Below are 57,671 nucleotides of genomic sequence, written 5' to 3'. Positions count from 1 at the left end.
GTGTGGGTCAATGTTGACGCCTGTTCCTCCAGAGAGGCTGCAGCGGCAGCGGCCTGTTCGACTAACGCGGCGTTTTGTTGCGTCACATCGTCCATCTGGTTCACTGCCACTCTGATATGTTCAATGCCGGTAGATTGTTCCCCGGACGCCGTTGAGATTTCAGTCATCAATGAAGCGACTTCATGAATGGAGGCCAGGATTTCATCCATTGTGGTGCCGGCCTGACCGACAAGCGTCGCGCCTTCTGAGACTTTGGCACTTGAGGCTTCAATCAACTCTTTTATTTCCTTTGCAGCGGTCGCGCTTCGCTGCGCCAGTCCACGGACTTCACTGGCTACGACAGCAAAACCACGGCCTTGTTCTCCCGCTCTTGCCGCTTCAACTGCCGCGTTTAATGCCAGAATATTGGTCTGGAAAGCGATCCCTTCAATGGTGCTGATGATCTCGACGATGTGTTGCGAACTGTCAGAAATAGAACCCATTGTATTAATGACATTTTGCACGACCCTGCCGCCACGCTCCGCGACAGAAGAGGCCGTGGCAGCAAGCGTACTGGCATGCTGTGCATTCGATGTGTTTTGGCGTACCGTCACCGTTAGCTGCTCCATGCTGGCCGAGGTTTCAATGAGTGACGCGGCTTGCTCTTCCGTCCGGCTCGATAAATTGGTATTTCCGATAGCCACTTCCCTGGCCGCCTCGTCAATTGATGCTGCCGAATCCTGAATTTTCTCAACAAGGGAACGTAACTGAATCTGCATGGCATCCAGTGCGTTCAGTAGTTGCCCGGTTTCATCACGTGAGTGCCCCTTGATTGAAGATGTTAAATCCCCCTGGGCAATTGCCTCTGCGGCTTTGACAGCAATCTGCAGTGGTGCAGTAATAATTCGTGAAATAATAATGCATAATGCCAGAGCAATAATCACGCTCAGGAGCGCCCCAAAGATGAGAATAAATCGGGTTTGTGTCTCTGTTGACTTCACGGTGTCCTGTCTGACCTGAAGTAATACACTTTCCGCATTAATCATCTCATCAATAATGCCTCGCATACTGTCCATTTGACTTTTGCCCGTATTCGCTTCGAAACGGCTATTAAAGTCATCAGCACTCATCTTTTGGTTTGATACATCCCGGCGGTTGTTAATAATTCTCTCGGCAACATCACGCAACCATAGCGAATACTGTTCTGAAAGATTCTTGAGACGGGCTTGCTGAGCGGGATTGTCGGCGATAAATTCCTTAAGTGCGTCCCAGTGGCTGGAAAATGATTTCTGACCGCTATTATAAGGCTCCAGCATCTCCTCTTTCCCGGTGAGCGCAAAGCCGCGCAAGCCGGTTTCCATATTCACCAGACTTAACGTTAACGCTCTGTTTTCATCAATCACTTGATAAGTATGCACATTCCAGTTGTTCGCAGTGACAAGGGTGCTAAAATTGTAATAAAATACGCTACTTAGCACCATTAAAACCAAAATAATCAAACCAAAAGCCGATGTTAACTTTCTGCGGATGTTCATATTCTTAACCATATTGTCCTGCTCCAGCGTGAAACCCCAAATAAATAATGCGATTGCGAAAAAATGCAATAAAAGCATTATCGTCATAATGATTAATTAATTTATATTACCGAAGAAAATAAATAGGTTGATTATAATAGATGGCGATAAATCAACAGCTTGACGCAGTGTTGCGCATTTTTAAAGCGATGATTTTTAATATTTCCGCTTAGCATTATTTAGTGAAGCTAAATTCATTCATAGCGTGGCTAAACTCCGCGTTTGAATATATTAATTTTATTCTTCACCCACATATATGACAATTTCACAAGATATATTCTCTTTTTCTGGAAAGCGTAATTATATACCGCCAAAAATATTTGCTATTGATCACGCTGTAGGCGCAAGGCGGATCAATAGTCAGACCAGAGCGAAAAGGCAAGGGAATATTCTCAACAATGGCTAACAAAGACGCGGGCGTCATCCTGCGCATGGGTATAGTTACTACAACACGTTAATTTTGCAGCAAGAAATGAAATGATGTACCATACCCCCCTATAGTATATAAGGAGTGGTTATGCCGCATTCACCTGAAGATAAAAAACGCATTCTCACCCGGGTTCGTCGCATCCGTGGCCAGGTCGACGCGCTGGAGCGCGCACTGGAAAATGGCGATCCCTGTATTGCTATTCTGCAACAGATTGCTGCCGTACGCGGTGCGGCGAACGGTCTGATGGGGGAAATGGTGGAAATACACCTGAAAGATGAACTGGTCAGTGGCGAGACCACACCCGATCAGCGCGCTGCCCGCATGGCGGAAGTCGGTCATCTTTTGCGCTCTTATCTAAAATAAACATTAACGTACACCGAAAAAGGAAGAGTTTGATGAAATCACGTGCTGCTGTTGCGTTTGGGCCGGGTCAGCCGCTCAAAATTGTTGAGATTGATGTCGCACCGCCGAAAAAAGGCGAAGTCCTGGTACGCATCACCCACACCGGCGTTTGCCATACCGATGCTTTTACTCTGTCAGGTGATGATCCGGAAGGTGTATTCCCGGCGGTACTCGGTCACGAAGGCGGTGGTATTGTTGTGGACGTTGGCGAAGGCGTGACCAGCCTGAAACCCGGCGATCATGTCATTCCGTTGTACACCGCAGAATGTGGTGAATGTAAGTTCTGTAAATCCGGTAAAACGAACCTTTGTCAGGCCGTTCGTGCCACTCAGGGCAAGGGGCTAATGCCTGATGGCACTACCCGTTTCTCCTACAATGGAGAGCCGATTTATCACTATATGGGGACCAGCACGTTTAGCGAATATACGGTGGTGGCCGAGATTTCCCTGGCGAAAGTTAATCCGCAGGCGCCACTGGAAAAAGTGTGCCTGTTGGGCTGTGGTGTCACCACCGGTATCGGTGCGGTGCACAACACCGCGAAAGTGAAAGAGGGGGACACCGTTGCGGTGTTCGGCCTGGGCGGCATTGGTCTGGCGGTTATTCAGGGCGCGGTTCAGGCTAAAGCTGGTCGTATTATTGCCGTAGATACCAACCCGGATAAATTCACCCTGGCGAAAGAGATGGGAGCCACCGATTTCGTAAATCCAAAAGATTACGAAAAACCGATTCAGGAGGTCATTGTTGAACTGACTGACGGTGGCGTTGATTTCAGCTTTGAATGTATCGGTAATGTTGATGTGATGCGCGCGGCGCTTGAGTGCTGCCACAAGGGCTGGGGCGAAAGCGTGATTATTGGTGTTGCCGGTGCGGGCCAGGAGATCAAAACCCGTCCGTTCCAGTTGGTGACCGGTCGCGTGTGGCGCGGTTCTGCCTTTGGTGGCGTAAAAGGGCGCACTCAACTGCCGGGAATGGTAGAGGACGCGATGGCGGGCAAGATTCGTCTCGACCCGTTTATTACGCATCGACTCCCGTTAGATCAGATCAACGAAGCCTTCGACCTCATGCATGAAGGTAAGTCGATTCGTACTGTCATTCATTTCGGCGACAAATAAGTAAAACGCCTGGCCAGCGGTTATGCCGCTGGCATTTTAAATGTTTAAATCTGTGACCCGCCTGACATTTTTCTCCGTAACATAAATCCCACAATTGCCGATACCTTTCTTACAGGCGTGTTTTACGCATCTTATATAAAAGAGAGTCGATAGCTATGGATAACACAGCAGCGATGCACAGACAGCAAGGCATTGGATTTATGCACAATATTCGATTGGTTCCCCTATTTTCCGCTATCCTGAGTGGCATATTGCTGTTATTTGCGTTGAGTTCCGGGTTAGCAGGGTATTTCTTGATGCAGGCTGACAAAAATCAGCAGGATGTGACGCAAGAAATCCAGGTTCGTATGGGGTTATCTAACAGTTCTAATAACTTACGTATAGCGCGTATCAGCCTGATCCATGCCGGAGCGGCCAGCCGCATCGCGGAAATGGATGAAATGAAAAAGAACATTGCGGATGCGGAAAAACGCATCAAGCAAGCGCAGGATGGTTTTAATACCTACATGGCCCGTGCGGTTAAAACTCCGGAAGATTTAGCGCTTGATGGCGAGCTGACCACCCGCTTCAACGCCTATTTCGACGGCATGCAACCAATGCTGAAATATGCCAAAAACGGCATGTTTGAAGCCATCATTAACCATGAAAATGAGCACGCGCGCGTTTTAGACAGTGCCTTTAATGAGTACCTGCTTAAAGCTATTCAGATTCGTAGCGATCGCGCGACTCGACTCGGTGAACAAGCACACCAGCGCACGCAGCTGGGACTTCTCTTTATGGCGGGGGCATTTGCTGTCGCGCTGTTCTTAACCATCATTACCTTTACGGTGTTGCGTCGCGTGGTGATCAATCCGTTGCAGCGTGCGGCCAGACGTATTGAACATATCGCGGCGGGCGATCTTACCGTGTCGGAAGAGGTCACTGGTCGCAGTGAGATTGGTCGTCTTACCCGCGATTTGCAATTGATGCAGCGCTCTCTGGTGAAAACCGTGACTACCGTGCGTGACGGTGCTGAGGAAATTTATCGCGGAACCAGCGAGATTTCTGCAGGAAATACCGACCTTTCTTCACGTACTGAGCAGCAGGCCGCAGCGATTGAGCAGACCGCAGCCAGTATGGAAGAGCTTACGGCGACCGTGAAACAGAATGCGGATAATGCGCATCATGCCAGCAACCTGGCGCGTGATGCCTCCGGCAAGGCGACGAAAGGCGGTGAGATTGTTGATGGCGTGGTACAGACCATGGGCAATATTACTTCCAGCTCGAAGAAAATTTCCGAAATTACCGCAGTCATCAACAGTATCGCCTTCCAGACGAATATTCTGGCGCTCAACGCCGCGGTTGAAGCAGCGCGCGCAGGTGAACAAGGCCGTGGTTTTGCGGTGGTGGCCAGCGAAGTCCGTACTCTGGCAAGCCGCAGTGCGCAGGCAGCTAAAGAGATTGAAGCGTTAATCAGCGAGTCAGTGAGTTTGATTGATAAAGGCTCCAGTGAAGTAGTGGCTGCTGGTGAAACAATGGATGAGATTGTGACGGCGGTGAAACGCGTTACCGATATCATGCTGGAAATTGCCGCTGCGTCGGATGAGCAGAGTAAAGGTATTACTCAGGTTAGCCAGGCCATCACTGAGATGGACAATGTCACCCAGCAGAACGCCTCCCTTGTGGAAGAGGCGACGGCGGCGGCAACGTCTCTGGAAGAGCAGGCCGCGCGTCTTACCGAGGCGGTTGGCGCGTTTCGTGTGCATGCCAGTGGTACAAGTCGTACAGTAAAATCCTCATCAACCCCGACGAAGCCCGTCAGTACTCAGCGTCCTGCTATGGCAAATGGCAGCGAAAACTGGGAAACGTTCTGATGTCATGAGGCTTTAAGTCTCGTTGCAAGAAAGGCTGTGGTGATCTTCATCACGGCCTTTTTTTTGACTTAATCAGTATAAGTTGCCGGGACGTTGTAAAGTGTCTGCACCATCAGGTTAACCTGCGTCGTGATAAAGAAGCACAGACCTTCGTGACAGGAGTCCATAGAAATGAATAAATTTATCACTCTTCTGCCGCTCATATTTTCCTCATACGGTTTACTGGCGGCATCTTCTGTGGATATAACCACTTCTGACGAGGCTGAGAAATGTTTTCAGAAGTACGGCGAGAATAATGCTGAGTGTCTGGAAGAGGTAACTGATAAATCTGAGCATCAACTTGAAAAAGTGTATCAGGATAAATTAAAAGAAATTGATGCCTTTGATTATACGCAGTGGTGGATGGCCGATGAAAGCCGCAAAACGGGTATGATTGACGCCTTAAAGAAAAGCCAGATGGAATGGTTGAAATACCGTGCTGCTTACTGCGGTGCGGCGACAACTGCCGCACAAGGCACCCACTTTCTGGGGGCTACTTTGACAAGTTGCACAATTAATATGAATAAAAGGCGAATCGCTGAAATTAAAATGGTCAAACCAGAGATAACGCAATAATCATAACTTTTGTGCGTGATAAAGCCCCCATCAATGTTGACATTAAAAGTTATAGATAAAACTTCATCTTGCATAACAAACCCGCCATTGCGGCGGGTTTGCTGTTAACGAGACCAGATTTACTGCTTATCCGGCAATGCGTAAGCAATAATATAATCACCGCGATCCGGTGACTGGCGTGCGCCCCCCGCATTGATGACGATATACTGCTTGCCCGTTTTCGGTGAAACATAGGTCATCGGGCCAGACTGGCTTCCCACCGGCAGACGATCTTTCCAGATCTCTTTACCCGTTGCCGTATCAAACGCGCGCAGGTAGAAATCCTGGGTGCCAGCAAAGAACAGCAGACCAGACTGGGTGGACAGCGATGCGCCCAGCGTCGGCATACCGATCGGAGTTGGCATATGCATGCGAATACCCAGCGGGCCGGTATCCTGAACAGTTCCCACGGGAACCTGCCACACTATTTTCCCGGATGTCAGGTCGATAGCGGACATGGTCCCGAACGGCGGTTTCTGACATGGAATACCCAGCGGTGACAGGAAACGTTCGCGCATTGCGCCAAACGGCGTACCGTCCATCGGGACAATGCCCATTTCAATTCCGCTGGCATTTTTGGCGACGTTCTCACGCGGCACCATGTAGTTTGCCAGGCCCAGACGCATATCGTTGACAAACATCAGGTTGTTGATTGGGTCGACTGAGACGCTACCCCAGTTCATGCCACCCAGAGAACCCGGGAACTGCAATGCGCGATCCAGCCCCGGCGGGGTGTAGACCCCCTGATGGCGCATACCTTTAAAGGCGATACGGCACATCAGCAGATCGACTGGCGTTGCACCCCACATGTCGGACTCTTTTAGGGTTTCATTGCCGATCATCGGCATGCCTACGGAGTACGGCTGAGTAGGGGAATAACGTTCGCCTTTCACATTACCGGCGGGAACCGGGCGTTCTTCTACCTTCGCCACCGGCTCGCCGGTTTCACGATTGAGCATAAAGATCATGCCCTGTTTACTGGTCTGCACCAGTACAGGTGTGGTGCCGCCTTTACCGTCAGGTAAGTCATACAGCAGCGGCTGTGACGGTAAGTCGAAATCCCACAAATCGTGGTGAGTCGTCTGGAAATGCCAGCGCACGTCACCGGTTGTCGCATCAACCGCCACAATAGATGAACTGTATTTATCATCCAGCGCGGTACGCTCGCCCGCCCAGAAATCGGGGGTGGCGTTGCCTGTCGGCAGATAGATCAGATTCAGTTTCGCATCGTAAGACATTGCCGCCCAGACGTTCGGCGTACCGCGCGTGTAGGTTTGACCTTCAGGCGGCAAGCCTTTCAGAGCGGGGTTGCCCGGATCCCACGCCCATGCCAGTTTGCCGGTGTGAACATCATAAGCACGGACTACCCCCGGGGGTTCGCCGGTGGAGTAGTTATCCGCCACGCGGCCGCCGACCACAACGATATTCCCCGCAACCAACGGCGTGGATGTTTGCTGATAGTAACCGGGTTTGATATCCCCCATGCCGACACTCAGATCAACGGTGCCGTTATCACCAAAGTCTGCACAGGGCTTGCCGTTATCGGCATTGATTGCCACCAGACGTGCATCGGTGGTTGGCAGGAACAGGCGGCGTTCGCATGCGGCAGGTTGTGCCTGTGCCGCAGGGGTGACACTATTATGCGGCTCTTCGTAATATCCCAGGCCACGGCAGCGCTGCCAGTTCGGTGCTGTCGCTTTCGCGTCATAGCGCCATTTCTCTTTACCGGAATCGACATCGAGCGCCAGCACTTTGCTGTATGGGGTACAGACATACAGCGTATCGCCAATCTGCAGCGGTGTGTTCTGATCTTCCGCACCAGAACCATTGCTCTGCGGGATATCCCCGGTATGGGCGACCCATGCGACTTGTAGCTTGTCGATATTCTGTTTGTTGATCTGGTCAAGCGCTGCAAAGCGATCGCCATGAGGGGTATTGCTCCAGTGCTTCCAGTCGTGCTGCTCGCTACCTGACTGAACCGGTTTGACGCTAACGGATTCGGTCGCAGAGATCACATTCCAGGTTTTAAACATCCCGCCGACGCTTGCCAGAAGCACAACCGCGAGGATCGCCGCAACGCCAAACGCAGATTTGTTAACCGGTTTTACCGTCTGCTGCGCGCGCATAAAAGGCCACAGCAGGGCAGCCAGAAAGGCCAGCACGGCGAAGGTAAATAAGCGTGAGAAGAGGGGCCAGAATGCCCATCCGGCATCGTAAATTGCCCAAATGATGGAAGCGATAAAGCCCAGCGCATAGAGAATGATGCCGCCGGGATGATTTCGCAGGATAAGTATTGCGGCAATCAACATCACGATACCCATCGCGGTAAACCAGACGCTGCCGCCTAATGTGATGAGTTTGATGCCAGGAATGCCGATGGCCAGACCGATGACAAGCATCAGAATGGCGAGGAGCCAGCGCAGAAGAGTAACTACTCTGCGTGGGGTGCTGCCAGGTGCCATATCCATCTCCTTAAATACGCCGGTTATCCAATACGCACCACTGTAATCTGTACCAAATGGATAACGGCTTTAAAGGTTTGTCGTTTTATTGCAGATCTAATTGGGTTTATCCGCATGAAAAACTCACTGTTTATATGGTAAACGAACCATTTGGTGAATTTGCAAATATGATAAATCTGTTAAATTGCATGGTGCAATTGTTAATAAATTAGATCGCATTATTTGAGAACTGGCCCGCGCATGGCGGGCCAGCGTGATCAGGCGATACGCAACGTATCGACACTTCGCGAGGGGGTAATCGTCACAGGAATGGATTTTGAGGTCGGTGTTCCGGTACCGTCACCGTAGCGGGTCAGGGGAACCAGTGGGTTCGTTTCCGGATAATAGGCCGCAAGATTGCCGCGCGGGATGCCGTACGCAACGAGACGAAACCCTGTCACCTGACGCGTAATGCCGTCGGTCGACAGGGTGGTTATATCGACGCGATCACCATCGCTCAGCCCCAGAGCCAGAATATCGTCCGGGTGCATAAAGAGGACGTCGCGCTGACCATAAACCCCGCGATAGCGGTCATCCAGACCGTAAATCGTCGTGTTGTACTGATCGTGCGAACGTAATGTCTGTAACACAAAAGGCGCGCTAATCTCCGGGCAGACGGCCTCCGGCAGCGGTGCGCTACTGAACTGCGCTTTACCGGACGGGGTAGCAAAATTGAGAGAGGCCGCACTGTTTCCGAGCCAGAAACCACCGGGCTCTTCGCAGCGGGCATTGAAATTGTTGAAGCCGGGGATGGTGGCGGCGATATGATCGCGAATCAGATTGTAATCATCGGCTAAGGCCAGCCAGTCGAGTTTGCTGTTTCCCAGCGCCGCGTGGGCGATACCGGCGACAATTGCGGTTTCCGATTTTTGCGTTTCTGCCAGCGGCTTACCAATACCTTCTGAGGCATGCACCATGCTAAATGAGTCTTCTACGGTCACGAACTGACGGCCCGTCGCCTGCATGTCCTCTTCGGTACGTCCCAGCGTCGGTAAAATGAGCGACTGCGCACCTGGCATCAAATGGGTTCGGTTGAGTTTGGTACTGATATGCACGGTCAAACCGCAGCGCTTTAATGCCTCACAGGTTAACGTGGTGTCCGGCGCAGCGGCAGCAAGATTACCACCCAGCGTGATAAGTACCTTCACTTCATCGCGCAACATAGCCTGAATGGCGGCTACGGTATGATGTCCGGGGGCGCGCGGTGGTTCGAAACAAAAGTGACGAGCAAGGCTGTCGAGCAGGGCGGCCGGGGGTTTTTCATCTATCCCCATGGTCCGGTTGCCCTGCACGTTACTGTGGCCGCGCACCGGGCACAGCCCCGCGCCCGGTTTGCCTAAATGACCGCCGAGCAGTTGCAAATTGACGATTTCACGTACCGTATCCAGCGAATGCTTATGCTGGGTAATGCCCATAGCCCAGGTGCAAATGACCCGCCGGGCGTTCTGCCATACGGCGGCGGCATCACATAATTGCTGCTCACTCAAACCGGATTGTGCTTCAATGAACTGCCAGGATGTGGCATCGATTTGCGCAAACCAGGCCTCAATGCCAGTGGTGTGTTGAGCAATAAACGCATCGTCGAATATACCGGCTTCCCCGTTCGCCAGACGCTGACGATGGGTTTCCAGTAAGGCTTTTGCCATCCCGCGTACGGCGGCCATATCACCACCCAGATTTGGCTGATAATAGGCAGAACTGATAGTACCTGCCATCGAGGTGACCACTTCCAGCGGTTTTTGCGGGTCGGCAAAGCGTTCCAGACCACGTTCGCGCAGGGTATTAAAGGTGACGATATGCGCGCCTCGATCGGCCGCATGGCGCAGGCTGTGAAGCATACGCGGATGGTTGGTGCCCGGGTTCTGTCCAAAGACGAAAATCGCATCGGCCTGTTCAAAATCGGTGAGATGAATGGTGCCTTTACCCACACCAATACTGCGTTTCAGCCCGGCGCCGCTGGCCTCGTGACACATGTTCGAACAATCGGGGAAGTTGTTAGTGCCGACCATTCGACCAAACAGCTGATAAAGATAGGATGCTTCATTACTGGCGCGACCCGAGGTGTAAAGTTCCATCTGGTTCGGGTGGTCCATTTCGCGAATATGGCGTCCAATCAGGGCAAATGCGTCATCCCAGCTCACCGGTTCGTAGTGATCGGTTTGCGGGTTATAGCGTAGTGGCTCTGTGAGTCGGCCCTGATACTCCAGGAAATAGTCGCTCTGACGGTTGAGAGCGCTTACGCTGTGTTGCGCAAAAAAGCTTGCGTCAATCTGGCGGCGTGTTGCCTCCCAGGTTACCGCTTTCGCGCCGTTTTCGCAGAAACTGAAAGTGCTTTTGTTGTCATCACCCCAGGCACAACCGGGGCAGTCAAAGCCGCGGGCTTTATTCATGCGCAGCAGATTGCGCAAGTTCTTAAGGGTATTTTTGCTGTCGATAACGAAGCGGGTTGTGGCTTCAAGAGAACCTAATCCACCGGCAGCGGCGCGATAGGGTTTTATGGCAGTTTTGAATTTCATGTGTTTTTCCGGACAGCGGATTGCTCTTGCACAGACACTACGCTGCGTAACAGCAATCCTTAATCAACAACTATCTTTTATCACACAATTAACAATAAGTTTACCATTTGCGCAACTGCCCGGGCCTGCCGCGCGGGCAGGTTAATCCGGCACGGTTTTACGAATAGCGGCGATCAGCGTTTGCACGCCGATAGAGAGGGGGGCATCCACGCGGGTGAGAATGCCGATAGGATCGCCTATACCCGGCGGTACAATGGGTAACGCGGTGAGTGAACCTTCGCGCAAATCGTTCTTCACTGCGCCAGAAGGGACAAACCAGACGTAATCAAAGTTCACTGTCAATTGCCGTGATAACGACGCTGACAGCGTTTCTATGCAGCCGGTCGGGAGTTTGCAGCCCTGGCTTTGCAGCAGATCCTCGGTGTTCTGGCGTGGCACTGTACCGGTTGGCAGCACGACGACGGGCCATTCCAGCACCCGGCTTAGCGTAATTGTGGTTTGCAACAGCGGATGGTTGGGGCGTACCACCAGTTTGAGAGACTCAAGGAATAACATCTCATAGGCTAAGCCGCTCATCAGATCCGGGTCTGACATACGGCCAATGCCAACGTCCAGCTCGCCGGATTTCAGTCCGGCCAATAACATCGGATTGTTTGTGGTGGCCACCTGAATGGTGATATCCGGCTGCTGCTTATGTACCTGACCAATCACCGACGGCAGAATCCCAAGCGCTGCGGTGGGTAACGCGCCAACACGGATCACCGCATTGTTTTGCTCTGGTTTATAGTTGAGCGACTGGCCGGCGGTATTGAGCGCATCAAGAACGCGCACAGCATGGGTTAAAAACTGCTCCCCCACCAGGGTAAGTTGCGCCCCCAGACGACCACGCTCAAACAGACGCGTTCCGGTGAGTTGTTCCAGTTCATTTAGCGTCTTGGACAGTGCTGGTTGACTAAGGTTAAGGGTTTCTGCCGCACGCCCCAGGGTTCCCTGCTGAGCGACGGCTACGAATGTATGCAGATGGCGCAAGCGTATGCGCTGCGAGAACAAACCGTTTTTTTCCATAAGATGATGTAAAAACGAAGCGATGTCCGTGGCAAGTAAAGTTGCTTAATTATGTTAACTTGGTAGCAAAACATTCTTAACATTTAATCTCGTTGAGTTACAAACAAATTTTCCCGGCAGTGTGATGTCACCCGCATGTCAGTAGGGGTTTAATCATAATCTTTGGTTATGCAAATGGCCGGAAATACGCCATTTTTGCTTTTATGCCGCGATCACACTTCGTAAATTCTCTCCCACAGGCCCGCGAGGGCTTCTCTACACTCCAGGTAATACACACTGGAGGCATGACAACATGGCGAACACCATCACGGCTGATGACATTCGGGAACAATTTTCGCAGGCAATGTCAGCGATGTACCAGCAGGAAGTTCCGCAGTATGGCACCTTGCTGGAGCTGGTTGCGGACGTCAATCTGGCAGTACTGGAGAATAACCCCAGGCTGCATGAACAACTGGTTAACGCAGATGAACTGGCGCGGCTGAACGTTGAACGCCACGGGGCTATCCGCGTCGGACGCCCGGATGAGCTGGCAACGCTACGGCGGATGTTCGCTATTATGGGCATGTTCCCGGTGAGCTATTACGATCTGTCACAGGCGGGTGTTCCGGTACACTCCACCGCCTTTCGCCCCATAGATGATGCGGCCCTGGCGCGCAATCCGTTTCGCATCTTTAGCTCGCTATTGCGCCCTGAACTGATTGAGGATACGCAACTGCGCGAGAAAGCTGCGGCTATTTTAGAGCGCAGGGACATCTTCACCCCGCGCTGCCATGAGCTGATTGCCTTGCATGAACAATCCGGCGGGTTCACTGCCGGGCAGGCGAATGAATTTGTGAAAGAGGCGCTGGAGACCTTTCGCTGGCATCGTCATGCCACCGTGGACGCTCTGACATACCATGCGCTCCACACTGAGCACCGTCTGATTGCCGATGTGGTCTGCTTTCCCGGCTGCCATATTAACCACCTGACGCCGCGCACGCTGGACATTGATCAGGTTCAGGCGCTGATGCCGAAATATGGAATCGAACCCAAAATTCTGATTGAAGGTCCGCCGCGCCGCGATGTACCGATCTTATTGCGCCAGACCAGCTTCAAAGCACTTGATGAACCGGTATTGTTCGCCGGCGAGCAGGAGGGGACACATACTGCACGGTTTGGTGAAATCGAACAGCGCGGTGTGGCACTGACGCCAAAAGGCAGGGCATTGTATGATCGGCTACTCAACGAAGCCGGCACCGGGAAAGACAATCTGACACATCAGCTACATCTGCAGGAGATATTTAAATCTTTCCCCGACAGCGAAATGCTGTTGCGCCGCCAGCAACTGGCCTACTTCCGCTATCGCCTGACGCCATCCGGCGAGGCTCACCGTAAGGCGATTCGTCCGGGCGATGATCCGCAACCGCTTATCGAGCGCGGTTGGGTGGTTGCGCAACCCATCATCTACGAAGATTTTCTGCCCGTCAGTGCGGCCGGGATCTTTCAGTCAAACCTTGGCAATGAGACGCAACAGCGAAGCCACGGCAACGCCAGCAAGCGGCGATTTGAAGAGGCTCTCGGCTGCGAAGTACTCGATGAGTTCACCCTCTACGAGCAGGCAGAAGAGCGCAGCAAACGGCGTTGCGGTCTGTTGTAAAAAAGGTACTCTGCTACGGGTGTGAATAAACAGGATGTTGTCATGGAAAATCCCTCTCCCCCGATAGTTGAAACCCGAGACGGCACGCTTCTGGGCACTCTGGACGATGATTGCCTTAGCTGGCGGGGCATTCCGTACGCGGCGCCGCCCGTCGGCCCGCTACGCTGGCGGTCCCCGCAACCGCCAGCGCCCTGGCAGGGGATCCGTGCGGCCGACACATTTTCTGCCGCCAGCTGGCAAAACAGTGAAATTTGCACACAGATAGCCGGTGGCGACCCGGGACGGCTTTCCGAAGATTGTCTTTATCTGAATATCTGCGCACCTGCTGCGCACCGTGCGCCACTGCCGGTGATGGTCTGGCTGCACGGCGGCGGTTTTACCATGGGTGCCGGTGATTTGCCGCCTTATGATGGTAAAGCTCTCGCCCGGCGCGGTGTGGTGCTGGTTACGCTCAATTATCGCCTGGGGCATCTGGGCTTCTTTGCCCACCCGGCACTGCAAGGGGAAGAAGGGGAAACCCTCTGTAACTTCGGCCTGCTTGATCAAATTGCTGCGCTGCGCTGGGTTAAAGAGAATATCCATGCCTTCGGTGGAGATGCCCGCAATGTCACGCTTTTTGGTGAATCCGCCGGGGGACGAAGTGTGATGTCGCTGATGGCCTCGCCAAAGGCGAAGGGGCTCTTCCACAAAGCCATTATTCAAAGCAGCTACACCTTGCCGGATACGCCGCTTGAGCGCGCACTGGAAAAAGGGATCGCCGTTGCGGAGTATCTCGGCGCACCTGACGCCACGGCAGAGAGATTGCGTGCGATCCCGGCTGAGGCATTCTGGCCACTCGCTTCACCGCTGAAAATAGACCCCGCGCCGATTGCCGGAGACAGCGTCCTGCCTGTGCCGTCACTGGACGTTTTTTTCAGCGCATCGCAGCACCCGATGCCGGTTATTGTCGGCTCCAACAGTGATGAAGCCAGCGTGATGGCCGAGTTTGGCGTCGACCTTGCCGGGCAAATTGACAAGTTACGTCGCGAGCAACGTTTTGGCCTCGGGATCATTAAGCTGCTTTACCCGGGGGTAAAAGGGGATGTGGAACTGGGGCGTCAGGTCTGCCGGGATATGGCGTTTACTTCGCTCGGGCTGGTGGTCATGCAGGCGCAACAGCGCATCGGGCAGCCCTGCTGGCGTTACTGGTTTGACTACGTTGCTGAGGCCGAACATGACACCTACGCCAACGGTGCGTGGCATGGAAACGAAGTGCCGTATGTCTTTGATAACCTGATGCTGACGGAGCCTGCGTGCCATTATGTTAATGAGCGGGATCTGGCATTTGCGGCAAAGGTCGCCGATTACTGGGTTAATTTTGCCCGCGAGGCCAGCGTCACCCGCGATGTGCTCCATGGCCCTGTTCTCTGGCACTCCTGCAGCAAAGGGCGCGACAGGTTGCTACGCATAGGACTGAATAAACATGCGGGTTTTCGCATAGCAAATCGCTTTATGCGCGCGCGCCTGATGCTATTCAAACGGGTTATGAGGCATCACGTCAAACTCGATTAATTATCCAGTAAGCTCGTACGAAATGCCGCCAGCCCGGCGGCATTATTCTCTGAATCTCTTAGCACCAGCCGATAGCTCGCTCCCGTCTTAACGCTTTGCGCATAAGGGCGCATCAGGCGTCCGGCACGAATATCCTCCGCCACAAGCGTTTCATCGGCAATGGCCACCCCAAGCCCCTGAATCGCCGCCGTGATCGCCAGATCCATGGTGTCGAAGTGTTGATTTTTTTCATAACCCACGTTGCGCTATCCTGTTTCGCCAGCCACAGCGACCAGTCCGTTTTATCTCTGGTCGGATGCAGAAACGTCAAATTACTCAGCGTTTCATCAGCCATCAATTGCGTACTCATTACCGGGGTCAGCGCTTCATCAAACAGCAGGTCACCCGCGCTGAAATGGGTTCCAAAAACGATGGCCGCATCATACGGCTCAGTTTTGAAGTTAACGCCATGATCAGTGGTGGTCGTCAATGCCACCTGCAAGTCAGGGCACGTTTTCTCAAGCTGGATAAGTCGTGGAACCAGCCAGCGCATCGCACACGTCGGCGCTTTCAGGCGAACCACCTTTTGTTGTGCCCGCGCCTGTGCGGCAAGGGTTTGCAGATGCTCAAACGCCGAGCGTAATTCCGGTAGCAGAGCGCTGCCCTGAGGCGATAACCGCAAACCTCTGGCATGACGCTCAAATAGCGGGAAACCAAACCATGTTTCCAGCGAAGCAATCTTACGGCTTACCGCGCCCTGCGTCAGACATAGCTCTTTTGCGGCATGCGTGAGGTTTAAATGGCGGGCTGTGACCAGAAAAGCGTCAATAGCGTTTAATGGCAACGTACGGTTTGGCATGGCGACTCCAGCTATGCAATTTATTCATAGCTATTATGACAACAAATCGATTGTGGACTCAATGCGCTTTTATTTGAATGGTTATGCACTTTTAATGAGAAAGGATTGAGAATGACTCTGCGTACACCGGTGAAAACCCGCTCAAAATTACCCGACGTGGGTACGACCATTTTTACCGTTATTGGTCAGCTTTCCGCACAGCACAATGCGATTAACCTTTCTCAGGGCGCGCCCAATTTTTCCTGCGACCCGCAGCTGATCTCCGGCGTAACCAGGGCGATGCAGGCCGATCATAACCAGTACGCCCCGATGACGGGTTTACGTCCGCTCAAAGCGCGCATTGCTGAGAAAATTATTGACCTCTACGGCACGCAGTATGACGTGGACAGTGAAATACTGATTACCGCCAGCGCCAGTGAAGGACTCTATTCGGCCATCAGTGGTCTGGTCCATCCGGGCGATGAGGTTATCTATTTCGAGCCGTCGTTTGACAGCTATGCACCCATTGTCCGCCTGCAGGGGGCGACGCCCATCGCCATTAAACTCACTGTCCCCGATTTTGCGGTGAACTGGGATGAAGTCCGCGCGGCCATCACTCCCCGCACGCGCATGATCATCATTAATACGCCGCATAATCCAAGCGGTCAGGTCTTCTCTGCTGACGATCTGCAACAACTGGCGGCGTTGACGCGTAATACGGATATCGTGATTCTCTCTGATGAAGTGTACGAACACGTGGTCTTTGACAATCAGCCGCACCACGGCATGGCGACCCATCCGCAGCTTGCGGAGCGCAGCGTGATTATCTCATCCTTCGGTAAGACCTATCATGTGACGGGCTGGCGCGTGGGTTATTGCGTCGCACCATCTGAGTTGATGGATGAGATTATGAAAGTCCATCAGTTTTTAATGTTTTCCGCCGATACGCCAATGCAGTACGCTTTTGCCGAGCATATGACGGATCCCCAGACCTGGCTGTCACTGTCGGCGTTCTATCAGCGCAAACGCGACCTGTTGCAAACCCTGCTGGCAGAGTCGCCATTTCGTTTATTACCGAGCGCAGGCTCGTTCTTCTTGCTGGCGGATTACAGCCATTTCAGCGACGAGAGCGACAGCGAGATGGTGAAAAGATTAATTACCGATTACGGCGTTGCCACCATTCCGTTATCGGCGTTTTACACTGATGGTACTGATAACAAATTGATTCGCCTCTCTTTTGCCAAAGATGAGGCCACACTCAGAGCAGGCGCGCAGGCCCTGTGTCATGTTAAGCCACGCTAAGGAGCGTTAATTGTGAAATTGAAAGCACTCTTTCTGGGCATGGGCATGCTTTGCTCATTATCTTCTTTCGCAGCAACCCAGTTACGCTATGGTCTGGAAGCGGAATATCCGCCGTTTGAAAGCCGCAATGCTTCCGGTCAACTTGAAGGCTTTGATATCGAACTGGGCAATGCCATCTGTAAAGCCGCAGCGCTGAAATGTACCTGGGTTGAAACCTCGTTTGATGCGCTTATCCCGGGCCTGGTTGCGAAAAAATTTGACGCAATCAATTCAGCGATGAATATCACCGAGCAGCGCCGTCAGAGCATTGATTTTACCCAACCTATCTACCGCATTCCGTCTCAGTTAGTAGGCAAATCGGGTGATGGTATGGAAGCGACGGCTGAAGGTCTGAAAGGCAAAACTATCGGCGTATTGCAGGGTTCCATTCAGGAAACGTATGCAAAAGAGCACTGGGAGAAGCACGGTGTCACCGTGGTGTCTTATAAAGATCAGAATATGGCATGGGGTGATTTGCTAAATGGCCGCATTGACGCCTCGCTGGTCATGTCGGCGGCCGGGCAGGCAGGTTTCCTGAGTAAACCGCAGGGCAAAGGCTTTGGCTTCATTGGCAAACCGGTATCTGACGATACGATCCTCGGCAGTGGCATCGGTTTTGGGTTGCGTAAAGGTGACGAGGCCACCAAAAAACAACTCGACGCCGCAATTGATAAAGTTCGTGCCGACGGCACCATCAAAACCCTGGCGGAGAAATATTTCCCGGGTATTGATGTGAGCGTCAGCGCTAAATAACAAGCCAATCTTTTCTGACCCCAACCGTCGATGTCCGGATGGGGTCTTTTTATATCAGAACTCACCGTGTATCCCTTGTCTCTGCCTCTCTTCACTGCTTTCGTGTGGTCATACTTTAAATATGACCTGGTGCGAAAAAGGACAGCGATGCATTTAGCAACGTAACGGGATATTTTCCGCGCAGCAAAAAATCCTACCTTTCTTTACACAGTTTTCAGGTCGATCCCATCGACAAAAATATTTCCTGCTTTGCGCAGAATATCACCCGCCAACAATTGGATTCTCAATCAATTTTGTCTAGAGTGTGCGGTCATAACTGTTAGCTTTTGCCGTGGTTTTGTTTTGAACAAAACTGCTTCTCACGATCATAAGGACGTATTATCAGGCATGAACCGCAGACGTTTCATTAAGTCATCAATGGCGCTGGCCGCAGTGTACGGGACTTCCGGCTTTGCTTCTCTGTTCTCCCGTGCGGCGTTTGCTGCAGATTCCGATATCGCCGATGGTCAGAGTCGTCGTTTCGATTTTTCCGTCTTGCAGTCCATGGCACATGACCTGGCGCAACAGCCGTGGGGCGGTGCGCCGCGTCCACTGCCGGATACGCTCGCTAACATGACCCCTCAGGCCTACAACGCCATTCAGTACGATGCGCAGCATTCATTGTGGAACAATGTTGAAGGCCGTCAGTTGGACGTGCAGTTTTTCCATATGGGGATGGGTTTCCGTCGCCGTGTGCGCATGTTCTCGCTTGATCCGTCAACCCAACAGGCGCGCGAAATTCATTTCCGTCCTGAATTGTTTAACTACCATGATGCGGGTGTCGACACGAAGCAGCTTGAAGGGCAGAGCGATCTGGGGTTTGCCGGGTTCCGCGCCTTTAAAGCGCCTGAACTGGCACGCCGCGATATCGTCTCTTTCCTCGGGGCCAGCTATTTCCGTGCGGTAGACAGCACTTACCAGTACGGACTTTCAGCACGTGGTGCGGCAATCGACACCTTTACGGACACACCGGAAGAGTTCCCGGACTTCACCGCGTTCTGGTTTGAAACCGCGAAAGCCTCTGATACCTCATTTACGGTCTATACGCTGCTGGACAGCCCAAGCCTGACCGGGGCATACAAATTCGTGATCCACTGTGAACAGAGTCAGGTGATCATGGAAGTGGATAACCACCTGTATGCGCGTAAAGACATTAAGCAGCTGGGTATCGCGCCGATGACCAGTATGTTCAGCTGCGGCAATAATGAACGCCGCGTCTGCGATACCATTCATCCACAGATTCATGACTCCGACCGTCTGGCCATGTGGCGCGGCAACGGGGAGTGGATTTGCCGTCCCCTGAATAATCCGCAGAAACTGCAATTCAACGCCTTTTTGGACAACAATCCGAAAGGCTTTGGCTTACTGCAACTTGACCGCGATTTCTCTCATTATCAGGACGTAATGGGCTGGTATAACAAACGCCCAAGCCTGTGGGTCGAACCACGTAACCAGTGGGGCAAAGGCAGCGTCGGATTAATGGAGATCCCGACTACGGGGGAAACTCTGGATAACGTGGTCTGCTTCTGGCAGCCGGAGAAACCGGTTCGTGCGGGTGACGAGCTGGCTTTCCAGTATCGTCTGTACTGGAGCGCTATGCCGCCTGTACGTTCGCCGCTGGCGCGTGTCTATGCCACCCGTACCGGTATGGGTGGCTTCCCGGAAGGGTGGGCACCGGGCGAACATTACCCGGAAAAATGGGCCCGTCGTTTCGCTATTGATTTTGTTGGCGGCGATCTGAAAGCCGCTGCGCCGAAGGGGATCGAACCGGTTATCACCTTGTCGAATGGAGAAGCTAAACAGGTTGAAATTCTCTATGTTGAGCCTTTCGACGGCTACCGTATACTGTTTGACTGGTACCCAACGTCCGGTTCCACTGACCCGGTTGAAATGCGTCTCTTCCTGCGCTGTCAGGGAGATGCGATCAGCGAGACCTGGTTGTATCAGTACTTTCCGCCTGCGCCGGATAAACGCAACTACGTGGATGATCGCATCATGCGCTAAATCGGCAACCTCCCTCAAGGAGGGAGGTTCTGATAAGAGGAGATGTTATGGAATCCACCGACAGCCTGATCGTTGTCAACGACCACCTGGCGCTGCATGCCATTAATGAGCGTTTTGTTCACGATCTGCACCAACTGATCGTTAAAAACCGCGAATGGTTGCAGCACTTTCTGGACTGGCCGCAGCATGTCCGCTCGGTTGACCAGACCCGGCAAACCGCACAAAGCAACATCGTCCTGCATCAGCGCGGCTACGCCAAAATGTTCCTGATCCTCGAAGATAACGTGCTGGTGGGTGTGCTCTCCTTCAACTCCGTCGAGCCAACCAACAAAACCGGCTATATCGGTTACTGGCTCGATAAAGACAAAGAAGGAAAGGGGATCCTCTCCACCTGCCTGCAGGCGTTTATGACTTTTTACGCGCATCGGGGCGATGTTCGTCGTTTCGTCATTAAATGCCGCGTGGCGAATGAAGCAAGTAACCGCGTCGCACTGCGTAACGGTTTTATCCTCGAAGGCTGTCTGCGCCAGGCGGAGTTCCTCAACGGCAGTTTTCATGATCAGAATATTTACGGCCGGATTATTGATCCCCTTTTATAGCAGTCCGGCTAATGGCGTGCGGGTTATATATTGCGCGCCATTAATTACCTTCTGACCACGCAACAGAATACTTTCGCCTTCTGGCGCCTCCACTACCGCATCATCGGTGATTTCAATATGATGCTCGATCAGCACATTGCCTTTAATACGGGCATTTCCCTGAATAACGACTTTTTCATCAAGCAGAATCGGGCCACCGATTAACTTTGCATTGCCACCGACAAGGACGTGATGTTTGAGTACGCAGTTGCCCTCGATCGTCGCATTTTCCGCAACCTGAGCGCTATAACGTAGAGTAGGGATGGCATCCTCTTCATTTCCCGCCACAACTCGTGCTTTACCGTAAACTTTGGCACAGTCGCACACCCAGACATCATTTTGCTCATTGCCTTCCAGCAAAGCGAAATCAAACACCTCGGCACGATGTTCAATAAACGCGAACTTAACGATGGCATCGCCGTAAATTTGCGCCTGATGGACCACGCGCGAATGGGTGACCGTGGCGCGGTCATAGATTTGCAGTATTTGTTGGTTATCCGGGGTAAGCCCCCTGGCCGCGATGATTTCGCAGCCGTGTAAAATACGTGCATTGCCGAACAGATGGCAGGCACCGCGTACGGTAGAGGTTTGCACCGTGACGTTGTCACTTAATACCGCGCCATGGCTAATCTCAGCCGCATCAACCCAGCTGTTACCGCTAATTTCAACCTCATGGCAGACAAGACAAGGTTGTGTCAGGCGAGCGTCGTCGCGCACATGACTGTTGGCAAATACCATGCTGTTCACATCATAAATCCAGCAATCTCCTTCCTGTGACAGGGTGTTTTCATCATCCACCCAGCCGCCGGCAGTGCCTGCTGTCACATCACTAAAATCGCGCAACGCAATAATCTGGCGCAGCGAGACCTTCTGTTTTTCGCCGTTAATCTGATAACTGAACGCACGGCGCTCATCACTGAGTCGGTATTTATTCATTGTTTGCTTCCGTTTATTCCCCACGATAAACGTAGCAAACTTTGCGATACTGGCTATCCAGAATGAAAAAACATAAAATGCATTTTAAATACAACTTAAAAGTTGTGCGCTTTACATGAAAAATTAAGGAACAACAATGACCACGTTTGACGACCTCTATTTTACTGAAAAATATGGACTAACCCGCACCCATTCCGATGTGCTGCATGCAATGCAGTTTGTTAAAGCGGGTAAGACACTGGATCTGGGCTGTGGTAACGGGCGAAACAGCCTCTATCTGGCGGCCAACGGGTTTGATGTGACGGCATGGGATAAGAATGCTGCCAGCATCAATAATATTGAGACTATTCGTCAGGCCGAAGGGCTTAACAACCTGCAAACTGCCGTTGTGGATTTGAACGCACTCAGTTTTGAAGGCGAATACGATTTTATTCTCTCAACCGTGGTGCTGATGTTTCTTGAACCGCAAACCATTCCGGGTTTAATCGCCAATATGCAGCGCTGCACGAAACCGGGAGGCTATAACCTGATCGTGGCGGCAATGGATACGGCCGATTTCCCGTGCACCGTTGGTTTCCCGTTTGCCTTTAAAGAGGATGAATTGCGAAACTATTACGCTGGCTGGGAACTGGAGAAATACAATGAAGACGTCGGTGAGTTGCATCGCACCGACGCCAATGGCAATCGCATTAAACTGCGTTTTGCAACCTTACTGGCGCGTAAAGCCTAACGCGCCGCCAGCAGGCACAGTTGCAACGCGACCTGGTACGAAGCCTCGAACGACTTCACCGGCAGAAACTCAAATTGCGAATGAAAATTGTGCGCGCCGGTAAAGAAGTTCGGGGTTAGTAACCCTTTTGCGGACAGCGCTGCGCCGTCTGTGCCGCCGCGCATGGGGGTGGGTTTGGGCGTGATACCAAGCGTTTTCATGGCTTCGAACAGTAAATCAATCGCACGCTTGTCTTCGCCGATGGCGTTACTGATATTGCTGTAAATATCGCTGATGCTGTACTCCACTTTGGCGGTGGGGTACTGAGCGGCGATTTTTTTGGCGACATCAGCAATCTGCTGTTTTCTGCGTTCAAAGCTCTCTTTATCAAAGTCACGGATGCTGGCGCTAAGATGGGCATGACCCTGAACGGCTTCCATTCCGTTAAACCAGACATAACCCTCGCGACCTTCGGTGTGTTCCGGTGTTTGCTGGCGGTCAAAATGGCTGATGTAATCCATAGCCATCAGCAGCGGGTTAACCAGCACGCCTTTTGCTGACATCGGATGCGCGGTGACACCGGTAAAATGGATAGACGCTGAGGCGGCATTGAAGTTTTCAAACACAATCTCGCCTTTTTCGCAGCAGTCGATAGTCCAGGCGAAATCGACATCAAAACGTTTCAAATCCAGCGCCTTCGCCCCACGCAAACCCACTTCTTCATCCGGAACAAACGCCACGACGATATCGCCGTATTGTTGCTCAGGCGTCAGGTTTTCCAGCAAGGTCATCACCACCGTGACAGCGGCTTTGTTGTCTGCGCCCAGTACGCTGGTGCCATCGCTAAAAATGATATCTTCACCGGGGTAGGCCTGTATTTCCGGGTGCTCCGCTACCCGTAGCCAGATCTCTTTCTCAGCATTCAGACAGAGATCTTCCCCCTGAAAACGCAGAATTTGCGGATGAATATCCGGCGACAAACCCACGTCTACGGTATCGATATGAGTGATAAAACCAATACGCGGCGCGCCCGGCACCGTGCCTTTTTTCACCGCCGTTACCGTGGCGTGCTCATCGAGAGTAATCTCATCCAGGCCCAGCGTTTGCAGCTCTTGCGCCAGTGTCCGGGCCATGTCGAACTGTCCGGGTGTGGTCGGTAGTGTCGTGGCGGCAGCATCGCTTTGACTGGTGATGGCAAGATAGCGAAAGAAGCGTTGCGTTAATTGACTGGCGAGGGGCGATGTCATAGTGATTCCTTCTTTATTTGACTTATCAGGTGCTTGCAATATGACTTTAATGTTATTTATGAAAGCGCAAACAACAAGCACTAATTGGCACATGGAAAGAAAACGACAGGAAAATCTATGACTAGAAGACAGACAACAGTTGCAGTGGCCTTGCTGGCCCTGGCAGTGAGTTCCTCTGTGGCAGCAAAAACACTGGTCTACTGTTCAGAAGGATCGCCGGAGAATTTCAACCCGCAACTCTATACCTCGGGAACCAGCGTCGACGCCAGCGCGGTTCCGGTTTATAACCGGCTCGTCGATTTTAAAGCCGGTACGACCGAACTTCAGCCTGGTCTGGCCGAGAGCTGGGAGGTCAGCGAAGATGGCAAGGTGTACACTTTCCACCTGCGCAAAGGCGTGAAATTTCAGAGCAATAAGTACTTTACTCCAACGCGTGATTTTAATGCCGACGACGTCATTTTCTCTTTCATGCGGCAAAAAGACCCGCAGCATCCTTACCATAACGTCTCTAACGGCAACTACTCCAATTTCGAGAGTCTGGAGTTTGGTAAGCTGATTACCGCTATCGACAAAGTGGACGACAATACCGTGCGCTTTACGCTGGCGCATCCGGAAGCGCCTTTTGTGCCGGATCTGGCCTGGTATTTCGCCTCTATTTTATCGGCCGAATACGCCGATGCGATGTTAAAAGCCGGAACGCCGGAGCGGGTGGATATGGAGCCGATTGGTACCGGTCCGTTCAAACTTGCGCAGTACCAGAAAGATTCGCGCATCCTGTTTACCGCCTTCCCGGAATATTGGCAGGGCAAAGCGAAAATCGACCGTCTGGTATTCAGCATTACTCCGGATGCCTCGGTGCGCCTTGCCAAGCTTGAAAAAAATGAGTGTCAGGTGATGCCATTCCCGAACCCGGCGGATTTGCCGCGGCTGAAAGAAAACAAAGATATTACGCTAATGAGTAAATCGGGGTTGAATACCGGTTTCCTCGCTTTTAACACGCAAAAAGCACCGCTTGATAACGTCAAAGTACGCCAGGCACTGGCGATGGCCATCAATAAACCAGCCATTATTAATGCGGTTTTCCAGGGCACCGGAACCGCCGCGAAAAACCTCCTGCCACCAGGCGTCTGGAGCGCGGACAGCGAATTGCAGGATTACCCTTACGATCCGCAAAAAGCCAAAGCGTTATTGAAAGAAGCGGGACTGCCAGAGGGAACCACAATTGATTTGTGGGCGATGCCGGTTCAGCGACCCTATAACCCGAATGCAAAACGCATGGCCGAGATGATTCAGGCCGACTGGGCGAAAGTAGGGGTCAATGCGAAAATTGTCACGTATGAGTGGGGGGAGTATTTAAAAAGGGTGAAAGGTGGCGAGCATCAGGCAGCGCTGATGGGGTGGACAACGGCCACCGGCGATCCGGATAACTTCTTTGGCCCGCTGTTTACCTGTCAGTCTGCTAATGGCGGTTCTAACTCGTCGAAATGGTGTTATCAGCCGTTCGATAAGATTATCGCCGAAGCGAAAACCATTACCGATCACGACAAACGCGTGGCGCTGTATAAAGAGGCCCAGCAGATGATGCATGATCAAATACCTGCGGTAATGATTGCGCACTCAACTATTTTCGAACCGGTACGTAATAATGTGAAAGGCTATGAAGTCGATCCGTTCGGGAAGCATATTTTCTACCAGGTCGATATCAATAAATAAACCAATGCGCCGGTGTTATGCACCGGCGCCAGGGTGGTTTATTCGGGCTGTTAATATTTTTTTTTCTGAATTTTGACCCCGGCAGCTTTTTTCCTCCATCGCTGTAGTCGGTTGTTTGCTATAACTTTTAGTGCATATATAAACTCAAAGGGACCTTCCATGCGTACTGTATTTAAAGTTGCCGTGCTTAGCGGCCTGCTTGTTTTATCAGGCTGTGCGTCAAAAGTAACTCAACCCGAACAATATTCCGGCTTCTTAAAAGATTATTCCAACTTACAACAAACAACGTCCGCAAGTGGTAAACCCGTATTGCGCTGGGTTGATCCTTCATTTGATCTGAGTAAATACGACAGTATTGTCTACCATCCGGTGACCTATTATCCGGTGGCAAAACCGACCAGCCAGGTGAGTCAGCAAACCCTCGACGGACTGTTGACCTATACGAATACCAAATTGAAAGCAGCGGCCGCACAGCGTAAACCGCTGGTGACCTCTCCTGGTGAGCATAGTCTGATTTTCCGTGGCGCCATTACCGGTGTTGACAGCAGCAAGCAAGGCCTGCAGTTCTATGAAGTGGTTCCGGTTGCGATGGTGATTGCGGGTACGCAGGCAGCTACAGGGCACCGTACCATGGATACGCATCTCTATTTCGAAGGTGAGCTGATTGACGCGCAAACCAATAAACCGGTTATTAAAGTGGTGCGTCAGGGCGAGGGTAAAAGCCTGAGCAATGCCAACGCGCCGATGACGGTGGATACGCTTAAGCAGGTCATTGATAACATGGCGACAGATGCCACCATGTTTGATTTTTCCAAAAAATAAAAATCCCTGCGCCATCCTGACGGATGGCGCTTCTTCTCAGGCTAACTTCCGTCTGAACGACAGCGTACCTGGTCGCGAAAACATCACTAAATTTCCCGTCAGGATCAGCAGCAGCCCAACAATTCCATTTATATGCCAGACATAGCCTTCATAGACCGTTGAAATACTCAGCGCCACAAGGGGAAACAGCAGGGTGCTGTAGGCAGCATTACTGGCGCCGATACGGCCAATCAGGGTGAAATAGGCGCCAAAGGCAATGACCGAACCAAAGAGGGCGAGATAAATCAGCGCGCCCAGATAGCTGAAAGTCCATTCCGGGGTGAAATCGTCACCACGGAACAGCGCAATAGCACCCATAAGTATCATCCCATACAGCATCGCCCAGGCATTGGTGGTCATGGTTTCCAGCCCTTTACGCTGGTGGCGCATGCTGATCATATTGCCCAGGGAAAAACCAAATGTGCCCAGCATCGAAAGACCAATGCCCAGTAACAGAGTGCTGTTCAGACCGCTTGCCAGCAAATCATCCCAGAATAGCGTCACTATCCCCGTCAGCCCCAGAATCGCCGCAGGATAGAAGCGCGAAGGGGGCTTTTGACCGAAAAAGAGAAAACTGTTAACCGCATTAAACAATACGGCCATTGAGAAAATTACCGACTCCAGCCCGGTGTTAATCCACGCGGCAGCGGTGTAAAAACAGAGAAAGTTGAAGCCAAAAACACAGCATCCTTGCAGGATGCAAAAAAGATGATCCCGCAGGGCAAGTTTGCGCAGTCGCCCGAGGGTAATTAACACCGCCATCATGGTGAGTGAAGCAAGCGCAAAACGCCAAAAAATGGAGACCGGTGCCGCGACCGGACCCTGTTGCAGAAATATAGCAATCCATGTCGTGCCCCATATCACAACCACCAGACAATATAAAAAAATGTTCATTGCAATCCCCGTTATGCCAACAGGTTTCCAGTCTTGTCAAAAAATCCCCCTACGGCTTGCATATATCCGTTGGTCACTTGCAAATTCTTGCGCTTTTTTGGCGAAACACTGGTATCGGGTAGAGGCAATTTATAGACTGAGATTCTGGTGACATTTTTGTTAATTGCGTCCATGACTGTATATAAAGCCTTCGAAAATCTTCAACATCACAATGCCGTTTTGCATGACTCGGTTGCGCTGCATTCTGGTATTCAACTGGCGGTATGGTCTAACAAGCGCGATAACATTACCCAGTATTGCGATCATCACACCCTCAGTCTGTACATTGCCGATGGCTACGAGAGCTATCATAAAACATCGCAAGGCTGGAAAAATGGCGGCGGGCCGGACCGGTTTTGCCTGATGCCGAAAGAGAGCGAGTCCAGTTGGGATATCCGTGATGATTTGTCGTTCGTGCATCTTTATTGCACTGACGAACACCTGCGGGATATAGGGGAGAAGATTTGGGATCGCAGTCCGGCGTCGTTTACCCTTGATGAGAAAACATTCGCCCAGGATGAGCGCATTACCACTCTCTATCGCCAGTTCCTTCTTGGCAGCGACTGGCACCAGCAGGCGAATCATCTCACCCTGAGCACTGCTTCAACGCTGCTTCTCACCCATCTTATTCAGCATTACAGTAATGTGCAGTGGCGTTTACCCACGGTTAAAGGCGGTCTTGCGCCGGTGGTGTTGCGCCAGGTGCTGGACTGGATAGAGGCGAATCTGGCCCAGCCGCTATTGCTGAGCGATCTGGCGGCGCAGGCGGCGTTAAGTGAGTACCATTTTGCGCGTATGTTCCACCAGTCAATGGGGGTTGCACCGCATCAGTATGTGATGCGGCGCCGGATGGCACAGGCGAAAGCGCAATTGTTAAATACCGAACTTCCGCTGACCACAATCGCCATGGCTTGCGGTTTCAGTTCTGCCAGCCATTTCAGCAATCGTTTCCGGGCTGTTTTTGGCATGACGCCGTCGCAACTACGCGCGGCGAACCAGTGACAGCACGGCATAACAGATACCACCGGCAACCAGCCCCCAGAAGGCTGACCCCACACCGAGCAGCGTGACGCCGCTGGCGGTGACCAGAAACGTCACGATAGCGGCGTCACGTTCTTGTTCTTGTGACAGAGCCTGGAACAGGCTGCCGCCGATCGTGCCAAGTAACGCAAGACCTGCCAGCGTCTGGATCCAGCTCAGCGGTAAGGTCGCCAGCAATGCGGTGATAGAGCCGCCAAATACGCCTGCTAACAGATAGAAAGCACCTGCAGCCACCGCGGCCTTCCAGCGTTGCGCGGCGTCGGGGTGGGCATCCGGGCTCTGGCAAATTGCCGCTGTAATAGCGGCGATGCAAATTGAGAAAACCCCAAACGGCGAGAGAAGCAGCGCCAGCCCCCCGGTAGTAATAATCAGTGACGACACAGGTGCCCGATAACCCGCAGCTTGCATCGTGGCGAAGCCAGGCGCATTTTGCGACGCCATCGTAGCGAGAAAAAAGGGAATACCGATACTGATAAGCGATGTCCAGTTGAAGACCGGACGGGTAAATTCCGGCATCACAAACGCAAAGTCCAGTTTCGCCGTGACAACATCGCCGCTAAGCCAGGCGACCAGCGCGCCAGCTATCAGTGTCGCCACAATGGCATAGCGTGGGGCGAGGGCTTTACAGACCAGCCAGGCCAGTAGCATACTGCCGCACAGCACAAAATGGCCTTCAACGTTGCGAAACGCCTGCAAACCGAAACGCAACAGGATCCCGGCGAGCATCGCTGCCGCGAGGGTATGCGGAATAATTTTCATCAACCGGGCGAACAGTCCGGTGACACCGCAGAGCACAATCAGCGCATTAGCGAAAATGAACACGCCGATGGTCTCAGCAAGGGTTAATCCTTGTAAGCTTGTTGCCAGCAATGCGGCGCCGGGCGTAGACCAGGCGGTCAGCACCGGCATGCGGTACCACAGTGACAGCGCTATTGTGCTGATACCCATGGCTGCACCGAGCGCCGTCATCCAGCCGGCAATTTGCGGAGCGCTGGCCCCCGCTGCGGCAGCGGCCTGCCAGATGATAGCAGCGGAACTGGCATAGCCGACCAGGACGGCCACAAAACCTGCCAGAAGAGTGGTAAAAGGAAATACGTGAGCGCGCATGATATGCCCTTGTGCGTTATAGCGTCCAGACAATGTACCATCGTGCGCTATAGCGTACAAGTATGCACAGCGAGACTGACAGGAGAAAATATGGATCTAACTCATTATCTGGCGAGCACCTTAAAAAATCTTCGCCAGGCGCGTGGCTGGAGTCTTTCCCGCCTGGCCGACGAAACGGGCGTGTCGAAAGCGATGCTCGGGCAAATTGAACGCAATGAGTCCAGCCCCACGGTGGCGACACTGTGGAAAATCGCCACGGGCCTCAATGTACCGTTTTCATCCTTTATTGCGCCATCGGAAAGCGAAACGCCCCATTCTTTCGATCCACAGCAGCAGGCCATGGTGGTTACCCCGCTTTTCCCCTGGGATGAAGCATTGCATTTTGATCTCTTCTCGATAATTCTGGCGCCAGGCGCTCTTAGCGAGTCAACGCCACATGAGCAGGGGGTCATTGAGCACGTAGTAGTGATTGGCGGGATGCTGGATATGTGCATTGAAGGGCAGTGGCGAACCCTGACGGCAGGCGGTGGGATTCGTTTCGCCGGTGACCGCCCCCACGCCTATCGTAATAGCTCAGCGCAGAGCGCCCATTTCCACTCGCTTATCCACTACCCAAAAGAAAAAACCGCAAGCAAGCTTGCGGCAAAGAACGACGACGAGTAAACAACAACGTACAACGTGACGAGGAATGTCCGAATTACGCGTCACCTTTCAAACGGCCTCTTTGCTGGCTGCTGCTGGCTATCCGTGCCACTTACCGCTGTAAGCTCGCAGTTGCCACCGTGACGCCATTTGAAAGCTTTCGCGTAATGGTGATTAACTTAACCTGCATCGTTGCGACTGGAAAATAGCAATTTCATCAATGCTTTGCCGCCGGATGGAAATTGGCTTTCGCCACAGGTGGTGAAAAGACGGGGATGTGACTACAATAGCCGCCATTTTGCACATAATGGATAACGACGATTGTATGCGCCTGCAACCCCATCATCTTGAACTCTTAAGCCCTGCCCGTGACACCGCGATCGCTCGCGAAGCCATCTTGCACGGTGCGGACGCGGTCTATATCGGCGGCCCGGGGTTCGGTGCCCGCCATAACGCCAGCAACAGCCTGCAGGATATTGCCAGCCTCGTTCCGTTTGCTCATCGCTATGGCGCGAAAGTGTTTATCACGCTCAATACCATTCTGCATGATGATGAGCTGGAACCTGCTCAGCGTCTGATTACCGATCTGTACGAAACCGGGGTTGATGCCCTGATTGTGCAGGATATGGGCATCATGCAACTCGATATCCCGCCGATTGAGCTGCATGCCAGTACGCAGTGTGACATCCGTAGTGTAGAAAAGGCGAAGTTTCTCTCTGATGTTGGTTTCAGCCAGATTGTGCTGGCGCGTGAACTGAACCTGCAGCAGATCCGCGATATTCACGCCTGTACTGATGCCACCATTGAGTTCTTTATTCATGGCGCGCTCTGCGTGGCCTATTCCGGGCAGTGCTATATTTCTCACGCTCAGACGGGGCGCAGCGCTAACCGCGGTGACTGTTCACAGGCCTGCCGACTACCCTATACCCTGAAAGATGATCAGGGGCGCGTTGTAGCCTACGAAAAACATCTGCTGTCGATGAAAGATAACGACCAGACTGCCAATCTTGGTGCGTTAATTGATGCCGGTGTGCGCTCCTTCAAGATTGAAGGGCGCTACAAGGACATGAGCTATGTGAAAAACATTACTGCGCACTATCGTCAGATGCTGGATGCGATTATTGAAGATCGCGGCGATCTGGCGCGCGCATCGGCAGGACGAACGGAACATTTCTTTATCCCTTCCACCGATAAAACCTTCCATCGCGGTAGCACCGACTATTTTGTGAACGCTCGTAAAGGTGATATCGGCGCGTTTGATTCACCAAAATTTATCGGTCTGCCGGTCGGTGAAGTTCTGAAAGTGACCAAAGAGTATCTGGACGTTGACGCCAGCGAACCGCTGGCAAATGGCGATGGCCTGAACGTGCTCATCAAGCGTGACGTTGTCGGTTTTCGCGCCAATACGGTAGAAAAAACCGGAGAAAACCGCTACCGCGTCTGGCCGAACGAAATGCCTGCGGAGATGTATAAAGTTCGCCCGCACCATCCGCTGAACCGTAACCTGGACCACAACTGGCAGCAGGCACTGACCAAAACATCCAGTGAACGTCGCATCGCGGTGGATATTGAAGTCGGCGGCTGGCAGGAACAACTGGTACTGACCCTGACCAGTGAAGATGGGGTTAGCGTGACCCATACTCTCGACGGGCAATTTGACGAGGCGAACAACGCGGAAAAAGCGATCAATAGCCTGAAAGAGGGTGTGGCAAAACTGGGGCAAACGATCTATTACGCTCGTGATATTGATATCAACTTGCCGGGTGCCTTATTTGTGCCGAATAGCGTGTTAAATTCATTTCGTCGCGAAACTGTTGAGATGCTTGATGAGGCGCGTCTGGCGAATTACCAGCGTGGCAGCCGTAAAGCCGTTTCTGATCCGGCTCCGGTCTATCCTGATACCCATCTGACCTTCCTGGCGAACGTTTACAACCATAAAGCGCGTGAGTTCTACCAGCGTTTCGGCGTACAACTGATTGATGGCGCATATGAAATGCATGAAGAGAAGGGCGATGTGCCGGTGATGATCACCAAGCACTGCCTGCGCTTTGCCTTTAACCTGTGTCCGAAGCAGGCCAAAGGGAATATCAAAAGCTGGAAGGCGACTCCCATGCAACTGGTACACGGCGACGAGGTACTGACCCTGAAATTTGATTGCCGACCCTGCGAGATGCACGTGGTCGGGAAAACCAAAAATCACATTCTGAAGATGCCGCTGGCAGGGAGTGTTGTGGCATCGGTCAGCCCTGAGGATCTGTTGAAAACGCTGCCTAAGCGCAAAGGCGTTTAAAACGGCGGTCGCGCATCGCGCATAGTAGCGGCAGATACCCTGCCGCTACTCCATTTAAAACGTAACGTTTTTCATCTGACAAGACGCTCTTTTATCGTCTTTGGGGGCTGTTTGCCGTCATGTTCTGGCAAGAGACGGTCAGAATAGCCGATCTTTTTATGCATACTCCTTCTCTCATTTATCTGAGCGACACGAATTTCAACAACTCACAGATGGCATGAAACACGTTCAATTATGAGTATTCCTTCCATAATAACTGAAAAAAATAAATGAATTTGTTATCACTCAGGCAGTAATTCTATTATTTGCCGTGATTTATGCGTTGCATCACATTATTAATATAATTTCTACGCAGATAATTATGATACGAAAGTCTCATTTTATTAGTTATTGATTTTTAAGCATAAGTTGCACAACCAAAGACAAGGGTATTATCTGGATGCGTTAAAGGTTTCATATGCTATGACGATAATTACTCTGTGATCAAAATATATTCGTGGAATTTCCCGGCGCTGTAAAAAGCAAGACTGGATGTATAGCCTGCTAAGTTCCATAAATTCACCAGACGCTCCACCCTATAAATGTTCTAATAATGCAAAAAGGTGAAATATGTTATCTATGGCGAAAAGGTTTTTAACCGCACCGTTTGGTCGCAGCGGCTCGCAACCTGCGAATGGTACCTATGATTGCCAGAATATGCCTCAGTCATTATCGGCAGCGGGTGTATGCAACAAAGCCAGTGGTATTCTCATGACATTCGTTCCCCCTGGCGCTGACTATTCAAGCGTAAGCCAGGCGTGGCAGCGGTTTTCTTCTCCGGACTTAACGGTTATTACGCTCTCTTCCAGTGGCGCGCTGAGCAGTAGCTGTCGCGAGACGACCTACTGTGATGCGGCGGGGCAACAGGGCAGCTGGTTAATGTTGCCCAAAACACTTATTGCCGGGCACGAAACACATATTGTTGATTTACATGTCAAAGATACGCACACAGCCACAGACCGCATCATTGCCATCCAGAACGAACTGGAGCGGTTACAAGTGCGTATGCCGCTCTCACCTGATCGCACGTTTGCCATGGTTTACTGTGATGGTCTTTCTGCTTCCGAAGGGTTTCTGATGCAGGCCTGGTATAATTGCGGGCGTTTTCCCTGCCTGGCTATCGGCGGTTCGGCAGGTGGCAAACTCACCTTCGACGGTACATGGATAAGCGTGGATGGGAAAATGCTGCAGGGTAAGGCAGTGATTATATTTTGCAAAATGGCAGCGGGAAAATCCTTCGCGCCTTTCAAGAGCCAGAACTTTAAACCACGCAATAAAAGCTGGCTGATTGCTCAGGCCGATCCGGTCGCTCGCACTGTGACGTCTGTCTTTAACGAGCAGGGGGAACAGAAGCCATTTATCGCTGTTCTGGCGGATCTCCTGCAGTGTGATGAGCAACATGTGGCAGAGAAACTAAAAGGGCTTACGTTTGGCGTTAAAGTCGGCGACGAATATTTCATTCGTTCCGTCGCCAAAATCGATGCGCAAGGGGTTCATTTTTTCTGTGATCTGGAATTTGGCGATCGTCTGCATTTACTCGAAGAGACCGACTTTAAGCAAGCAACACTGCATGACTGGAAAAACTTTATTACCGGGCTGGGTAAACCGGCGGCTATTCTGATGAATGACTGTATTTTGCGGCGCCTGGGCAGTGAAGCGCATTTACACAATGCGCATTTCTTTAAAGGATTACCCGCCGCCGGTTTTTCCAGTTTTGGCGAGATTCTTGGCGTTCCCATTAATCAGACGCTCTCCGCGCTGGTGTTTTTCAATCATGACGTCAAAGCAATGACGCATTTCCCGGTGGAATATGCAAGATATGCAGGGCATTACGCCCAGCGCGCGCTGCGTCGTTGGGAGGCGCTGAATGATTTTCAAAGTGGTGTCATTAATCGTGTCGTGGCATATCAACAAAAATTAGGACCATTGATGACAGCATTACCGATGCTGGAAGCCGCGACGCAGACACAAAACGACACCTTAGGAATGGCAGAAAATAGCATCCGTTCTATCAGCGATATTGCCCTGCAGAGCCAACAGGCGCAAAACCGGCTGGTAGAAGGGCTTGATGACCTGGAGAAAATCTCTGCGGGTATTAATGAGATAACCAGCGGGATCAGTAATATCGCCTTTCAGACGAACATTCTCGCACTGAATGCGGCCGTGGAGGCTGCGCGCGCGGGTGAGGCAGGGCGTGGATTTGCGGTCGTGGCAAGCGAAGTACGGCGGCTGGCCCATTCGTCAAAAGAGCAGGCAGATGCTACGGCCGCCAATATCAGTCAGGCGGTAAACACAATTTCCCGCATCCGTACCGTTGCCAACAATACCGTGGAGACCGCCAGTAATATGGCCCGGCACTCCATTTCAGCGGCCGACACCATTGCGGCCATGAGCAGTAAAACCAATAACGAACGGGATAATATTGTTAAGCATCTCAGCAGCCTGCACGCGCTTACATCTGGTATGGATGCGATGCAGGAAGCGGTAGCGCAACTGACGGTATTGCAAAAACTCTCCACCCGTCACGGCCAGCACTAAAAATATGCCCTGACGTTCAGCGTCAGGGCATATTTGTCCTCCGGTTGCGTGCGCCGCCGGGTCATAACCCTAGTGCGATTTAAACCCCGCAGCAGTCATCAGTACGCGAAAAAAGAGGCCGACCAGCGCAAGGGCCAGCACACTGCCGCCCCACAGAATGACCAGCCACATCAGGCGTTTCCATAATGGCTGTTGCATCAGTGATAACCCTCCCCATGCTGGACTTTGCCGCGAAATACGTAATAGCTCCAGAAGGTATAGACGAGAATGATGGGAATAATCAGCAGCGCGCCAACCAGCATAAAGCCCTGACTTTGCGCGGGCGCTGCCGCCTGCCACAAGGTAATTGACGGCGGAATAATATGTGGCCAGATGCTGATCCCAAGACCACTGAACCCAAGAAATATCAGCCCAAGTGTCAGCATAAACGGCAATTTTTCACTCTGTGGATGATTCAGACTGCGCCATTGCCACAGGCTCAGCAGCACCACTAACACAGGGACGGGCAGCAGGAAAAACAGATTCGGCAGCGTAAACCAGCGGCTTGCTATCGCCGGATGGGCGAGCGGCGTCCAGAGGCTAATGACCGCTATTACCAGCAACAGTGCCAGTAAGAGTCTCCTGGCGAGTTGACGCATCCGCACTTGCAGCGCCTTTTCACTTTTCATCACCAGCCATGTCGCCCCCAGCAACGCATAAGCAATCACCAGGCCGAGACCACAAAACAGTGTAAAAGGGGTTAACCAGTCAAAAGGTCCACCGGCGAAGGTACGCCCGCTGACAGCGAAGCCGTTGATCACTGCCCCAACAACTACCCCCTGGGTGAAGGTCGCCAGAACTGAGCCGCCTGCGAATGCCTTATCCCAGAATGGGCGATGCGCCGGTGTTGCCTTGAAGCGAAATTCGAAGGCCACGCCGCGAAAAATTAACCCCACCAGCATCAGCGTCAGCGGAATGGTCAGGGCATCTATGATTACCGCATATGCCAGCGGGAAGGCGCCAAACAGCGCTGCGCCACCGAGCACCAGCCAGGTTTCGTTGCCGTCCCACACCGGGGCGACACTGTTAACCATCACGTCGCGGTCTTCGGCCTCTGGCGTGGCAGGAAAGAGAATGCCGATCCCCAGGTCAAAACCGTCCATCACGATATACATCAGGGTGGCAAAGACGATTATGACAAACCAGATAAGTGAAAGATCGATACCCATTATGGTTTCTCCTGCAGACTGTCGTGCGTATTTACCGCAGAAAGCGGTCGGGCGGGGCGACCATCCTGTTCGGTGGCAAATGATTCATTCGCCTGAGGCCCTTTTTTAATCAACCTCACCATGTAACTGTATCCCACGCCAAAGACCGAGCTGTAGACGAGAATAAAACCCAACAGGCTGATGCTCATATGCAGTGTGCCGTGAGCAGAAACTGCGTCGGCGGTCCGTTGCAGGCCATAAACCACCCACGGCTGGCGTCCCACTTCGGTAGTTACCCAACCAGCAAGGATGGCCAGCAGGCCCGATGGTCCCATCAATAACGCGAACCACAGAAACGGGCGCGAGTGATACAGACGCTGTTTGCGGCGCAACCACAATGCAATAACGCCAAGCAAAATCATCAACACTCCAAGCCCTACCATCAGGCGAAACGACCAGAACACGACGGTCGAATTGGGACGATCTTCTTTGGCGAACGATTTCAGCGCGGGAACCTGTTTGTCCAGACTGTGGGTCAGGATAAGGCTACCCAACGCCGGGATCGCCAGTCCGTAGCGGGTACGCTCTTGTTCCATATCCGGCCAGCCAAATAATAATAAAGGCGTCGCCTCTCCGGGTGGGTTTTCCCAGTGGCCCTCTATTGCAGCGATTTTGGCAGGTTGGTGCTCAAGCGTGTTCAGCCCGTGCATATCGCCGATCAACGCCTGAATGGGGGCTACAATCAGCGTCATCCACAGCGCCATTGAAAACATGGTGCGAATGGCGGGTGAATGGTTGCCCTTAAGCAAATGCCAGGCGGCCGACGCGCCAACAAACAGCGCGCTACTGAGAAAAGCGGCAACGGACATATGCAACAGGCGATACGGGAAGGAGGGATTAAACACCACCGCAAACCAGTCGACCGGCACCACCTGACCATTCACAATTTCATAGCCCTGTGGCGTTTGCATCCAGCTATTGGAGGCGAGGATCCAAAAGGTGGAAATGATCGTCCCCAGCGCCACCATGCAGGTTGCGAAGAAGTGTAGCCCTGGCCCGACTTTATTCCAGCCAAACAGCATTACCCCTAAAAACCCGGCTTCGAGGAAGAATGCAGTCAGCACTTCATAGGTCAGTAACGGGCCGGTGATGCTTCCGGCAAACTGGGAAAAGCCGCTCCAGTTAGTGCCAAATTGATAGGCCATCACCAGACCGGAGACCACGCCCATGCCAAAATTGACGGCGAAAATCTTCGACCAGAAGTGGTAGAGCGAACGCCACACCGGATTACCGGTTTTCAACCACAGTCCTTCCAGCACCGCAAGGTAGCTGGCAAGACCGATGGTGATGGCCGGGAAAATAATGTGGAAGGAAACCGTAAAGGCAAACTGGATCCTTGCCAGATGAAACGCATCTAAACCCAACATACACAACCTCTGAATAATGACTCTCAGGGAAATGGTAAAGAGCGGCGGGCACGATTATCAGAAACAGAAGAGATAAATTTATCTATAACAGTTGGCAAAAAAGTGCTTTTTAGGTGTACTGATATAGAATAACGTCAGGGAAGGAGAGAGCGATGAAAAAATACCAGCGCCTGGCGCAACAAATCATTTCGCAAATTGAACTGGGTGTCTGGCGACCCGGCGACAGGCTGCCCTCGCTGCGCGAGCAGGTGACCAGCAGTGGCCTGAGTTTTATGACGGTAGGCCATGCTTATCAGCTACTGGAAAATCAGGGCTATATCACCGCCCGGCCGCAGTCGGGCTATTATGTGGCGCCGCGTTCTCATCGTCCGCAAACTTTACCCCCCGCCACGTTAAAGCAAGATGAAGCGGTGGATATCAATACCTACATCTTTGATATTTTGCAGGCCAGCCGCGATGCCTCGATATTGCCATTTGGTTCGGCCTTTCCGGATCCGCGCCTGTTTCCTCTGCAACAACTGAATCGCTCATTAGCCAACGTCAGTAAAAGCGCGACCGCCGTCAGCATTATTGAAAACCTGCCGCCGGGAAATGCCGGGCTGCGTCATGCCATCGCCCGTCGCTACGCCCAGCAGGGAATGACTATTTCACCGGATGAAATTGTGATTACTGCCGGCGCACTGGAGGCATTAAACCTGAGTTTGCAGGCTGTGACAGAGCCAGGTGACTGGGTGATCGTTGAAAATCCCTGCTTTTATGGTGCGCTACAGGCGCTTGAGCGCCTGCGCTTAAAAGCGCTGTCGGTGCCGACGGATATCAATGACGGCATAGATCTCCAGGCGCTGGAACAGGCGCTAAAGAGCTATCCGGTAAAAGCCTGCTGGCTGATGCCCAACAGTCAGAATCCGCTCGGTTTTACCCTGAGTGCAGAGAAAAAAGCACAACTGGTGGCGTTGCTGACGCAGCACAACGTGACCTTGATTGAAGACGATGTCTATAGCGAGCTCTATTACGGGCGGGAAAAACCGTTACCCGCAAAAGCCTGGGATACGCAGGACATGACGCTACACTGCTCCTCTTTTTCTAAATGTCTGGTGGCCGGTTTTCGTATCGGCTGGGTCGCCGCCGGGAAACATGCCCGCCGGATCCAGCAGCTACAACTGATGAGCACATTATCCACCAGTTCGCCGATGCAAATGGCACTCGTCGATTACCTCGGCACCCAACGCTATGATGCGCATCTGCGACGTCTGCGGCGCGTCCTGGCGGAACGCAAGCATCAGGCATGGCAGGCGCTGGTGCGCCATCTGCCTGGCGAGGTGAAAATCCACCGCAGCGACAGCGGTTATTTTTTATGGCTGGAGTTGCCGCCAGAGCTGGATGCCGGAGAGCTAAGCCAGCGCGCACTGGCCCATCAGGTCAGCATTGCGCCGGGGAAAATGTTCTCCACCTCCAGAGAGCCTACGCCATTCTTCCGCTTTAATGCCTCCTGGCAATGGGGCGAACGGGAGGAGCGCGGCGTTATACTGCTTGGTAAAATAATTCGCGAAATGATGAAATAAAAACGCACACGGTTGTTCTTATTTTCTGAATAATGTTTTCTCAATTTAAAAATATCTCTGCGGAAATTTCAGCCGCAGAGGTCATTATTTTCTGTACTTTCCCATCAGCCATTCATACGAAATGCGAATGGGAACATAAATTAACCTTTCACCGCTAACTCATTGTCTATACTCCAGAAGATGTGAAGACAGCATTTCGGTAATTAATGTTATGCGCTGTATGTCACAACCTGGCGAAATTTCTCATTGACGGGATTCAGCCTTTCGGCGCCCCGTCTACCTTTAAATCAGGAGATATTTTTACGGCAAGGCGGCCGCTCATTTTCATTACGACAGGAGTAACACATATGAGCATGAAATTTGCCCCGAGCTGCCTGTGTGCGCTGGGCATGACCATGATGACAGCACACGCCGCCGAGCCGACGGAAGTAGGGAAAGGGGAGGGCCGCCTGGATATTATCGCCTGGCCGGGTTATATCGAACGCGGCCAGACGGATAAGCAATATGACTGGGTCAGTCAGTTTGAAAAAGAGACGGGCTGTGCGGTAAACGTGAAAACGGCAGCAACGTCCGATGAGATGGTCAGCCTGATGGCCAAAGGGGGGTATGACCTGGTGACTGCGTCCGGCGATGCCTCGTTGCGCCTGATTATGGGCAAACGCGTGCAACCGATTAATACCGCGCTGATCCCCAACTGGAAAACCCTGGACCCGCGTATGGAGAAAGGCGAATGGTTTAACGTCGGCGGCAAAGTTTACGGCACGCCGTATCAGTGGGGGCCTAACCTGCTGATGTATAACACCAAAACTTTCCCGACGCCGCCTGATAGCTGGTCGGTTGTTTTCGTGCAGCAAAATCTGCCAGATGGCAAAACCAACAAAGGCCGCGTACAGGCCTATGACGGGCCGATTTATATCGCTGATGCCGCGTTGTTTGTCAAAGCCACTCAGCCGCAGCTTGGCATTGAGGACCCCTACCAGTTAACCGAAGCGCAGTATCAGGCCGTGCTGAAAGTACTGCGCGATCAGCACGCCTTAATCCACCGTTACTGGCATGACACCACTGTCCAGATGAGCGACTTCAAAAATGAAGGCGTTGTGGCGTCCAGCGCCTGGCCGTACCAGGCGAATGCCCTGAAAGGTGAAAACCAGCCGATCGCCACCGTATTCCCGAAAGAGGGGGTAACGGGCTGGGCAGATACCACCATGCTCCACGCGCAGGCGAAACACCCCAACTGCGCCTACAAATGGATGAACTGGTCGCTGACACCGAAAGTACAGGGTGATGTCGCCGCCTGGTTTGGCTCACTGCCGGTGGTGCCGCAAGGCTGTAAAGCCAGTGATTTGCTGGGTGAAAAAGGCTGCGAAACTAACGGTTACAGCTTCTTTGACAAGATTGCGTTCTGGAAAACGCCCGTTGCTGAGGGGGGGAAATATGTCCCTTATAGCCGCTGGACGCAGGATTACATCGCCATTATGGGCGGACGTTAAGCGGTCAGGAGTGATGTATGACCTATGCAGTTGAATTTGAAGATGTCTCTCGTCTGTATGGTGATATTCGTGCCGTGGACGGCGTTAGTCTTGCGGTAAACGATGGGGAATTTTTCTCCATGCTGGGGCCATCCGGCTCCGGCAAAACCACCTGCCTGCGTCTTATTGCCGGTTTTGAGCAACTGAGCGGTGGGGCTATTCGTATTTTTGGTCGGGAGGCCAGCGAACTGCCCCCCTGGGAGCGCGACGTTAATACCGTTTTTCAGGATTACGCGTTATTTCCCCATATGTCGATCCTCGATAACGTGGCGTATGGCCTGATGGTCAAAGGCGTTGATAAAAAAACACGTCATGCCAGCGCGCGCCAGGCGCTGGAAAAGGTGGCGCTGGATTTTGTTCACGCCCGTAAGCCATCGCAACTTTCCGGCGGTCAGCGCCAGCGTGTGGCTATCGCCCGGGCGCTGGTCAATCAGCCTCGCGTTTTATTGCTCGATGAACCGCTGGGGGCGCTGGATTTAAAATTACGCGAGCAAATGCAGTTTGAACTGAAAAAGCTGCAGCAGGATCTTGGGATTACCTTTATTTTTGTCACCCACGATCAGGGTGAAGCGCTATCGATGTCTGACCGGGTGGCGGTGTTCAATAATGGCAAAATTGAGCAGGTTGATACCCCGAGGGAACTCTATCTGCGCCCACGCACGCCGTTCGTGGCGGGTTTTGTCGGCACGTCGAATGTTTTTGACGACAGGCGCGCGGGTGCGTTATGTGCGATGAATGGTATTTTCTCTCTGCGCCCGGAGCATATCCGCCTTAATCAACCGGGAGAAATTCAGGTTCAGGGTGTGGTGCAGGCGGTCCAGTATCAGGGGGCAGCTACCCGTTTCGAACTGAAACTTGCCGACGGTGAAAAACTGCTGGTAAGCCAGGCAAACATGTCTGATGCGCGCTTACCTGACACGTTAGCGCCGGGGCAAACGGTGCTGGCATCGTGGTCAAGAGAGGCGATGGTGCCATTACGGGGAGCGGGGTGATGGAGATGAGTCTTTCCCGTTCACCACAGGGCAAACCGGGGAGCCGGTTGAGCGGTCTGTTCTGGCGCAAACCGGCGCTGGGTTTGTTTTTGTTGTTGCTGGGGCCACTGATGTGGTTCGGTATTGTTTATCTGGGGTCGTTGCTGACGCTGCTATGGCAAGGCTTCTATACCTTTGATGATTTCACCATGTCGGTGACGCCGGATTTCACTCTGGCTAACCTGCAGGCGCTGTTCAATCCTGCCAATTACGACATCATCTTGCGTACTTTCACCATGGCGGTCGCCGTAACGCTGGCCAGCGCGATTCTGGCCTTTCCGATGGCGTGGTATATGGCGAAATATACCAGCGGTAAATGGAAAGCCTTTTTCTATATTGCCGTGATGCTGCCAATGTGGGCGAGCTATATCGTCAAAGCTTACGCCTGGACGTTGCTGCTGGCGAAAGACGGCGTTGCCCAGTGGTTTCTCGGCCATCTGGGGCTTGAGCCCATCCTCGGCGCAGTGCTGACACTGCCCGGTATCGGCGGCAATACTTTGTCGACCTCTGGTCTCGGGCGTTTTCTGGTCTTTGTCTACATCTGGCTGCCGTTTATGATCCTGCCGATTCAGGCCGCGCTGGAACGGCTGCCGCCGTCGCTATTGCAGGCCTCTGCGGATCTTGGCGCGCATCCCCGGCAGACCTTTCGCTATGTGGTTCTGCCGCTGGCTATTCCGGGCGTTGCCGCCGGTTCCATCTTCACCTTCTCCCTGACGCTGGGGGATTTCATTGTTCCGCAACTGGTGGGGCCGCCAGGGTTCTTTATTGGCAATATGGTCTATTCGCAACAAGGGGCGATCGGCAATATGCCGATGGCGGCAGCCTTTACGCTGGTCCCCATTCTATTGATTGCCCTTTATCTGGCGTTCGTGAAACGTTTGGGAGCGTTCGATGCACTCTGACCGCGCACCGTTATTTCTCAAAATTGCCGCCTGGGGCGGGGTTATCTTTCTCCATTTCCCGTTATTGATAATCGCCATCTATGCTTTTAATACCGAGGATGCCGCGTTCAGCTTTCCCCCGCAGGGCTTTACGCTGCGCTGGTTTAGCGTGGCGGCGGCGCGGGGCGATATCCTGGATGCGGTGACGCTGTCGCTGCAAATTGCGGCCCTGGCGACACTTATTGCCTTAATCCTTGGCACGCTTGCTGCAATGGCACTCTGGCGCAGTGAGTTCTTTGGCCGGAACGCCATCTCACTGTTGCTGCTGCTGCCCATCGCCTTGCCCGGCATTATTACCGGCCTGGCGCTGTTAACGGCGTTTAAATCGGTGGATCTGGAACCGGGCTTTTTCACCATCGTTATCGGTCACGCCACGTTTTGTGTGGTGGTGGTTTTCAACAATGTTATCGCCCGATTTCGCCGTACGTCATGGAGTCTGGTTGAAGCCTCAATGGATTTAGGCGCTACCTCATGGCAGACGTTCCGCTATGTGGTGCTGCCAAATCTCGGTTCGGCGCTACTCGCCGGAGGCATGCTGGCATTTGCATTGTCGTTTGACGAAATCATCGTCACGACCTTTACCGCCGGGCATGAGCGCACCTTGCCGCTCTGGTTGTTAAATCAACTGGGGCGCCCGCGTGACGTGCCGGTAACTAATGTGGTGGCGCTACTGGTCATGCTGGTAACGACCATCCCGATTTTGGGGGCCTGGTGGCTGACCCGTGACGGTGAAACCGTAGCCGGAAGCGGCAAATAACTGACAACTCTGAAAGGATAGCGCTATGCAACATCAATTATTTATCAATGGAGCACTGGTCGACGGCGAAGGCGAAAAACAGGCCGTGTTTAACCCGGCCACCGGCGAGGTGTTGCTGGAGATTGCCGAAGCCTCCCCCGCGCAGGTGGATGCGGCGGTGAAGGCGGCTGACGAGGCCTTCAAAACCTGGGGACAAACCACGCCAAAAGCGCGGGCCGAGTGTCTGCTGCAACTGGCTCAGGTGATTGAGGACAATGCCGAAACCTTTGCAATGCTGGAGTCGCTGAACTGCGGCAAACCCCTGCACTGTGTATTGAGCGATGAAATTCCGGCGGTCGCGGATGTTTTTCGCTTCTTTGCGGGCGCGGCGCGTTGCCTGAACGGGCTGGCCGCCGGGGAGTATCTGGAAGGCCATACCTCAATGATTCGCCGCGACCCCATTGGCGTCGTGGCCTCTATCGCGCCGTGGAATTACCCGTTGATGATGGCGGCCTGGAAGCTGGGCCCTGCGCTTGCCGCAGGTAACTGTGTGGTTATTAAACCGTCAGAAATCACGCCGCTGACGGCGCTTAAACTTGGCGAACTGGCGCAGGATATTTTCCCGCCAGGGGTACTGAATGTGCTGTTCGGTCGGGGTAAAACCGTAGGTGATCCGCTGACCGGGCATGAAAAAGTGCGCATGGTTTCGCTTACGGGCTCAATTGCCACTGGCGAGCACATTATTGGTCATACGGCCTCTTCGATTAAACGTACCCATATGGAGCTGGGGGGCAAAGCGCCAGTGATTGTGTTTGATGACGCCGATCTGGATGCCGTTGTCGAAGGAGTCCGTACTTTTGGTTTCTACAATGCCGGGCAGGATTGTACCGCCGCCTGTCGCATTTACGCCCAAAAAGGGGTTTACGATGCGCTGGTCGAAAAACTGGGTGCCGCAGTGTCCAGCCTGAAAATGGGCGCGCCTGATGATGAAACCACCGAGCTGGGCCCACTCAGTTCTGAGGCCCATTTAGCCCGTGTCAGCAAAGCGGTAGAAGAGGCCAAAGCATTAAGCCATATCCGTGTGGTCACGGGCGGCGATAAGCGCGAGGGGGCGGGGTACTACTATCAGCCCACCGTGCTGGCAGGGGCCAGACAGGAAGATGCGATAGTCCAGCGCGAAGTCTTTGGTCCTGTCGTCAGCGTGACGCTCTTTGACGATGAAGAACAGGTGCTGAACTGGGCCAATGATTCGCAATATGGCCTGGCATCGTCAGTGTGGACCCGAGATGTTGGCCGCGCGCATCGCCTTAGCGCACGTCTGCAATATGGCTGCACCTGGGTCAATACCCATTTTATGCTTGTCAGCGAAATGCCGCATGGTGGGCAAAAACTCTCGGGCTACGGTAAAGATATGTCGATCTACGGGCTGGAAGATTACACCGTGGTTCGCCATGTGATGATCAAGCACTGAGCCTTTAACTGAGGGTAGTGAGAGCGGGGGAGTTACCGTTTCTGTAACAATTCATTCATAGAGACAGAATAATTGCGGTAATTCTCACGCTTTATAATTTCTTGTGTGTCAAAAAATGTAAAGGTGGTATATTCCCGATCATGTTTTACGCGCCTTACCCGCGTGCAGTAATGAATAATAAAATAAAACCTACAAAAAGTATTATCTGGCGTATCAAGGCAGGGAATGTCACATTAATTTAATTAGTGCGACAAACTAACGTCACGCCCCGCCATAGATAATGTCGCTTTTTTGCTCTCGGGGGGACACATAATGAGTAAAGTAGTCGTGGTGCTGCTGCCTGGCGGCATCCCTCAATATTTAACGGTTAATGATCACGCCACAACCATAACCTGGTCAGTAAACCAGACATCAGAAGACTCTTCCGGCCTGACGTTGCCTATAGAAACCTATTTTTGCGAGGGTGAGGAGCTTCATTTTGCCCGTTATGAACCTGCGTTAAATAACGCAATGGTTGAGACCTGTTTTACCGCCTGAAAAAGATGCCAGCTCCTTGTGCAATTTATTGCTAATCGCGTTTGTATAAACTTTTAAACAGGAAAATTATCAGGCCAGGCAAGGCATCACATGACCCACGATACGACCTCGGGGCGAATGTATTACACAGGGGAAAGTGAAATAAAAAAGGGCACTCGGGCCCTTAATATTCTAATAGTTTGCAGGCTATCGTTTGAGGATGTTTTCATTATCCCGTGGCGCCCAGTCTTTCTCGGAGAAATCATATAACGAATAAGACTGGTCGCGTAATCCATTAGCGCGCAAAATTCCCCGTACATCCGCAGGCAGGTTCTCATCGCGAAAAAGCTCAGCGATGACAAACATTGCGTCACTAAATGACAGCTGTTTAATTTCAAAGGGTTTCCAGCCAGTACGCTTGAATATAAGATGCCACAGAGCCTCTTCCCCGGCCAGCGCCACATAAGGACTGGCATACTTCTCCCGATGACGAGACAGCAGAACTTCCAGGGTAAAAATATGTGCGACGCGTTGCTTCGCGGCGGCCCCCCTGGCCGTTGTTTCGTTCGTCAGTTCTTCGTGTGTTATGTCGTTGTTTTCACACACTCTGGTCTCGATGGCCTGCCATAGATCGTCAAACTTTTGCATTGCTGTTACCCTGTAAGAATTATTTACGGCATTGAGACAATACCAGAGAAACCGGCCATTCGCCAAAGCAAGCAACAGATGAATTTATGGCAAAAACAGTGGGAGACAGTCCTCTTTTTTTGTATCAATCTTACGTTGAGTTTAATCTTATGATTTATAAATAACTTAAATTAAACTAATAAAGAAAAATAAATTTCGAATGATTAAGCACCCTGATGAATAAACGGGATATTGCCTGTGATCAATATTACCGTGGCGCTGGCGTCTTACATTTAAAGCTCATTCCCTCCTTAATGAGAAGCTCAAATGAACGTCACCCCGTGGCTGTTGATCGTGCTGACCATAACCAGTGTGCTGAGTATTGAAGACAGTCTGGCTAAAACACAGGTATTAAGTGACTCACAGGTTAAACAAAAGGTAATCGAAGAATCGATTGCAGCGTATCCGGGGCCTTGCGCCTGTCCGTTTAATCAGGCCAGAAATGGCAGTAGCTGCGGTAAGCGTAGCGCCTGGAGCAAACCGGGCGGCTATGATCCCATCTGCTATGCCAGTGAGGTGACGCCACAAATGATCAAAGAGTGGCGTGACGAACATAAACAGTAGATGGCTGCGTAACAGCGTCACGTTTTTGTGACCGACCGCTTAAACCTGCCATCCTGATGTTCAGCACGTTTTAATGCCGTTTACTCTCGCTGCTATATAGTGGCGCCAGTGAGATATTCAGGACGTTAAAATGTTCGAATTTGCATGCGATAAATGCGGAAAAAGCGTAATTATCGAAGACCTGGCTGCCATCGCCAAAGACAAGGCGAGGGGGGTAACATTCTGTCCCCATTGCCACGCCAGCATTGCGGACGAAAAGATTGTCGCTCATGCAAAAATCAGGGCGAATGAAATGATCCATGCCGCTCTCGACTCCCTGCAGGTGCGACGCAGTGCCGCCAGCGTCGGAGCTACGGCCACTGCCAGAGAACTTCAGACGCATTAATACCCACCTTTGCGACGTAAAATTGACGGCGAGGCGCTCAGGCACAGAGAAGGTGGCGCTTCTCCCTGACGTTAATGACATTCCCAGTCCGTAAAAATCTGCACATATCAATTTCTCCTCGCGACTAAGCGCACAATAAGTGAAAAAACTTGATAAATATCAATAAAAGCTGCATATTGCGCCCGTTTTGTTATCACAGGGTTAGTGTGGCTATGTCGCTTTATCAAAAAATGCTGGTTTTTTACGCAATTATGGCGCTCCTTTGCGCGGTTATTACCTGGTTTCTATCCAGCGATCGTAAACGGATTCGCTTTCTGAGCGCATTTCTTGTCGGTTCGACGTGGCCGATGAGCTTTCCGGTGGCATTACTGGTTTCGCTATTTTGACCTTTTGTTAAATTGTGACGCAAGGCGTGACCGGTAAGACAAAAAGAACCATAAAAAATGTGCAACATAGTCTGCGTATGGTTTCCATGGAAAGGAGGCGGACGATGGACATGTTCATTAAGATGTTGATGTTTTATGCCGTAATGGCGTTATTGACCGGTGTAGCGACCTGGTTTTTATCCAAAGAGAGTCGCCGTATCAAAACGCTCAGCGCGTGCCTGGTCGGAGCAACATGGCCAATCAGTTTCCCGGTTGCCCTGGTATTCTCATTTTTATAGTGTACTGAGCACGTAGCGATAAGGCCCGACGCACCGTTAAGGTGGCCGGGTCTTTTTTATGGCAGCAGCGTTTTAAGCTTCTTACGCGCGGCAGGAGAGACGTCATGCGGATGGCTATAGCCCATATTCTCCACTGAACGGGTATAGAGGGCGACCAGCCAGTCGTAAACATAGCGTGTTGCAGCGTGAACAGGTTGTTCGCCCAGGCGTGTTAACCGTTCCGTCGAGCCAGAATTTGCTGAGGCGAAAACGGCACTGCCTTTCTGTACGCGGCTGGCAGGGCGCAGGGCTTCCGGAACATCGGCATAGCCCAGCCAGGCGACAAAATTACCAATGGCGGCATACACCTGCGCCGCAGACGCGGTATCGCGCTGCATAATCTTCTGCAACTGCTCCGGCATATTCAGCCGGTAACTGCTGATTATGATGATTTCCGCCATCTGACGCACGGTGGCAGACGAGAGCCCCAGACGGGCAGCGTTATCATCATTACGACTCCACTGACGTAAGTGATTGATCCACATCGCGTGCGCCTGTTGACCTGCATCACGCGCGACATGGGCCTGTTCGCTGGTCTCTGCCGCCTCGCCAAAGAGATCGATGGCCTCATTAAACAAGCCGCTGACCTGCTCTTCGCGCGGTTGCTGAACCTTCCACAGAGAGTCAAACTGTTGCATGTCCGGCAGAAGGCCTTCCAGCAATTCGCCATGACGCGCCGCATGGGTCTGTAATTCACGCACGACCGCTTCTGCACGGGTACGCTGAGCGGCATTCTCTTTAGTTGGTGCGATAAGCCAGGCCTGCATCAGATCGCGTAGCGCCAGTTGATGACGCTCGCGCAGGGATTTAAAGCGATGTTGACGCAGCGCCGGGGCGGTTGCCTGGGCGAGCCACTCAAGAACCCGCTGTAAACTGCTGGCATCCAGCGCCTGCAGCGTGCCCCAGTGCTGGCCTGGTTTCCCGACCAGTTGTTGCACCACTTCGTCGAGATTCTGGCCGCTGGTAAAACGGGCGTCTTGCGGAGTGATGGCCCAGACCAGTCCAGGCAGCGCGGTCTCGTGGCCGGATTGCGTCTCCTTCACCCAATTGAGTAGCGCTTTCGCCGTTGCCGTCGTGGTTGAGCGATGCGCTGTGGCATTGCAAATCAGCAAGACATCCGGTTGTAATTGCTGACGATAGCTCTCAAGCAACCAACGGCATTTACTGTTCCACAGCGGATGCCCCTCCTGCGGCGCCGGGGTAGGGATATCCAGAATATCCACACCCTTAAGCTCACTGTTTTCAACCGGGAGCACCAGTTCTTTGGTTAACAGCGCCAGCGTCGAAACAGGAATACTGACTGCATTCTGTAATTGCTCTTCCGACCATGGATGTACCACCACTTCACCGGCAAGGGCTTCAGTGTCCTGTTCCGGTGGGGTGAGAAAACCCTCAGTCGGCAGGGCGAAGTTATCGACCAGCAGACTCAACGGCGCAGCCAGTTCTGCGGCGTTACCGGTCTGATGCAGCGTATGCGCCAGTGACAGCCACTGCTGCGTTAACTCCTGCTGCTCACCCCACAAAAGCGCCCAGGCACTGGCGCGAGCGCTGAGGTCCAGTGATGGCAAAAGACAGGCGAACTGATACCACAACGCGTCGTCCATATGCTGTTGTGATGACGGAACGACCGACCGCCAGAAACGGGCAATGGCTCCCACATCTTCCGCGCTAATGCCGGGTACCGGGTTTGGCTGGCGTAGCGCGCGCCATTTTGCCAGACGGCTTTCGATTACCGTCTTGTCGACGACACGCAACTCCGGCATGGCCTGCGCGTGCGCGATAAAGACCTGCACCAGTTCCGCTTCGCTGATAAGACGCAAGCGCAGGGGAAAATTGTCGTCGACATGCGGGTTCTCGCGGCAAAAACGCAGTGCCATGCTGGTCAACATATGACCGGGGTTCAGATGGCTGAAATAGTCCAGCGTCTTCTCGCCCAGCAAGACATGCAGACGCCCGTTGCCGCTGTCGCACAGCGCGGCAAGTAAATGGGCTTTGGCGGCCTGCGAGTGGCCAAACAGCCCAACGGTGCAGGGCTGTCTGGCTGCGTTTTCCAGCGCGGTTTCCTGTGCCGTTAGCGCGGTTAAGCGCGCCAGTAGCGCATCCGCGTCGTCATCCAGCAAGGGTGAAATCTGACGGTTATCATTTATCCATGCACTGATCGCCTGGGTCGTGGTCATGCTTGCACTCATTTCAGATACACACTCCCGCTGTCGATCCAGTAATGGCTACCGCTGTGGCGGCGATCTGCCAGCGTATTCAATTTGAAGGTTAACGCATCGGCCGGAACCGGCGTACCATCCTGTAACCAGGCTTCGCTCAGAATAAACGATTCCGGGCCATGATGTTTGTTGCCACCGCTAAACTGCAGGCGCACATTCAGCACTCCGTCGCCGGCGATGGTCTTCGCCAGTTCAGAAGAGTTAATGCTCAGCGTATAGAGCGGAGTGGCTGGCCAGCGGGCGTTCGCCAGTTGACGAAAGCCGAGCGTGACATTGCCGCGCAGCGGGAAATGCAGGCGGGCATCAAGTTTTGCGCCGGGTTTATCCAGATCGATATCGTGATACCAGATATTCTCATCACGCAGAGTGTTTACCACATTATCCAGTACACCGAGATAACGCACGGTAGAGTACGCGCCGATGTCGGCTGCTTTAAAATTGAAACGCGGCAGACGCAGGTCCAGCGCCAGGCTACATAACATTGCCCCTACCGCAGCGGTAGATTTCGGGTTGCCGATTTTGCCCTGCTGGCTGAACGGATACCATTCGTGTACACGATACTTATCAAGCCAGACCATGCGGTTAACCGGTACCGGCTGCAAATGGCGAATCAACGCCTGCACACCCGGCAGACAACCCGGACGTCCGGTAATCAGTAATACATCGCAGCAGTAATGGCTGATAGCCTCGCACACCGCATGCAGCGGTGAGGCCAGGGTAAATTGCCCGGCCAGCATGGCATCCTGCAATTCGCGGAAATTGACCTGTACCGGAACGCTCAGCACATCAAACTCCGGCGAGCCGGCAGGCAGCGCGTGGTCGATCGCCTGTTTCAGGTAGTTCATCACGTTGCGCGTTGGCAACTGGGTCAACAGCTCGCCGAAAGTGGCATGCAGCCCGGCAAGCGGATCGTTGATGTCACTCTCTTCCCACGCCGCCAGAATGGCATGGCCAACAGGCATAAACAGTTGCAGGGTGGTTTGCTGGCGCAAAACGGCCTGCGTATCAATACGCCCGGAGTCGCCAAACAGGGTGGCGAGCAACGAGGCAGCATCCGTAATACCGGCTTTTTGCAACTGGGTTTGCATCGCAGGCAGCACGCAGCGCTGAATGACATCAAGCAGCACATCATCCCCTGCGACCTTAAATCCTTCACGGAACAGTAACTGCGGGGTGATCTTAACGTTGCTGCCGGTACCATCATCAAGCTGATAATGGGTGATAGCCATATCGGTTGTACCACCGCCGATATCTACCGAGGCGACGCGCAGCGAGCGCCCCGGGCGTGCGCCAGGGACTTCGACCCGATCGGGGCGGGCAAGGGAGGCAAAAAACGTTTCGGTTTGCCCCGCATAGCGGGAGATCGCCTCGTTATACAGCCAGACGAGTTGCCCGCAACTGGCCTCATCCCACTCCATCTGGATATGGGGAACCGGAACAACGCTTTTTTCCTGCTGCTTACGATTAGCAAAATCATCATCTTGCGGATGCCAGCCCATGGCTTTCCAGACCAGCGCAATGGCTTCGAACATCCGGCGGCGGAAAATTTCGCGCTCCTGCTTCGGCATCGCCGACGGCAGGGTCAGAATAATGGTACGCAACTGGCGCGGCGAGGCGGGAAAACCCAGACGTAAACGAGTTGCAACGCTGTTAATTTGCCCGAGCGCCTGTGCCAGCAGCTCGCACAGCATATGCGTCATCAATGTACTGCGGCTGTATTGCGGCGAAAAGACAGGCAGGCGCTCATCGACTGGCAGGGTATACAGCGGCTGACCTTCATCATTCATGAGGTTCATCAGAGGGAATGCTGTCGCCAGGGGTTCGCGCTGCGTTTTGCTGTTCATCTGGCTAAAACGCCAGTCCTGCAATACCGGTGTTTCATCCCAAAGATAACGGCGCGGGCTGGAAATACCGCTGTTGCCTTCGGTACCCAGCCTCTGCATCGCCAGTTTACGCGCCTCGTCGCCGACACGAACAATAGAAGGCCAGATAAAGGCGTCTTCGCGACCGCTTTCAACAGAGAAATGCTGTTTGCCAAAACGCGCTTCGGAAAACTCAAGACGACTGGTAAACAGGGGTTCATTAAGAAACTGGGGTTCGCTTAAGGAGCGCACCTGAAGCTCGGCGGTTTGACGAAGGCCATCGTTCGCATCGCCATGATCTTCAATGATTACACCGCATGTGTGGGTATTGCCGACATCGAGAATTAAATCTACCGGGATAGCCGGGGTGCTCAGCGTATGGGTAACAATTTTCACCTCAGGCACCAGAAGCTGCGTCCCCAGAAGGGTAAGCAAATTCAGCCAGTGAGCCTGATATTCAAAGCTGCGCAAAGCCTGGGTAATCTCACGTTCGCTGCGTTGCTCTTCCTGATTGATGTACTGCAGAAACGCCTCCCGCAGCCAGCCATCCACCCAGGTCTGATCGAGAAAATCCGCCACTTCGTCATCGCGCCAGGCCAGTGCGAAGCGTGTCCCGTTAAGAATGTCGTTCTCTTGCGGTGCCAGCGCTGACGGGGAATTGCCGTTGATCTGGCTGTCGAGGGCCAGCGTAACGCGATGGGTATTTCCCGCGCCATCCGGTTCACTCAGTTTACGAATCTGTACCCGCGCCCAGTTTTCCGGCCCTTCGACGAAGGTGCGCGGCGGGTTGAAGCGTAAGAAAGGTATCGGCAGCCACACGCCATCGAGCACGGCCAGCGACGCGTGTAGCGACTGAGTGCTTTCCGGTTTGACTACCTCGGGCATACCGCCATTTTGTGCCGGAAGGGTATAGCGCTCATTGACCAGATCGTAATCCAGACGCAGCAGCGGACCATTCGCCGTCTTGCGCACAAAGCGACCGCTTTGTGCCGACTCTTGCGGCGTCAGGCCAAAATCAAGAAACTGGACGCCACTGTTGGCGATAAGCGTGACGCTCTGTTTGTAATCACAAAGATTAACCAGCATAAAATCAGGCACCTGTTTTTCTGAAGGTCACCGCAACGGGCGTACTATTTGCTTCAAAGCGCGCACTGCATTCCGCAATATCATTGGTCCCGGCTTTGCAGGAAATCTCCGGCATCGGATAGCGGGAGCCGTCGGTGCAACGTGCCGTGCTGCGACTCTTGATCATTAAGACCCCGGTTTCGTGCAGGCCGGAGTACAGGTCGGCGCGACAGCTCAAATTATTGCCCTGAATAATACGCGCCGTGCCTTTATTGTTCTGAATCTGGAACCGCATGGTCAGATCCTTGCCGGTAGTCTGGTCTTTCACATCCACCACTACACGCCAATTACCATTGAGGAAACGGGTTGAGCCCGTTTTCACTTCCAGCGCATCCATGACCAACGCATCTTTCGGGATAGCGGTAATGACCAGCGGTTTTTTCTCAGTTACCACCGGTGCAGGCGTTTCCACTTTTGGCGCAATCACCTCGGCCTGGCGGAGCGGAAGTTGCGTATTTAACGCTGGAGTATGACGCGCGACGGCAACCGGAGCAGGTTCAGGGGTGGCAACCACTGGCGCCGACTGTGCGGTTTTCGACGGGGTTGCAGGGGCATCATGCTGCTGATTTAACCATAGTGGCGCGGCAACGGCCACCGCAACGGCTGCCGCAACCGGCAAGACCCACAAGCCGTAGCGGCGACGTTTTACCACTACCGGAGCTGGTGTCGGTTCCGGTTCCGGGACGGGCTCGGCATCAGCGACCGGTGAGGCCATCTGCATCACCGGTTCGTCTTTCGCAACCAGGGTGCTCACACCCGGCATCGGGGCGAGCAGCGGCTCGTCGGCGTTACTGATCGTGACCGTAGCAACGGGCTCTGCGGCAGGCTCAGGTTCCGGTTCGATAATGGCAAGCGGCTCCGGAATATCTTCTTTTCGCAGGCATTCCAGCACATCTTCTCTGGCACTTTCATTGAGATTAACAAAGCCCCAGAAGGTGATTACCGGCTTACCGTCGACAAGGAAAACGTGGTTCTCACCGGGAAACTGCAACGCTTTTTCCAGCAGTGAACCAAACAGTTGCTGTGCCGTTTTTGGCGACTGCATACATTTGCGGCTGAGGGTCGCAGCGCTGTCCAGGGTGCTTTCCAGATAACGTAAGGCACGAAAACGTGCATCCTCGTCAGCGGCTTTCCAGGCCTGGGCGCGGCCCTCGACGGGGGAGTACCAGTCAACGCGGTCGCCTTCGTCATTCACCTGCGGTATGGCAAGGCAGTCAACCAGCGCCTGCTGTTTACGCAGACGCAGGGTTTCACGAATTTGTAATGCCGAATCAAATACGGCCTGACCGCCGCCGCCCACGGCTTGAAAATCATCAAGATCGCCGCTGCGCAAGAGTGTTTTTGCCACGTTTTCATCCCATAGACTTTTTCACGCGTCTACTGTACGCAATGTCATCACAAACAAACGGCAGAAGAGAGCGCAAAACCATTGAATTCTCGACGCATTGAGACCGTCTGATAAACCTTGACGGCAATAAGTTCGTTTAAGTTAACTGATAAAGTTAATTTTGCTGGAAAATTCAGCAAAAACAACTGGATTAGAATAACCTGATAGTGATTCGTTATTTGCCAGTTCACTTTTGCTGTGCTGAGATTAATACTCCAGATAATAAATAAGGCCGAATCTATGTTCGCAAGGAAATCCCTGCTCGCGCTGGCGCTGAGCACGCTGTTACCCGCAGGCGCCGCGTGGGCGGCAAATAATGACACCATTGTCTATTGCTCCGAAGCCTCGCCGGAATCGTTCAACCCGCAAATCGCAAGCTCCGGGCCATCGTTTGTCGCCAGTTCGCAGGTGCTGTATAACCGTCTTGTAAACTTCGATCCGGTGAAAAATACCCCGATTCCGTCACTGGCAACCGCGTGGACAATCTCGCCGGACGGCAAAACCTACACCTTTACGCTGCGTCAGGGCGTCAAATTTAACAGCAATAAATACTTTAAACCGACCCGCGATTTTAATGCGGATGACGTTATTTTCTCCGTCATGCGTCAGAAAGACCCTAAACATCCTTATCATAATGTTTCGAAAGGAAATTACGAATATTTCAACGATGTCGGGCTGGATAAATTAATTCAGGATGTCAAAAAGGTTGATGACTATCACGTTCAGTTTGTTCTGAGTGAACCTAACGCCGCTTTCCTTGCCGACTGGGGAATGGATTTCGCCTCAATCCTCTCGGCGGAATATGCTGACGCAATGCTGAAAAAAGGGACGCCGGAGAATGTCGACAACTGGCCTATCGGTACGGGCCCGTATGTCTTACAGCAATACAAAACCGACGCGCAAATCCGTTATCTTGCGAACCCCAACTACTGGGACGGCGAGGTGCCGACAAAACACCTGATTTTTGCCATTACCCCGGATGTGCAGACCCGTCTGGCGAAACTGCAAACCAACGAGTGCCAGATTATTCCAGCGCCTGCACCGGTTCAGTTCGACCAGATTAAGAGCAATAAAGATCTGACCCTGCACACTATTGATGCGCTGAATGTCGGTTATCTGGCCTTTAACACCGGGAAAAAACCGTTTGATAATGTACTGGTGCGTCAGGCGTTGAACTACGCCACTGACAAAAAAGCGATTGTGGATGCAGTATTCATGGGCTCGGGCACTGTGGCTAAATCGCCGCTGCCGCCGAATATGCTGGGCTACAAAAAAGATCTGCAAGATTACGGCTACGATCCGGAGAAAGCCAAAGCGCTGCTGAAACAGGCGGGGCTGGAGAAGGGATTTGAAACGACCCTCTGGTCAATGCCGGTACAGCGTCCCTATAACCCGAACTCACGTCGCATTGCGGAGATGATCCAGAGCGACTGGGCCAAAGTGGGCGTGAAAGCAAAAATTGTCTCTTATGAGTGGGGCGAATATCTGGCCGGTATGCGTCGCGGCGAGCATGACACCGCGCTGTTTGGCTGGATGTCAGATAATGGCGACCCGGATAACTTTGCCGATACCCTGTTAGGCTGTGGCAGCGTGAAAAGCGGTTCGAATGCCGCACGCTGGTGCGATAAAGCGTATGATGGCCCCGTACAGCAGGCAAAACTGACCAGCGACCCGGCAAAACGCGCTGAGCTTTATGGTCAGGCGCAAGAGGTCTTCTATCAACAGGCACCGTGGATTGCGCTGGCGAACGGCAAAACTTTCTATGCCACACGCAGTAACGTTACTGGTTACAGCGTCAGCTTAATGGGCAGTGATTTTTCAAAAGCAAAACTGAATTAACAGGGGGAGGCATGTCACATCTGGATGAAGTAATCGCCCGTGTGGACGCAACCATTGCGGAGAGCGTGATTGCAAATATGAATACGCTCCTGGTTGCACTGAGCGACGATGGCGCGCTCAGTCGCGAAGAGCGTTATACCCAGCAACAGCGTCTGCGTCATGCGATCGCGCAACATGGTCGTCAGCATAAAGAAGATCTGGAAGCGCGACGCGAACAACTCACCAGAGGTGGCAGCATCCTGTAAATCAGAACTGGCGTCTGGCAACCAGCCAGGCGCCAATCACCAGCAGTACCGCACCGCATACCGGGCCAAATAAGGCTCTCAGTGCCACACCCTCGCTTCTGACCATATCCATCACCAGCCCCCCAATCAGCTGACTGGCCACCAGCACAGCTATAGTAGTGGCGGCCCCTACGTACTGATAGCCGCTGATGCTGGCAAACACAAAAAACGAGCCGAGCAGGCCGGGGATCAGCGTCCACCAGCGGACCGTTGCCACCAGCTCGCTAAAGCCGGACAGACCGTGTTTTACCAGTAAGATACTGACAAACAGGACGATCCCCACCAGTGAGTTCAGCAACATCGCGATCAAAATCGTGGAAGAAGACTGGGTAATGCGCACCATCAGCGTGTTTTGCACCACCAGACCAATACCAGCGGCAACCAGAAAGCAGAGAGTAAGGGACTGGTTCATCAGATGGCATCCGGGTCCTGGCGCTGATCCAGTTGCAACTGCATAAACGTCAGATCCAGCCAGCGGCCAAATTTGGTGCCCACCTGTGGCATCTGCGCAGTGACGGTAAAACCCAATTTCTCATGCAGATGGATAGAAGCATGGTTTTGGGATTCAATGCCAGCGACCATCACATGTTTGCCGATGCGTTTGGCTTCGTTAATCAGTTGCGCCATCAGCGCCTGGCCGATTTTCTTCCCCTGGTGCTCAGGATGGACATAAACAGAATGTTCAACCGTGTGGCGGAAGCCGTCGAAGGCGCGCCAGTCGCCAAACGACGAATATCCAGTGACAACGTCACCTTCTACACTCACCAGTACGGGATAGCCCTGTAATGCACGTGCTTCATACCAGGCAATACGGTTATCCACATCAACTGTCTTGTCATTCCAGATGGCGGCCGTGTGCAACACCGCGTGATTGTAGATCTCTGCAATAGCGGCACAATCTTCTTTGCTGGCGTAACGAATAATCATGGTTGAACCTCAGTGGTTGTTCACTATAGTATTACGATATGAATACTATTACAGACAACATAAATCAACGGATCAGTGCGCGAATTCGCGTCGAACGGGAATCGCGGGGCTGGTCGCTCAGCGAACTGGCTGAACGCGCCGGTGTATCCCGCGCCATGATCCATAAGATTGAACGCGGGGAAAGCAGCCCCACGGCGACGCTGCTTGCCCGGTTATCCGGGGCTTTTGGCATCAGCATGTCTACCCTGATTGCGCGGGCCGAGATGCAGGAAGGCAAGCTGTTGCGCTTTGCCGATCAACCCGTCTGGCGCGATCCGCAGACACATTATTTACGCCGTCATATCTCACCACGCAGCGATCTCCCCATC

The 57,671-nt window shown here is 52.8% G+C and carries 48 protein-coding genes and 1 pseudogene (2 of these 49 cut by a window edge); 31 read left to right on the top strand and 18 right to left on the bottom strand.

All coding sequences use genetic code 11. The annotated features are described in order from the left end of the window. Window positions 1-1,601 carry the 5' portion of a methyl-accepting chemotaxis protein gene (locus tag AAIG39_RS10870; RefSeq protein WP_343193832.1) on the bottom strand. It extends 25 nt beyond the left edge of the window, so the window shows 1,601 of its 1,626 coding nt (coding positions 1-1,601); the start codon lies at window positions 1,599-1,601; its stop codon lies off the left edge, out of view. Between the two features lie 469 nt (window positions 1,602-2,070). Between AAIG39_RS10870 and AAIG39_RS10865 the strand changes: the two genes are divergently transcribed. The 4 genes from AAIG39_RS10865 (at window position 2,071) to AAIG39_RS10850 (ending at window position 5,965) form a co-directional block, all read left to right on the top strand. Beyond that, a complete protein-coding gene (locus AAIG39_RS10865) occupies window positions 2,071-2,346 on the top strand; it encodes a metal/formaldehyde-sensitive transcriptional repressor (protein WP_047370426.1) in 276 nt (91 codons plus the stop codon). Between the two features lie 32 nt (window positions 2,347-2,378). Then, window positions 2,379-3,497, top strand: coding sequence for an S-(hydroxymethyl)glutathione dehydrogenase/class III alcohol dehydrogenase (locus AAIG39_RS10860; RefSeq protein WP_090084223.1), 1,119 nt, complete (start codon window positions 2,379-2,381; stop codon window positions 3,495-3,497). Between the two features lie 155 nt (window positions 3,498-3,652). After that, the gene (locus AAIG39_RS10855; protein WP_343193831.1) at window positions 3,653-5,350 is read left to right on the top strand and encodes a methyl-accepting chemotaxis protein; all 1,698 of its coding nucleotides are present in this window, start codon (window positions 3,653-3,655) and stop codon (window positions 5,348-5,350) included. 171 nt (window positions 5,351-5,521) lie between these two features. Then, on the top strand, window positions 5,522-5,965 hold the full coding sequence (locus AAIG39_RS10850) for a lysozyme inhibitor LprI family protein (RefSeq protein ID WP_343193830.1): 444 nt from the start codon (window positions 5,522-5,524) through the stop codon (window positions 5,963-5,965). A gap of 119 nt (window positions 5,966-6,084) precedes the next feature. Here AAIG39_RS10850 and AAIG39_RS10845 read toward each other — a convergent pair whose 3' ends face one another. The 3 genes from AAIG39_RS10845 to AAIG39_RS10835 all read right to left on the bottom strand — a co-directional run bounded on the left by AAIG39_RS10845 (window position 6,085) and on the right by AAIG39_RS10835 (window position 12,086). Further along, entirely contained in the window at window positions 6,085-8,466 is a 2,382-nt protein-coding gene (locus tag AAIG39_RS10845; protein ID WP_343193829.1) for a glucose/quinate/shikimate family membrane-bound PQQ-dependent dehydrogenase, read from the bottom strand. A 257-nt stretch (window positions 8,467-8,723) separates the two neighbouring features. Continuing rightward, window positions 8,724-11,021, bottom strand: coding sequence for an FdhF/YdeP family oxidoreductase (locus tag AAIG39_RS10840; protein WP_343193828.1), 2,298 nt, complete (start codon window positions 11,019-11,021; stop codon window positions 8,724-8,726). 141 nt (window positions 11,022-11,162) lie between these two features. Then, complete coding sequence (locus tag AAIG39_RS10835) at window positions 11,163-12,086, bottom strand: LysR substrate-binding domain-containing protein (protein WP_343193827.1); 924 nt, start codon at window positions 12,084-12,086, stop codon at window positions 11,163-11,165. 292 nt (window positions 12,087-12,378) lie between these two features. Here AAIG39_RS10835 and hglS point away from each other — a divergent pair, with 292 nt between their 5' ends. Continuing rightward, window positions 12,379-13,722: a 2-oxoadipate dioxygenase/decarboxylase HglS gene (hglS, locus tag AAIG39_RS10830; protein WP_343193826.1), complete on the top strand. Its 1,344-nt coding sequence runs from the start codon at window positions 12,379-12,381 to the stop codon at window positions 13,720-13,722. A 42-nt stretch (window positions 13,723-13,764) separates the two neighbouring features. Continuing rightward, complete coding sequence (locus tag AAIG39_RS10825; RefSeq protein ID WP_343193825.1) at window positions 13,765-15,273, top strand: carboxylesterase/lipase family protein; 1,509 nt, start codon at window positions 13,765-13,767, stop codon at window positions 15,271-15,273. On the opposite strand, the pseudogene AAIG39_RS10820 reads toward AAIG39_RS10825, so the two are convergent. After that, a pseudogene (locus AAIG39_RS10820) lies at window positions 15,270-16,111 on the bottom strand (LysR family transcriptional regulator). The gene AAIG39_RS10825 and the pseudogene AAIG39_RS10820 overlap by 4 nt on opposite strands. 111 nt (window positions 16,112-16,222) lie before the next feature. Here AAIG39_RS10820 and AAIG39_RS10815 point away from each other — a divergent pair. The 4 genes from AAIG39_RS10815 to rimL all read left to right on the top strand — a co-directional run bounded on the left by AAIG39_RS10815 (window position 16,223) and on the right by rimL (window position 20,826). Then, on the top strand, window positions 16,223-17,392 hold the full coding sequence (locus AAIG39_RS10815; RefSeq protein ID WP_090084238.1) for a pyridoxal phosphate-dependent aminotransferase: 1,170 nt from the start codon (window positions 16,223-16,225) through the stop codon (window positions 17,390-17,392). Window positions 17,393-17,404: 12 nt separating this feature from the next. Beyond that, window positions 17,405-18,184, top strand: coding sequence for a transporter substrate-binding domain-containing protein (locus AAIG39_RS10810; protein WP_249572348.1), 780 nt, complete (start codon window positions 17,405-17,407; stop codon window positions 18,182-18,184). A gap of 387 nt (window positions 18,185-18,571) precedes the next feature. Next, the gene (locus tag AAIG39_RS10805) at window positions 18,572-20,227 is read left to right on the top strand and encodes a glucan biosynthesis protein D (RefSeq protein WP_090084242.1); all 1,656 of its coding nucleotides are present in this window, start codon (window positions 18,572-18,574) and stop codon (window positions 20,225-20,227) included. A gap of 47 nt (window positions 20,228-20,274) precedes the next feature. Then, window positions 20,275-20,826 carry a 50S ribosomal protein L7/L12-serine acetyltransferase gene (gene rimL / locus AAIG39_RS10800; protein ID WP_343193824.1) on the top strand — a complete coding sequence of 184 codons (552 nt, stop codon included), beginning with the start codon at window positions 20,275-20,277 and terminating at the stop codon, window positions 20,824-20,826. Here rimL and ydcK read toward each other — a convergent pair. Next, window positions 20,821-21,801 carry a YdcK family protein gene (ydcK, locus tag AAIG39_RS10795; protein ID WP_343193823.1) on the bottom strand — a complete coding sequence of 327 codons (981 nt, stop codon included), beginning with the start codon at window positions 21,799-21,801 and terminating at the stop codon, window positions 20,821-20,823. The two genes, rimL and ydcK, sit on opposite strands and share 6 nt — an antisense overlap. A gap of 136 nt (window positions 21,802-21,937) precedes the next feature. Between ydcK and tehB the strand changes: the two genes are divergently transcribed. Continuing rightward, window positions 21,938-22,531: a tellurite resistance methyltransferase TehB gene (tehB, locus tag AAIG39_RS10790; RefSeq protein WP_090084247.1), complete on the top strand. Its 594-nt coding sequence runs from the start codon at window positions 21,938-21,940 to the stop codon at window positions 22,529-22,531. Here the strand turns inward: tehB and pepT are convergent. Beyond that, window positions 22,528-23,757, bottom strand: a complete 1,230-nt coding sequence (pepT, locus tag AAIG39_RS10785) for a peptidase T (RefSeq protein WP_090084249.1) — start codon at window positions 23,755-23,757, stop codon at window positions 22,528-22,530. The genes tehB and pepT overlap by 4 nt on opposite strands. Before the next feature lie 117 nt (window positions 23,758-23,874). On the opposite strand from pepT, the gene AAIG39_RS10780 reads away from it, so the two are divergent. Together AAIG39_RS10780 and AAIG39_RS10775 are read left to right on the top strand one after the other, a co-directional pair. Further along, window positions 23,875-25,470, top strand: a complete 1,596-nt coding sequence (locus AAIG39_RS10780) for an ABC transporter substrate-binding protein (protein WP_343193822.1) — start codon at window positions 23,875-23,877, stop codon at window positions 25,468-25,470. Between the two features lie 159 nt (window positions 25,471-25,629). Beyond that, complete coding sequence (locus tag AAIG39_RS10775) at window positions 25,630-26,292, top strand: DUF3313 domain-containing protein (protein WP_343193821.1); 663 nt, start codon at window positions 25,630-25,632, stop codon at window positions 26,290-26,292. Between the two features lie 36 nt (window positions 26,293-26,328). On the opposite strand, the gene AAIG39_RS10770 is transcribed toward AAIG39_RS10775, so the two are convergent. Continuing rightward, window positions 26,329-27,225, bottom strand: a complete 897-nt coding sequence (locus tag AAIG39_RS10770; RefSeq protein ID WP_343193820.1) for a DMT family transporter — start codon at window positions 27,223-27,225, stop codon at window positions 26,329-26,331. A gap of 171 nt (window positions 27,226-27,396) precedes the next feature. Here AAIG39_RS10770 and AAIG39_RS10765 point away from each other — a divergent pair, with 171 nt between their 5' ends. Next, entirely contained in the window at window positions 27,397-28,266 is an 870-nt protein-coding gene (locus AAIG39_RS10765; RefSeq protein ID WP_090084256.1) for an AraC family transcriptional regulator, read from the top strand. On the opposite strand, the gene AAIG39_RS10760 is transcribed toward AAIG39_RS10765, so the two are convergent. Then, window positions 28,246-29,412: a benzoate/H(+) symporter BenE family transporter gene (locus AAIG39_RS10760; protein ID WP_343193819.1), complete on the bottom strand. Its 1,167-nt coding sequence runs from the start codon at window positions 29,410-29,412 to the stop codon at window positions 28,246-28,248. The genes AAIG39_RS10765 and AAIG39_RS10760 overlap by 21 nt on opposite strands. 90 nt (window positions 29,413-29,502) lie before the next feature. Between AAIG39_RS10760 and AAIG39_RS10755 the strand changes: the two genes are divergently transcribed. The 3 genes from AAIG39_RS10755 (at window position 29,503) to AAIG39_RS10745 (ending at window position 34,921) form a co-directional block, all read left to right on the top strand. Then, window positions 29,503-30,075, top strand: a complete 573-nt coding sequence (locus AAIG39_RS10755) for a helix-turn-helix domain-containing protein (RefSeq protein ID WP_343193818.1) — start codon at window positions 29,503-29,505, stop codon at window positions 30,073-30,075. Between the two features lie 304 nt (window positions 30,076-30,379). Further along, window positions 30,380-32,344 carry a peptidase U32 family protein gene (locus AAIG39_RS10750; RefSeq protein WP_343193894.1) on the top strand — a complete coding sequence of 655 codons (1,965 nt, stop codon included), beginning with the start codon at window positions 30,380-30,382 and terminating at the stop codon, window positions 32,342-32,344. 618 nt (window positions 32,345-32,962) lie between these two features. Further along, window positions 32,963-34,921, top strand: a complete 1,959-nt coding sequence (locus tag AAIG39_RS10745; protein WP_343193817.1) for a methyl-accepting chemotaxis protein — start codon at window positions 32,963-32,965, stop codon at window positions 34,919-34,921. Window positions 34,922-34,990: 69 nt separating this feature from the next. Here the strand turns inward: AAIG39_RS10745 and AAIG39_RS10740 are convergent, their stop codons facing one another. From AAIG39_RS10740 to AAIG39_RS10730, 3 genes are read right to left on the bottom strand one after another with little or no spacing between them, the layout of a single operon-like run. Continuing rightward, the gene (locus AAIG39_RS10740) at window positions 34,991-35,119 is read right to left on the bottom strand and encodes a DUF2474 domain-containing protein (RefSeq protein ID WP_071845874.1); all 129 of its coding nucleotides are present in this window, start codon (window positions 35,117-35,119) and stop codon (window positions 34,991-34,993) included. Beyond that, on the bottom strand, window positions 35,119-36,129 hold the full coding sequence (gene cydB / locus AAIG39_RS10735) for a cytochrome d ubiquinol oxidase subunit II (RefSeq protein ID WP_090084261.1): 1,011 nt from the start codon (window positions 36,127-36,129) through the stop codon (window positions 35,119-35,121). Before cydB ends, AAIG39_RS10740 begins: the two co-directional genes overlap by 1 nt. Next, complete coding sequence (locus AAIG39_RS10730; RefSeq protein WP_343193816.1) at window positions 36,129-37,535, bottom strand: cytochrome ubiquinol oxidase subunit I; 1,407 nt, start codon at window positions 37,533-37,535, stop codon at window positions 36,129-36,131. The genes cydB and AAIG39_RS10730 overlap by 1 nt, the downstream gene beginning before the upstream one ends. A 152-nt stretch (window positions 37,536-37,687) precedes the next feature. On the opposite strand from AAIG39_RS10730, the gene AAIG39_RS10725 reads away from it, so the two are divergent. From AAIG39_RS10725 to AAIG39_RS10695, 7 genes are all read left to right on the top strand, one after another. After that, window positions 37,688-39,097, top strand: coding sequence for an aminotransferase-like domain-containing protein (locus tag AAIG39_RS10725; RefSeq protein WP_090084265.1), 1,410 nt, complete (start codon window positions 37,688-37,690; stop codon window positions 39,095-39,097). A gap of 347 nt (window positions 39,098-39,444) precedes the next feature. After that, the gene (gene ydcS / locus AAIG39_RS10720; RefSeq protein WP_090084266.1) at window positions 39,445-40,587 is read left to right on the top strand and encodes a putative ABC transporter substrate-binding protein YdcS; all 1,143 of its coding nucleotides are present in this window, start codon (window positions 39,445-39,447) and stop codon (window positions 40,585-40,587) included. Window positions 40,588-40,604: 17 nt separating this feature from the next. Continuing rightward, window positions 40,605-41,618, top strand: coding sequence for an ABC transporter ATP-binding protein (locus AAIG39_RS10715; RefSeq protein WP_090084268.1), 1,014 nt, complete (start codon window positions 40,605-40,607; stop codon window positions 41,616-41,618). Further along, a complete protein-coding gene (locus tag AAIG39_RS10710; protein WP_090084269.1) occupies window positions 41,618-42,559 on the top strand; it encodes an ABC transporter permease in 942 nt (313 codons plus the stop codon). Before AAIG39_RS10715 ends, AAIG39_RS10710 begins: the two co-directional genes overlap by 1 nt. Continuing rightward, on the top strand, window positions 42,549-43,355 hold the full coding sequence (locus AAIG39_RS10705; protein WP_090084271.1) for an ABC transporter permease: 807 nt from the start codon (window positions 42,549-42,551) through the stop codon (window positions 43,353-43,355). Before AAIG39_RS10710 ends, AAIG39_RS10705 begins: the two co-directional genes overlap by 11 nt. A gap of 25 nt (window positions 43,356-43,380) precedes the next feature. After that, window positions 43,381-44,805 (top strand): aminobutyraldehyde dehydrogenase, encoded by a 1,425-nt coding sequence (gene patD / locus AAIG39_RS10700; RefSeq protein ID WP_090084272.1) that lies wholly within the window; start codon window positions 43,381-43,383, stop codon window positions 44,803-44,805. A 312-nt stretch (window positions 44,806-45,117) separates the two neighbouring features. Further along, window positions 45,118-45,342, top strand: a complete 225-nt coding sequence (locus tag AAIG39_RS10695; RefSeq protein ID WP_090084274.1) for a hypothetical protein — start codon at window positions 45,118-45,120, stop codon at window positions 45,340-45,342. A 186-nt stretch (window positions 45,343-45,528) separates the two neighbouring features. Here AAIG39_RS10695 and AAIG39_RS10690 read toward each other — a convergent pair whose 3' ends face one another. After that, window positions 45,529-45,969: an ECs1072 family phage-associated protein gene (locus AAIG39_RS10690; protein ID WP_047370393.1), complete on the bottom strand. Its 441-nt coding sequence runs from the start codon at window positions 45,967-45,969 to the stop codon at window positions 45,529-45,531. Between the two features lie 306 nt (window positions 45,970-46,275). On the opposite strand from AAIG39_RS10690, the gene AAIG39_RS10685 reads away from it, so the two are divergent. From AAIG39_RS10685 to AAIG39_RS10670, 4 genes are all read left to right on the top strand, one after another. Beyond that, entirely contained in the window at window positions 46,276-46,572 is a 297-nt protein-coding gene (locus tag AAIG39_RS10685) for a hypothetical protein (protein ID WP_090084275.1), read from the top strand. Between the two features lie 130 nt (window positions 46,573-46,702). Next, window positions 46,703-46,957: an FmdB family zinc ribbon protein gene (locus AAIG39_RS10680; RefSeq protein ID WP_343193815.1), complete on the top strand. Its 255-nt coding sequence runs from the start codon at window positions 46,703-46,705 to the stop codon at window positions 46,955-46,957. 212 nt (window positions 46,958-47,169) lie between these two features. Then, entirely contained in the window at window positions 47,170-47,343 is a 174-nt protein-coding gene (locus AAIG39_RS10675; RefSeq protein WP_071845873.1) for a GhoT/OrtT family toxin, read from the top strand. Between the two features lie 104 nt (window positions 47,344-47,447). Continuing rightward, window positions 47,448-47,621, top strand: a complete 174-nt coding sequence (locus tag AAIG39_RS10670; protein WP_249572335.1) for a GhoT/OrtT family toxin — start codon at window positions 47,448-47,450, stop codon at window positions 47,619-47,621. A 56-nt stretch (window positions 47,622-47,677) separates the two neighbouring features. On the opposite strand, the gene AAIG39_RS10665 is transcribed toward AAIG39_RS10670, so the two are convergent. The 3 genes from AAIG39_RS10665 to AAIG39_RS10655 are packed head-to-tail and all read right to left on the bottom strand — an operon-like array spanning window position 47,678 to window position 54,214. Further along, window positions 47,678-49,849, bottom strand: coding sequence for a virulence factor SrfC family protein (locus tag AAIG39_RS10665; protein WP_343193814.1), 2,172 nt, complete (start codon window positions 49,847-49,849; stop codon window positions 47,678-47,680). Beyond that, a complete protein-coding gene (locus tag AAIG39_RS10660) occupies window positions 49,846-52,827 on the bottom strand; it encodes a virulence factor SrfB (protein WP_343193813.1) in 2,982 nt (993 codons plus the stop codon). Before AAIG39_RS10660 ends, AAIG39_RS10665 begins: the two co-directional genes overlap by 4 nt. A gap of 4 nt (window positions 52,828-52,831) precedes the next feature. Next, entirely contained in the window at window positions 52,832-54,214 is a 1,383-nt protein-coding gene (locus tag AAIG39_RS10655; RefSeq protein ID WP_090084281.1) for an SrfA family protein, read from the bottom strand. Window positions 54,215-54,493: 279 nt separating this feature from the next. On the opposite strand from AAIG39_RS10655, the gene AAIG39_RS10650 reads away from it, so the two are divergent. Both AAIG39_RS10650 and AAIG39_RS10645 read left to right on the top strand, forming a co-directional pair. Continuing rightward, a complete protein-coding gene (locus tag AAIG39_RS10650; protein ID WP_090084282.1) occupies window positions 54,494-56,092 on the top strand; it encodes an ABC transporter substrate-binding protein in 1,599 nt (532 codons plus the stop codon). Window positions 56,093-56,103: 11 nt separating this feature from the next. After that, on the top strand, window positions 56,104-56,337 hold the full coding sequence (locus AAIG39_RS10645) for a YdcY family protein (protein WP_090084284.1): 234 nt from the start codon (window positions 56,104-56,106) through the stop codon (window positions 56,335-56,337). Window position 56,338: 1 nt separating this feature from the next. Here the strand turns inward: AAIG39_RS10645 and AAIG39_RS10640 are convergent, their stop codons facing one another. Continuing rightward, window positions 56,339-56,788, bottom strand: a complete 450-nt coding sequence (locus AAIG39_RS10640) for a DMT family transporter (protein ID WP_343193812.1) — start codon at window positions 56,786-56,788, stop codon at window positions 56,339-56,341. After that, entirely contained in the window at window positions 56,788-57,303 is a 516-nt protein-coding gene (locus tag AAIG39_RS10635; protein WP_090084288.1) for a GNAT family N-acetyltransferase, read from the bottom strand. Before AAIG39_RS10635 ends, AAIG39_RS10640 begins: the two co-directional genes overlap by 1 nt. A 38-nt stretch (window positions 57,304-57,341) precedes the next feature. Between AAIG39_RS10635 and AAIG39_RS10630 the strand changes: the two genes are divergently transcribed. Then, window positions 57,342-57,671, top strand: the 5' portion of a protein-coding gene (locus tag AAIG39_RS10630) for a helix-turn-helix domain-containing protein (RefSeq protein ID WP_249572331.1). 246 nt of this gene lie beyond the right edge of the window; the window shows 330 of its 576 coding nt (coding positions 1-330); the start codon lies at window positions 57,342-57,344; its stop codon lies beyond the right edge, outside the window.

The organism is Phytobacter palmae, assembly GCF_039409775.1.
GTDB classification, from domain to species: domain Bacteria; phylum Pseudomonadota; class Gammaproteobacteria; order Enterobacterales; family Enterobacteriaceae; genus Phytobacter; species Phytobacter palmae.
Note: the sequence above shows the minus strand (reverse complement) of the source record. Positions and strands in the feature narration are given on the sequence as shown.

Coding starts and splice junctions, on each gene's coding strand:
- AAIG39_RS10865 (WP_047370426.1), top strand. CDS start 2,071: ATGCCGCATTCACCTGAAGATAAAAAACGCATTCTCACCCGGGTTCGT.
- AAIG39_RS10860 (WP_090084223.1), top strand. CDS start 2,379: ATGAAATCACGTGCTGCTGTTGCGTTTGGGCCGGGTCAGCCGCTCAAA.
- AAIG39_RS10855 (WP_343193831.1), top strand. CDS start 3,653: ATGGATAACACAGCAGCGATGCACAGACAGCAAGGCATTGGATTTATG.
- AAIG39_RS10850 (WP_343193830.1), top strand. CDS start 5,522: ATGAATAAATTTATCACTCTTCTGCCGCTCATATTTTCCTCATACGGT.
- AAIG39_RS10845 (WP_343193829.1), bottom strand. CDS start 8,466: ATGGCACCTGGCAGCACCCCACGCAGAGTAGTTACTCTTCTGCGCTGG.
- AAIG39_RS10840 (WP_343193828.1), bottom strand. CDS start 11,021: ATGAAATTCAAAACTGCCATAAAACCCTATCGCGCCGCTGCCGGTGGA.
- AAIG39_RS10835 (WP_343193827.1), bottom strand. CDS start 12,086: ATGGAAAAAAACGGTTTGTTCTCGCAGCGCATACGCTTGCGCCATCTG.
- hglS (WP_343193826.1), top strand. CDS start 12,379: ATGGCGAACACCATCACGGCTGATGACATTCGGGAACAATTTTCGCAG.
- AAIG39_RS10825 (WP_343193825.1), top strand. CDS start 13,765: ATGGAAAATCCCTCTCCCCCGATAGTTGAAACCCGAGACGGCACGCTT.
- AAIG39_RS10815 (WP_090084238.1), top strand. CDS start 16,223: ATGACTCTGCGTACACCGGTGAAAACCCGCTCAAAATTACCCGACGTG.
- AAIG39_RS10805 (WP_090084242.1), top strand. CDS start 18,572: ATGAACCGCAGACGTTTCATTAAGTCATCAATGGCGCTGGCCGCAGTG.
- rimL (WP_343193824.1), top strand. CDS start 20,275: ATGGAATCCACCGACAGCCTGATCGTTGTCAACGACCACCTGGCGCTG.
- ydcK (WP_343193823.1), bottom strand. CDS start 21,801: ATGAATAAATACCGACTCAGTGATGAGCGCCGTGCGTTCAGTTATCAG.
- tehB (WP_090084247.1), top strand. CDS start 21,938: ATGACCACGTTTGACGACCTCTATTTTACTGAAAAATATGGACTAACC.
- pepT (WP_090084249.1), bottom strand. CDS start 23,757: ATGACATCGCCCCTCGCCAGTCAATTAACGCAACGCTTCTTTCGCTAT.
- AAIG39_RS10780 (WP_343193822.1), top strand. CDS start 23,875: ATGACTAGAAGACAGACAACAGTTGCAGTGGCCTTGCTGGCCCTGGCA.
- AAIG39_RS10775 (WP_343193821.1), top strand. CDS start 25,630: ATGCGTACTGTATTTAAAGTTGCCGTGCTTAGCGGCCTGCTTGTTTTA.
- AAIG39_RS10770 (WP_343193820.1), bottom strand. CDS start 27,225: ATGAACATTTTTTTATATTGTCTGGTGGTTGTGATATGGGGCACGACA.
- AAIG39_RS10765 (WP_090084256.1), top strand. CDS start 27,397: ATGACTGTATATAAAGCCTTCGAAAATCTTCAACATCACAATGCCGTT.
- AAIG39_RS10760 (WP_343193819.1), bottom strand. CDS start 29,412: ATGCGCGCTCACGTATTTCCTTTTACCACTCTTCTGGCAGGTTTTGTG.
- AAIG39_RS10755 (WP_343193818.1), top strand. CDS start 29,503: ATGGATCTAACTCATTATCTGGCGAGCACCTTAAAAAATCTTCGCCAG.
- AAIG39_RS10750 (WP_343193894.1), top strand. CDS start 30,380: ATGCGCCTGCAACCCCATCATCTTGAACTCTTAAGCCCTGCCCGTGAC.
- AAIG39_RS10745 (WP_343193817.1), top strand. CDS start 32,963: ATGGCGAAAAGGTTTTTAACCGCACCGTTTGGTCGCAGCGGCTCGCAA.
- AAIG39_RS10740 (WP_071845874.1), bottom strand. CDS start 35,119: ATGCAACAGCCATTATGGAAACGCCTGATGTGGCTGGTCATTCTGTGG.
- cydB (WP_090084261.1), bottom strand. CDS start 36,129: ATGGGTATCGATCTTTCACTTATCTGGTTTGTCATAATCGTCTTTGCC.
- AAIG39_RS10730 (WP_343193816.1), bottom strand. CDS start 37,535: ATGTTGGGTTTAGATGCGTTTCATCTGGCAAGGATCCAGTTTGCCTTT.
- AAIG39_RS10725 (WP_090084265.1), top strand. CDS start 37,688: ATGAAAAAATACCAGCGCCTGGCGCAACAAATCATTTCGCAAATTGAA.
- ydcS (WP_090084266.1), top strand. CDS start 39,445: ATGAGCATGAAATTTGCCCCGAGCTGCCTGTGTGCGCTGGGCATGACC.
- AAIG39_RS10715 (WP_090084268.1), top strand. CDS start 40,605: ATGACCTATGCAGTTGAATTTGAAGATGTCTCTCGTCTGTATGGTGAT.
- AAIG39_RS10710 (WP_090084269.1), top strand. CDS start 41,618: ATGGAGATGAGTCTTTCCCGTTCACCACAGGGCAAACCGGGGAGCCGG.
- AAIG39_RS10705 (WP_090084271.1), top strand. CDS start 42,549: ATGCACTCTGACCGCGCACCGTTATTTCTCAAAATTGCCGCCTGGGGC.
- patD (WP_090084272.1), top strand. CDS start 43,381: ATGCAACATCAATTATTTATCAATGGAGCACTGGTCGACGGCGAAGGC.
- AAIG39_RS10695 (WP_090084274.1), top strand. CDS start 45,118: ATGAGTAAAGTAGTCGTGGTGCTGCTGCCTGGCGGCATCCCTCAATAT.
- AAIG39_RS10690 (WP_047370393.1), bottom strand. CDS start 45,969: ATGCAAAAGTTTGACGATCTATGGCAGGCCATCGAGACCAGAGTGTGT.
- AAIG39_RS10685 (WP_090084275.1), top strand. CDS start 46,276: ATGAACGTCACCCCGTGGCTGTTGATCGTGCTGACCATAACCAGTGTG.
- AAIG39_RS10680 (WP_343193815.1), top strand. CDS start 46,703: ATGTTCGAATTTGCATGCGATAAATGCGGAAAAAGCGTAATTATCGAA.
- AAIG39_RS10675 (WP_071845873.1), top strand. CDS start 47,170: ATGTCGCTTTATCAAAAAATGCTGGTTTTTTACGCAATTATGGCGCTC.
- AAIG39_RS10670 (WP_249572335.1), top strand. CDS start 47,448: ATGGACATGTTCATTAAGATGTTGATGTTTTATGCCGTAATGGCGTTA.
- AAIG39_RS10665 (WP_343193814.1), bottom strand. CDS start 49,849: ATGAGTGCAAGCATGACCACGACCCAGGCGATCAGTGCATGGATAAAT.
- AAIG39_RS10660 (WP_343193813.1), bottom strand. CDS start 52,827: ATGCTGGTTAATCTTTGTGATTACAAACAGAGCGTCACGCTTATCGCC.
- AAIG39_RS10650 (WP_090084282.1), top strand. CDS start 54,494: ATGTTCGCAAGGAAATCCCTGCTCGCGCTGGCGCTGAGCACGCTGTTA.
- AAIG39_RS10645 (WP_090084284.1), top strand. CDS start 56,104: ATGTCACATCTGGATGAAGTAATCGCCCGTGTGGACGCAACCATTGCG.
- AAIG39_RS10640 (WP_343193812.1), bottom strand. CDS start 56,788: ATGAACCAGTCCCTTACTCTCTGCTTTCTGGTTGCCGCTGGTATTGGT.
- AAIG39_RS10635 (WP_090084288.1), bottom strand. CDS start 57,303: ATGATTATTCGTTACGCCAGCAAAGAAGATTGTGCCGCTATTGCAGAG.